This is a genomic window from Arthrobacter vasquezii (assembly GCF_029455255.1).
GTDB lineage: Bacteria > Actinomycetota > Actinomycetes > Actinomycetales > Micrococcaceae > Arthrobacter_D > Arthrobacter_D parietis.
Genome location: NZ_JAROKN010000018.1, coordinates 1 through 54,152 on the forward strand (window position 1 = coordinate 1; position 54,152 = coordinate 54,152).

General features: G+C 63.2%; 54 protein-coding genes and 2 pseudogenes. 22 read left to right on the top strand and 34 right to left on the bottom strand.

What is annotated here, in order from left to right; all coding sequences use genetic code 11:
• Positions 1 to 1,342: DUF349 domain-containing protein (locus P4U43_RS08635; protein WP_277358371.1), on the top strand; the 1,342-nt coding region annotated here is incomplete at its 5' end.
• Positions 1,343 to 1,440: 98 nt separating this feature from the next.
• Positions 1,441 to 2,076 (top strand): hypothetical protein, encoded by a 636-nt coding sequence (locus P4U43_RS08640; RefSeq protein ID WP_277358372.1) that lies wholly within the window; start codon positions 1,441 to 1,443, stop codon positions 2,074 to 2,076.
• On the opposite strand, the gene P4U43_RS08645 is transcribed toward P4U43_RS08640, so the two are convergent.
• From P4U43_RS08645 to pdxT, 9 genes are all read right to left on the bottom strand, one after another.
• Positions 2,073 to 4,391 carry a RelA/SpoT family protein gene (locus P4U43_RS08645; protein ID WP_277358413.1) on the bottom strand — a complete coding sequence of 773 codons (2,319 nt, stop codon included), beginning with the start codon at positions 4,389 to 4,391 and terminating at the stop codon, positions 2,073 to 2,075. The genes P4U43_RS08640 and P4U43_RS08645 overlap by 4 nt on opposite strands.
• 320 nt (positions 4,392 to 4,711) lie before the next feature.
• Positions 4,712 to 5,725, bottom strand: coding sequence for a protein translocase subunit SecF (secF, locus tag P4U43_RS08650; protein WP_056547443.1), 1,014 nt, complete (start codon positions 5,723 to 5,725; stop codon positions 4,712 to 4,714).
• Positions 5,722 to 7,482: a protein translocase subunit SecD gene (gene secD, locus P4U43_RS08655; RefSeq protein WP_056547440.1), complete on the bottom strand. Its 1,761-nt coding sequence runs from the start codon at positions 7,480 to 7,482 to the stop codon at positions 5,722 to 5,724. The genes secF and secD overlap by 4 nt, the downstream gene beginning before the upstream one ends.
• A 69-nt stretch (positions 7,483 to 7,551) precedes the next feature.
• A complete protein-coding gene (locus P4U43_RS08660; RefSeq protein WP_277358373.1) occupies positions 7,552 to 8,019 on the bottom strand; it encodes a preprotein translocase subunit YajC in 468 nt (155 codons plus the stop codon).
• A 194-nt stretch (positions 8,020 to 8,213) separates the two neighbouring features.
• A complete protein-coding gene (gene ruvB / locus P4U43_RS08665; protein ID WP_277358374.1) occupies positions 8,214 to 9,332 on the bottom strand; it encodes a Holliday junction branch migration DNA helicase RuvB in 1,119 nt (372 codons plus the stop codon).
• The gene (gene ruvA, locus P4U43_RS08670; RefSeq protein WP_277358375.1) at positions 9,332 to 9,961 is read right to left on the bottom strand and encodes a Holliday junction branch migration protein RuvA; all 630 of its coding nucleotides are present in this window, start codon (positions 9,959 to 9,961) and stop codon (positions 9,332 to 9,334) included. The genes ruvB and ruvA overlap by 1 nt, the downstream gene beginning before the upstream one ends.
• A 134-nt stretch (positions 9,962 to 10,095) precedes the next feature.
• The gene (ruvC, locus tag P4U43_RS08675; protein ID WP_277358376.1) at positions 10,096 to 10,668 is read right to left on the bottom strand and encodes a crossover junction endodeoxyribonuclease RuvC; all 573 of its coding nucleotides are present in this window, start codon (positions 10,666 to 10,668) and stop codon (positions 10,096 to 10,098) included.
• 30 nt (positions 10,669 to 10,698) lie between these two features.
• Positions 10,699 to 11,457, bottom strand: a complete 759-nt coding sequence (locus tag P4U43_RS08680) for a YebC/PmpR family DNA-binding transcriptional regulator (RefSeq protein ID WP_056547429.1) — start codon at positions 11,455 to 11,457, stop codon at positions 10,699 to 10,701.
• Positions 11,441 to 12,166, bottom strand: coding sequence for a pyridoxal 5'-phosphate synthase glutaminase subunit PdxT (gene pdxT / locus P4U43_RS08685; RefSeq protein ID WP_277358377.1), 726 nt, complete (start codon positions 12,164 to 12,166; stop codon positions 11,441 to 11,443). Before pdxT ends, P4U43_RS08680 begins: the two co-directional genes overlap by 17 nt.
• Before the next feature lie 86 nt (positions 12,167 to 12,252).
• Between pdxT and P4U43_RS08690 the strand changes: the two genes are divergently transcribed.
• A complete protein-coding gene (locus P4U43_RS08690) occupies positions 12,253 to 13,524 on the top strand; it encodes a Mur ligase family protein (protein ID WP_277358414.1) in 1,272 nt (423 codons plus the stop codon).
• Entirely contained in the window at positions 13,521 to 14,285 is a 765-nt protein-coding gene (locus P4U43_RS08695; RefSeq protein ID WP_277358378.1) for a type 1 glutamine amidotransferase, read from the top strand. Before P4U43_RS08690 ends, P4U43_RS08695 begins: the two co-directional genes overlap by 4 nt.
• A gap of 11 nt (positions 14,286 to 14,296) precedes the next feature.
• Here the strand turns inward: P4U43_RS08695 and P4U43_RS08700 are convergent, their stop codons facing one another.
• A complete protein-coding gene (locus P4U43_RS08700) occupies positions 14,297 to 15,556 on the bottom strand; it encodes a CapA family protein (RefSeq protein ID WP_277358379.1) in 1,260 nt (419 codons plus the stop codon).
• A 140-nt stretch (positions 15,557 to 15,696) separates the two neighbouring features.
• Here P4U43_RS08700 and P4U43_RS08705 point away from each other — a divergent pair, with 140 nt between their 5' ends.
• The gene (locus tag P4U43_RS08705) at positions 15,697 to 17,715 is read left to right on the top strand and encodes a M3 family metallopeptidase (RefSeq protein WP_277358380.1); all 2,019 of its coding nucleotides are present in this window, start codon (positions 15,697 to 15,699) and stop codon (positions 17,713 to 17,715) included.
• On the top strand, positions 17,712 to 18,425 hold the full coding sequence (locus P4U43_RS08710; protein WP_277358381.1) for a GNAT family N-acetyltransferase: 714 nt from the start codon (positions 17,712 to 17,714) through the stop codon (positions 18,423 to 18,425). Before P4U43_RS08705 ends, P4U43_RS08710 begins: the two co-directional genes overlap by 4 nt.
• Positions 18,426 to 18,437: 12 nt before the next feature.
• Here the strand turns inward: P4U43_RS08710 and P4U43_RS08715 are convergent, their stop codons facing one another.
• A complete protein-coding gene (locus P4U43_RS08715; RefSeq protein ID WP_277358382.1) occupies positions 18,438 to 19,706 on the bottom strand; it encodes a CapA family protein in 1,269 nt (422 codons plus the stop codon).
• Positions 19,707 to 19,802: 96 nt separating this feature from the next.
• The gene (gene pdxS, locus P4U43_RS08720) at positions 19,803 to 20,717 is read right to left on the bottom strand and encodes a pyridoxal 5'-phosphate synthase lyase subunit PdxS (protein ID WP_204535715.1); all 915 of its coding nucleotides are present in this window, start codon (positions 20,715 to 20,717) and stop codon (positions 19,803 to 19,805) included.
• 170 nt (positions 20,718 to 20,887) lie between these two features.
• On the opposite strand from pdxS, the pseudogene P4U43_RS08725 reads away from it, so the two are divergent.
• Positions 20,888 to 21,380, top strand: a pseudogene (locus tag P4U43_RS08725) (transposase); the annotation flags it as partial.
• Positions 21,381 to 21,473: 93 nt separating this feature from the next.
• On the opposite strand, the pseudogene P4U43_RS08730 reads toward P4U43_RS08725, so the two are convergent.
• The 11 genes and pseudogenes from P4U43_RS08730 to P4U43_RS08780 all read right to left on the bottom strand — a co-directional run.
• Positions 21,474 to 21,755, bottom strand: a pseudogene (locus tag P4U43_RS08730) (AAA family ATPase); the annotation flags it as partial.
• Between the two features lie 38 nt (positions 21,756 to 21,793).
• Positions 21,794 to 21,934 (bottom strand): hypothetical protein, encoded by a 141-nt coding sequence (locus P4U43_RS08735; protein ID WP_277358383.1) that lies wholly within the window; start codon positions 21,932 to 21,934, stop codon positions 21,794 to 21,796.
• A gap of 192 nt (positions 21,935 to 22,126) precedes the next feature.
• Positions 22,127 to 23,125 (bottom strand): S41 family peptidase, encoded by a 999-nt coding sequence (locus P4U43_RS08740; protein WP_277358384.1) that lies wholly within the window; start codon positions 23,123 to 23,125, stop codon positions 22,127 to 22,129.
• A 24-nt stretch (positions 23,126 to 23,149) separates the two neighbouring features.
• Positions 23,150 to 23,440, bottom strand: coding sequence for a hypothetical protein (locus P4U43_RS08745; RefSeq protein ID WP_277358385.1), 291 nt, complete (start codon positions 23,438 to 23,440; stop codon positions 23,150 to 23,152).
• Between the two features lie 112 nt (positions 23,441 to 23,552).
• Entirely contained in the window at positions 23,553 to 23,768 is a 216-nt protein-coding gene (locus P4U43_RS08750) for a hypothetical protein (protein WP_277358386.1), read from the bottom strand.
• A 572-nt stretch (positions 23,769 to 24,340) separates the two neighbouring features.
• Positions 24,341 to 27,325: a S8 family serine peptidase gene (locus P4U43_RS08755; protein WP_277358387.1), complete on the bottom strand. Its 2,985-nt coding sequence runs from the start codon at positions 27,323 to 27,325 to the stop codon at positions 24,341 to 24,343.
• Between the two features lie 609 nt (positions 27,326 to 27,934).
• Positions 27,935 to 28,780 carry a hypothetical protein gene (locus P4U43_RS08760; RefSeq protein WP_277358388.1) on the bottom strand — a complete coding sequence of 282 codons (846 nt, stop codon included), beginning with the start codon at positions 28,778 to 28,780 and terminating at the stop codon, positions 27,935 to 27,937.
• Between the two features lie 136 nt (positions 28,781 to 28,916).
• Positions 28,917 to 29,525: a phosphatidylinositol phosphate synthase gene (gene pgsA / locus P4U43_RS08765; RefSeq protein ID WP_277358389.1), complete on the bottom strand. Its 609-nt coding sequence runs from the start codon at positions 29,523 to 29,525 to the stop codon at positions 28,917 to 28,919.
• Complete coding sequence (locus P4U43_RS08770) at positions 29,515 to 30,135, bottom strand: HIT family protein (protein WP_277358390.1); 621 nt, start codon at positions 30,133 to 30,135, stop codon at positions 29,515 to 29,517. Before P4U43_RS08770 ends, pgsA begins: the two co-directional genes overlap by 11 nt.
• A gap of 6 nt (positions 30,136 to 30,141) precedes the next feature.
• Positions 30,142 to 32,157, bottom strand: a complete 2,016-nt coding sequence (gene thrS / locus P4U43_RS08775; RefSeq protein WP_277358391.1) for a threonine--tRNA ligase — start codon at positions 32,155 to 32,157, stop codon at positions 30,142 to 30,144.
• 183 nt (positions 32,158 to 32,340) lie between these two features.
• Complete coding sequence (locus tag P4U43_RS08780; RefSeq protein WP_082565998.1) at positions 32,341 to 32,664, bottom strand: chorismate mutase; 324 nt, start codon at positions 32,662 to 32,664, stop codon at positions 32,341 to 32,343.
• A gap of 149 nt (positions 32,665 to 32,813) precedes the next feature.
• Between P4U43_RS08780 and P4U43_RS08785 the strand changes: the two genes are divergently transcribed.
• From P4U43_RS08785 to P4U43_RS08795, 3 genes are all read left to right on the top strand, one after another.
• A complete protein-coding gene (locus P4U43_RS08785) occupies positions 32,814 to 33,071 on the top strand; it encodes a mycoredoxin (protein ID WP_056547398.1) in 258 nt (85 codons plus the stop codon).
• A gap of 119 nt (positions 33,072 to 33,190) precedes the next feature.
• Positions 33,191 to 34,276: an S-(hydroxymethyl)mycothiol dehydrogenase gene (locus P4U43_RS08790; protein ID WP_277358392.1), complete on the top strand. Its 1,086-nt coding sequence runs from the start codon at positions 33,191 to 33,193 to the stop codon at positions 34,274 to 34,276.
• Positions 34,276 to 34,905 (top strand): MBL fold metallo-hydrolase, encoded by a 630-nt coding sequence (locus tag P4U43_RS08795; protein ID WP_277358393.1) that lies wholly within the window; start codon positions 34,276 to 34,278, stop codon positions 34,903 to 34,905. Before P4U43_RS08790 ends, P4U43_RS08795 begins: the two co-directional genes overlap by 1 nt.
• A gap of 73 nt (positions 34,906 to 34,978) precedes the next feature.
• Here P4U43_RS08795 and P4U43_RS08800 read toward each other — a convergent pair whose 3' ends face one another.
• The 6 genes from P4U43_RS08800 to P4U43_RS08825 form a co-directional block, all read right to left on the bottom strand.
• Positions 34,979 to 35,692: a lipoate--protein ligase family protein gene (locus P4U43_RS08800; RefSeq protein ID WP_277358394.1), complete on the bottom strand. Its 714-nt coding sequence runs from the start codon at positions 35,690 to 35,692 to the stop codon at positions 34,979 to 34,981.
• 14 nt (positions 35,693 to 35,706) lie between these two features.
• Positions 35,707 to 36,735 carry an aldo/keto reductase gene (locus P4U43_RS08805; RefSeq protein WP_277358395.1) on the bottom strand — a complete coding sequence of 343 codons (1,029 nt, stop codon included), beginning with the start codon at positions 36,733 to 36,735 and terminating at the stop codon, positions 35,707 to 35,709.
• A 38-nt stretch (positions 36,736 to 36,773) separates the two neighbouring features.
• Complete coding sequence (locus P4U43_RS08810; RefSeq protein ID WP_277358396.1) at positions 36,774 to 37,058, bottom strand: DUF427 domain-containing protein; 285 nt, start codon at positions 37,056 to 37,058, stop codon at positions 36,774 to 36,776.
• Positions 37,059 to 37,160: 102 nt separating this feature from the next.
• The gene (locus tag P4U43_RS08815) at positions 37,161 to 37,937 is read right to left on the bottom strand and encodes a thioesterase family protein (RefSeq protein WP_277358397.1); all 777 of its coding nucleotides are present in this window, start codon (positions 37,935 to 37,937) and stop codon (positions 37,161 to 37,163) included.
• A gap of 33 nt (positions 37,938 to 37,970) precedes the next feature.
• Positions 37,971 to 39,872, bottom strand: a complete 1,902-nt coding sequence (locus P4U43_RS08820; RefSeq protein WP_277358398.1) for a glycoside hydrolase family 15 protein — start codon at positions 39,870 to 39,872, stop codon at positions 37,971 to 37,973.
• A gap of 8 nt (positions 39,873 to 39,880) precedes the next feature.
• Complete coding sequence (locus P4U43_RS08825) at positions 39,881 to 41,266, bottom strand: FAD-dependent oxidoreductase (protein ID WP_277358399.1); 1,386 nt, start codon at positions 41,264 to 41,266, stop codon at positions 39,881 to 39,883.
• A 147-nt stretch (positions 41,267 to 41,413) separates the two neighbouring features.
• Between P4U43_RS08825 and P4U43_RS08830 the strand changes: the two genes are divergently transcribed.
• The 3 genes from P4U43_RS08830 (at position 41,414) to ypfJ (ending at position 43,985) form a co-directional block, all read left to right on the top strand.
• Positions 41,414 to 42,709, top strand: coding sequence for an MFS transporter (locus P4U43_RS08830; protein ID WP_277358400.1), 1,296 nt, complete (start codon positions 41,414 to 41,416; stop codon positions 42,707 to 42,709).
• Positions 42,624 to 43,013 carry an ArsR/SmtB family transcription factor gene (locus tag P4U43_RS08835; protein ID WP_056547375.1) on the top strand — a complete coding sequence of 130 codons (390 nt, stop codon included), beginning with the start codon at positions 42,624 to 42,626 and terminating at the stop codon, positions 43,011 to 43,013. The genes P4U43_RS08830 and P4U43_RS08835 overlap by 86 nt, the downstream gene beginning before the upstream one ends.
• Before the next feature lie 66 nt (positions 43,014 to 43,079).
• Positions 43,080 to 43,985 (top strand): KPN_02809 family neutral zinc metallopeptidase, encoded by a 906-nt coding sequence (gene ypfJ / locus P4U43_RS08840; protein WP_056547372.1) that lies wholly within the window; start codon positions 43,080 to 43,082, stop codon positions 43,983 to 43,985.
• A gap of 9 nt (positions 43,986 to 43,994) precedes the next feature.
• Here ypfJ and P4U43_RS08845 read toward each other — a convergent pair whose 3' ends face one another.
• Positions 43,995 to 45,449: a protein adenylyltransferase SelO gene (locus P4U43_RS08845; protein WP_277358401.1), complete on the bottom strand. Its 1,455-nt coding sequence runs from the start codon at positions 45,447 to 45,449 to the stop codon at positions 43,995 to 43,997.
• A 154-nt stretch (positions 45,450 to 45,603) separates the two neighbouring features.
• Here P4U43_RS08845 and P4U43_RS08850 point away from each other — a divergent pair, with 154 nt between their 5' ends.
• A complete protein-coding gene (locus P4U43_RS08850) occupies positions 45,604 to 45,804 on the top strand; it encodes a hypothetical protein (protein WP_277358402.1) in 201 nt (66 codons plus the stop codon).
• An 18-nt stretch (positions 45,805 to 45,822) separates the two neighbouring features.
• Here P4U43_RS08850 and P4U43_RS08855 read toward each other — a convergent pair whose 3' ends face one another.
• Positions 45,823 to 46,086 carry an LbetaH domain-containing protein gene (locus tag P4U43_RS08855; protein ID WP_277358403.1) on the bottom strand — a complete coding sequence of 88 codons (264 nt, stop codon included), beginning with the start codon at positions 46,084 to 46,086 and terminating at the stop codon, positions 45,823 to 45,825.
• Positions 46,087 to 46,192: 106 nt separating this feature from the next.
• Here P4U43_RS08855 and P4U43_RS08860 point away from each other — a divergent pair, with 106 nt between their 5' ends.
• The 7 genes from P4U43_RS08860 (at position 46,193) to P4U43_RS08890 (ending at position 50,341) form a co-directional block, all read left to right on the top strand.
• Entirely contained in the window at positions 46,193 to 46,402 is a 210-nt protein-coding gene (locus tag P4U43_RS08860) for a hypothetical protein (protein ID WP_277358404.1), read from the top strand.
• 79 nt (positions 46,403 to 46,481) lie between these two features.
• Complete coding sequence (locus tag P4U43_RS08865) at positions 46,482 to 47,195, top strand: histidine phosphatase family protein (RefSeq protein WP_277358405.1); 714 nt, start codon at positions 46,482 to 46,484, stop codon at positions 47,193 to 47,195.
• Positions 47,196 to 47,210: 15 nt separating this feature from the next.
• Complete coding sequence (locus P4U43_RS08870) at positions 47,211 to 47,762, top strand: DUF3090 domain-containing protein (RefSeq protein WP_277358406.1); 552 nt, start codon at positions 47,211 to 47,213, stop codon at positions 47,760 to 47,762.
• Positions 47,762 to 48,529, top strand: coding sequence for an SCO1664 family protein (locus P4U43_RS08875; protein WP_277358407.1), 768 nt, complete (start codon positions 47,762 to 47,764; stop codon positions 48,527 to 48,529). Before P4U43_RS08870 ends, P4U43_RS08875 begins: the two co-directional genes overlap by 1 nt.
• Positions 48,530 to 48,605: 76 nt before the next feature.
• The gene (locus P4U43_RS08880) at positions 48,606 to 49,337 is read left to right on the top strand and encodes a DinB family protein (RefSeq protein WP_277358408.1); all 732 of its coding nucleotides are present in this window, start codon (positions 48,606 to 48,608) and stop codon (positions 49,335 to 49,337) included.
• 110 nt (positions 49,338 to 49,447) lie between these two features.
• Positions 49,448 to 49,789: a hypothetical protein gene (locus P4U43_RS08885; protein ID WP_277358409.1), complete on the top strand. Its 342-nt coding sequence runs from the start codon at positions 49,448 to 49,450 to the stop codon at positions 49,787 to 49,789.
• 120 nt (positions 49,790 to 49,909) lie between these two features.
• The gene (locus tag P4U43_RS08890) at positions 49,910 to 50,341 is read left to right on the top strand and encodes a hypothetical protein (RefSeq protein WP_277358410.1); all 432 of its coding nucleotides are present in this window, start codon (positions 49,910 to 49,912) and stop codon (positions 50,339 to 50,341) included.
• Positions 50,342 to 50,377: 36 nt separating this feature from the next.
• Here the strand turns inward: P4U43_RS08890 and P4U43_RS08895 are convergent, their stop codons facing one another.
• Positions 50,378 to 51,328 carry a LysR family transcriptional regulator gene (locus P4U43_RS08895; protein WP_277358415.1) on the bottom strand — a complete coding sequence of 317 codons (951 nt, stop codon included), beginning with the start codon at positions 51,326 to 51,328 and terminating at the stop codon, positions 50,378 to 50,380.
• A gap of 71 nt (positions 51,329 to 51,399) precedes the next feature.
• On the opposite strand from P4U43_RS08895, the gene P4U43_RS08900 reads away from it, so the two are divergent.
• A complete protein-coding gene (locus P4U43_RS08900) occupies positions 51,400 to 53,148 on the top strand; it encodes an FAD-binding protein (protein ID WP_277358411.1) in 1,749 nt (582 codons plus the stop codon).
• 25 nt (positions 53,149 to 53,173) lie between these two features.
• Here P4U43_RS08900 and P4U43_RS08905 read toward each other — a convergent pair whose 3' ends face one another.
• Entirely contained in the window at positions 53,174 to 53,605 is a 432-nt protein-coding gene (locus P4U43_RS08905; protein ID WP_277358412.1) for a hypothetical protein, read from the bottom strand.
• 385 nt (positions 53,606 to 53,990) lie between these two features.
• Positions 53,991 to 54,152: integrase core domain-containing protein (locus tag P4U43_RS08910; RefSeq protein WP_277358416.1), on the bottom strand; the 162-nt coding region annotated here is incomplete at its 5' end.

Sequence of the window (54,152 nt, forward strand, 5' to 3'; positions counted from 1 at the left end):
CGATCTCCCCACCCCTGCCGCGATGGCACCGCGGCCCAACGGTCCCGCCGCGCCCGCCGTCGTTGCTGCTCCCCCGATTCACAGCACCCCGCTGGCGGAGGCGGAGAAGTTCGCCCGCGTGGAGGAAGACGGTCATGTCTTCCTGCTCGTGGACGGCGAGGAGTTCCCCGTAGGCCAGTACCCGGATGCCCCGCGCGAGGAAGCGCTGGGCTACTTCGTGCGCAAGTACGACGACGTCGCCGGCCAGGTCACACTGCTGGAGCAGCGGGTCCACGCAAAAGCACCCACCACGGACATGAGGAAGACCGCCGCCCATCTTGCCGAGCAGGTCTCCGAGCGGAAGATGGTCGGCGATGTCCGTGCCCTGGAGGCCCGGCTTGAAGCACTGGTCAGCCTCGTCACGGAGCTTGAGTCCGCGGAGAAGGCCGAGCAGGACGCCGCCCGCGCCCGCGAAAGGGAAGCACGGGAGGCGATCGTTGCCGAGGCCGAGGAGATCGCCGGCCGCGATCCGTCCACCGTGCAGTGGAAGGCCAGCAGCAACCGGATGAACGAATTGTTTGAGCAGTGGAAAGCTGCTCAGAAGTCCGGGCTTCGGCTCGGGCGGGGCACCGAGGACGCACTGTGGAAGCGGTTCCGCTCGGCCCGCACTATCTTCGATCGTCACCGCAGGGCGTACTTCTCGCAGCTCGACAATGACAACGCAGAGGCAAAACAGGCAAAGGAAGCACTGATCCGCCGCGCCGAGGAGCTTTCCGCCTCGACCGACTGGGGTCACACTGCAGCCGAGTACCGGCAGCTCATGGACGAGTGGAAGGGGTCGAAGCGGGCGAGCCGCAAGGACGACGACGCCCTCTGGACCCGTTTCCGGGCTGCACAAGACGTGTTCTTTGCTGCCCGCAAAGCTGCAAACGAGGCCATTGATGAGGAATACGGTTCAAACCTCGTGGTAAAGGAAGCCCTCATCGCGGAAGCGCGTCAGCTTCTGCCAGTCAAGGACGCCACCGCGGCCCGGAAGGCACTGCAGTCGATTCGGGACCGCTGGGAAGAAGCCGGGAAGGTTCCCCGGGCGGACATGGGGCGCGTCGAAGCGCGCCTGCGTGAAGTGGAAGATGCAGTGCAGGCCGCGGAGCAGGAGCACTGGCAGCGCACCAACCCGGAGACCAAGGCACGCACCAACAGCGCGCTCAGCCAGCTCGAGAGCACCATCGCGTCCCTCGAGGAAGACCTGGCAGCAGCGGAGAAGAACGGGGATGCCCGCCGGATCTCCGAGGCACGTGAGGCACTCGAGGCGCGCAGGCAGTGGCTGGACATGCTGCAGAAATCGGCGCAAGACTTCTCGTAGGCACGTACGGCCTCCAGGCATGAAGTCCCGGTCCACCGTTATCCACAGCGGGTAGGCCGGGACTTTCCCTTTTCCTGCCGGTTGGGGAAGCTTGAGGCATGCCATATTCGCAAGGACCTCCTGTGCAGGGCCGCGGGCTTGCCCATCGGGACCTTGCCATCAACTCCACGGGCGGAGTGCTGTTCCACGGCGGAAGCCTGTTCAGTTCCGTCGAGTTGCAGGCCATGCGGATGGACGGCTTGATGGCGCATGTCTGCGGGGAGTCCTACGTGCGCACAGATCAGCCGTCAACTCCGGCGATTCGCGCCCAGTCAGCCATCAACACGGTTCCGCGCTCTCTCCACGCGCGGGTTGCGCTCGCCCGCCAGAGCGCGGCCTGGGTGTACGGCTGCGCCCCTGCTCCAGCTGTCGTCAGCTTGGTCACCGATCATCGCCGGCGCACAACGGCGCTTCCCGCCTTCTGTGATGCGGTGATGCATCAGGTCACCCTAGGGCCCTGCGATCTTTCCACAATCGGCGGTGTGCCAGTGACCTCTCCATTGCGGACTGCGCTCGACGTCGCAATTCACGGTCAGGATTTCTGGGCTGTTGAGACGCTCAAAAGCATTGCCGCAGCACCTGGACTGCGCTGCCCGCTGCACCTGGTGATCCTCTCGCTGGAGAGTTCCGTGCGGGTGCCCGGAAAAGCACGTGCGTTGAGTCGCTTGCGCGAGGCCCTGCGTGTCAGCCGCTAGATGCGCCGCTGGGATCCGGTGGTCCGGTAAACGTCAAACACGCCGTCAATCCTTCTCACCGCGCTGAGGATGTGGCTCAGGTACTTGGGATCGCCCATCTCGAAAGCGAACCGCGACATAGCCACCCGGTCGGTCGACGTGTTCACGCTCGCTGCCAGGATGTTCACATGGTTCTCGGACAACACCCTGGTCACATCCGAGAGAAGGCTCTTGCGGTCCAACGCCTCTACCTGAATCTCCACCAGGAACACACTGGACTGCGTGGGAGCCCATTCCACGTCCACGATCCGGCCCGGTTGGTCCCGCAGCTCCTGGACGTTCCGGCAGTCGTTACGGTGCACCGAGACCCCAGACCCCCGCGTGACGAACCCGACGATCGGATCGGGAGGGACCGGTGTGCAGCAGCGGGCCAGCTTGACCCAGACGTCACCCACACCGCGCACGGTGACGCCTGAATCCGAGAACTTGGGGCGCCGCGGCTGCGTTGCGACCGTCGCCTCAGCGATGTCTTCCTCAGCGCCGGCATGGCCGCCCATCTGGGTGACAAGGTGCTCGATGACGTTCTGGGCCGAGGAATGTCCGTCTCCAACAGCGGCGTAGAGCGCTGAAATGTCCGCATGACGCAGTTCCTGGGCCACCGCCAGCAGGGCGTCGTGCGTCATCATCCGCTGCAAAGGAAGATTCTGCTTCCGCATAGTGCGCGTCAGCTGGTCCTTGCCCTTCTCAATCGCTTCTTCGCGGCGTTCCTTGGTGAACCACTGACGGATCTTGTTCCGCGCCCGAGGACTCTTGACGAATCCCTGCCAGTCCTGGCTTGGCCCGGCTCCCTCCGCCTTTGAAGTGAAAATTTCCACCCAGTCGCCGTGGTTAAGCTCGCTGTTGAGCGGCACAAGCTTGCCGTTGACCCGGGCTCCAATGGTGCGATGACCAACCTCGGTATGCACGGCGTAGGCGAAGTCGACCGGCGTCGATCCGGCGGGCAACGCCATGACCTCACCCTTGGGCGTGAACACGAATACTTCACGGGCGTTGATCTCAAACCGCAGCGAGTCGAGGAACTCGTCGGGATCGGATGTCTCCTGCTGCCAATCCACCAGGCTGCGAAGCCATCCCATATCACTGTTGTCCGGAACACCGCTGGTGCCGGCCCCGCCCTGATTCTTGTACTTCCAGTGCGCTGCCACACCGTACTCGGCACGCCGGTGCATATCATGTGTGCGGATCTGGATCTCAACGGGACGCCCGCCGGGGCCGATCACCGTCGTGTGCAGCGATTGGTACATGTTGAACTTGGGCATCGCGATGTAGTCCTTGAACCTGCCCGGGAGCGGGTTCCACCTCGCATGCAGTTGCCCAAGGGTTGCATAGCAGTCGCGCACCGAGTCAACGAGCACGCGTACACCCATCAGGTCGTGGATGTCGTCGAAGTCCTTACCCCGCACGATCATCTTCTGGTAGATCGAGTAGTAGTGCTTAGGGCGTCCTGTGATGGTGGACTTGATCTTCACCGAGCGCAGGTCCTCGCCGATCTGATCCCGGACGAGGTTCAGGTGCTTTTCGCGCTCCGGAGTGCGGTCCCCCACCATCCGCACAATCTCCTCGTAGACCTTGGGATGCAGCGCCGCGAAGGAGAGATCCTCAAGTTCCCACTTAATGGTGTTCATGCCCAGGCGGTGCGCGAGGGGTGCGAAGATCTCGAGGGTTTCCCGTGCTTTTCGAGCGGAGGATTCGGCTGATACGAAGCGCCACGTCCGCGCGTTGTGCAGCCTGTCAGCCAGCTTGATCACGAGGACCCGGATGTCCTTGGCCATAGCGACAACCATCTTGCGGACGGTCTCCGCTTGGGCTGCGTCGCCGAAGGATACCTTGTCCAGCTTGGTGACTCCGTCAACGAGCATTGCCACTTCCTGGCCGAAGTCACGCCGGATGTCATCAAGGGTGCAACTGGTGTCCTCGACGGTGTCATGCAGGAGAGCGGCGGCAAGGGTTGTCCCGGTCATGCCGAGCTCAGCGAGAATGGTGGCTACCGCAACCGGGTGGGTGATGTAAGGATCACCACTTTTGCGCTTCTGGCCCTCGTGACTGCGCTCAGCCACTTCATAAGCCCGCTTGATGAACTCAAGATCCTCTTTCGGATTGTTCGCGCGGGCGGTGCGCAACAGCGGTTCGAGGACCGGAGAATAATCTGTGGTTCCCCGTCCGGCAAGGCGTGCGAGGCGGGCACGGGTTCGTTCCCTGCGGCCAGGCGCGACGGCCCCTTCAGTAGCAACCGGGGACCCGGATCCGGTCGCGGGGCGCTCCGGCGGCGGAGCCACCGTACGGGTTGGTTGTGTACGTGCTTCGGTGCCCGGACCTGTGGACGGTCCGGTTCCGGACGGGCGTCCGGGACCACTGGCTTCAGCCACCCATTACCCCACTTCCGTTGGACTTCCGTCATCCCCACCGCGGACGGGTAAGGCTACAACATCCCACACTCACGGCTGCCTCTCCAAGTTTATCCGCCGTCCGCGGCATCCCGTGCACGTTTTGCCGTCCGCGTAGAGATCAGTGCCGCTTCCGGAAGATGGAACGCCAACGGCCCGGCACCTCGCAGGTACCGGGCCGTTGTCTCGGTGTGCGCCGCAACGCAGCGAGGTCACGCCGGAGCGGTATCAGCTTCCTTGGCTTCGAGGGAGCGGCGGTGCATTACGCGCTTCTCCTGCTTGCGGATGTCAGGCTCGTTCATCCGAAGCATCGCGTACATGGGAGCAGCAACGAACACGGTGGTCAGCGTGCCGATGATGATACCGACGAAAAGCGCCAGTGAAAGGTCCCGCAGGGTGCCCGCGCCGAGCAGCATCGCGCCGATGAAAAGAATTGCAGCGACTGGCAGGACGGCAACAACGGAGGTGTTGATCGACCTGACAAGTGTCTGGTTGACCGCCAGGTTGACCTGCTCTCCGAAGGTCCGCTTGCTGGACACCTCCAGATCTGCCGTATTCTCCCGAATCTTGTCAAAGACCACGACTGTGTCATACAGCGAATAGCTCAGGATCGTCAGGAAGCCGATGACTGCCGATGGAGTGACTTCGAAGTCACTGAGCGAGTAGATGCCGGCAGAAGTCACCATCACCACCACCAGCGCCGCCATTGCCGCAACCGACATCTTCCAGGTGCGGAAGTAGATCGCCATCAGCGCCGCGGCGAGAGCCACAAAGACAACCAGACCGATGATCGCCTGGCGGCTGACATCCTCTCCCCAGGTGGGCCCCACGAAGTTGGACGTGACGTCTTCCTCCGTGACGTTATAGGCGCCGATCAGCCCATCACGCACGCTCAGGGTTTGGTCATCGCTGAGTCGTTCCGTCTGGATACGCATGGTTTCCGGGGCAATGTTGGTTACCCGCGGAACCGCTTCCGGCACCACCTCGGTGACGGCTTGTTCGCCCGCGGCGACGGAAGTGTCCTGCACATTCGAGACGGTGAATTCTGACCCACCGCGGAAGTCGATGCCCAGGTTGAACCCACCCTTGATCACCGGAACCAGCAGCGAGAGCAAGATCGCCACACCGGCGATCATGAACCACAGGTTGCGCTTTCCAACGAAGGGATAGGACCGCTTGCCGGAATACAGTTCGTTTCCGAATTCGGCAAAACTGAACCGGCTCATCGGTTGTCCCCTTCCTTGGTTCCGCGTGCTTGCGCACTGACGGTCTTTTGTTCTTCAACGGCCTTCTGCTGTTCAGCCAGGCGCCGTTCAGCAATAGTCATGCGCCGCTCAGCTTCACCCGCAGCGGCCTTGTTCCGGCCGCGCAGTTCAACTGCGGGCCGCTCTACCGGCTTGTGCCGCACCCGGCCGGCTCCGCGGTACAGCGGAAGCACGCCGAGTCGCGAGGGATCAAGCCCGGACCAGCGGTGACCCTCGCCGAAGAACCGGGTCATGGCGAGCAGTCGCATTACCGGGTGGGTGAACAGGAACACGACAACGAGGTCGGCGATTGCCGTCAATCCAAGCGTGAACGCGAAACCGCGCACGTTTCCGACGGCCACGAAATACAGCACGACGGCGGCGAGAAGGTTCATGGCCTTGGACGCCAGTACGGTTCGCTTGGCACGCCGCCACCCGTTCTCGACAGCCGGGACCAGACCACGGCCGTCACGGAGCTCATCCCTGATGCGTTCGAAGTACACAATGAATGAGTCTGCTGTCTGACCGATTGCGACAATCAGCCCCGCTACACCGGCGAGGGATAGCCGATAGTTTTCTGTCCAGCCGAGGATGCAGATTGCCAGGTAGGTAAGCACCCCGGCCACCACGAGCGAGGCGATCGTCACCAGGCCGAGCATCCGGTACTGGAAGAGCGAGTACACAGCGACGAGAACCAGCCCGATCACGCCGGCGATCAGACCGAGTCGCAATTGGTCGGCTCCGAGCGTGGCGGAGATCTGCTGTTCACTCTGAATTTCGAAGCTGATGGGCAACGCACCGTACTTCAGCTGCTCTGCGAGAGCTGCTGCCGATTCCTCCGTGAAGCTGCCGCTGATCTGCGGACGCCCGTCAGGAATCACTGCGTTGGTGGTGGGAGCTGAAACAATAACGCCGTCCAGCACGATGGCGAACTGGTTCCGTGGATCTCCCGGACCGATGGCGAACAACCGCTCGGTTACTTCGCGGAAGGTCTCGGTACCCTCATCGTTGAAGTCGATGTTGACGACCCACTCATTCAGGGTCTGGCCCTGGGCACTGCGCGCCATGCCGTAATCGGCTGACTCGATCTCAGTGCCGCGAACCTCGACCGGACCGAGGATGTACTTCCCCTGTGTGTCCGGCTCGCAGGCAACCATCGGCTGGTCGGCGGGAGCCGGCTCGACTGCAGGCTCAAGTGCCTCCGGACTGGTGCAGTCAGTCGACTCGAACTCCTGCAGAAGCTCGGGGGTTATCCAGTTGGGATCGCTGGCACCAGTCGGTTCGGCACTCGGAGTGGGAAGCTGGTCTTCGGGCGTCGGCGTCTCAGCCGCCGGGGCAAGCCCAGGGCCTCCGAAAAGCACGGGCCGGAACTCCATCTGGGCCGATGCCTGGATCAGTTCCCGCGTCTCCGGTTCAGGGATGCCCGGGAGCGCGACAATGACGTTCTGTCCCGACTGCGTGCTGATCTCGGCCTCGGCGACACCGCTGCCGTCGACGCGCTGCCGGATGATCTCGACCGCCTGGTCAAGCTGTTCGGGGGTTATTTCCTCGCTGCTGCCCTGTACCTCGGGTGCGAGGATCATCTGGGTACCGCCCTCGAGGTCGAGGGCGAGCTTCGGTGCCCAGCTGGCGTTACTCCACAGCGAGCCTCCGCCGAGCAGCAAGGCGAGGAGTGCAAAGACTACGCCGAGCCATACGAGGGTACGTTTGGCGGCGGAGCCTGGGCCGGTTCGTGCCATGGTGCGTGAATCCTTTGGGTGTTGGAATTCGAGACGTGACGGGCCGAAGGAGTACGGCCGTGTCGCAGGTTACTGGTCTTTGTCGTTTCGGTCGCGCGCGTTTTCCCTGTTCAGCCGCTCGGCTGACTCTTCCGGTGTCTCTTCGCGAAGCGGGCGGTCAGCATCGCTGAGCGGGTCCGTCAGTGAGGAGGCGTCGTCGGGAACGCTGTGCTCTTCCTCGACCACCGGTTCCGGGGCGACCACCTTGCTCAGGGTCTGGGAGTGAACGGTCGCGGTAACACCCGGGGAAAGCTCGATAAGGGCCTTGTTGTTGTCCTCGTCGAGGGAAACGATGGTGCCGAAGAGACCGAAGTTGGTCATGACCTCGGTACCCGGGACCATCTGGGTGCGCTGCTCCGCGACCTGCTTTTTCATCTTCCGCTGCTTGCGGAACATGGTGAAGATCAGAAAGGCGAGAGCCAACGGGAGGAGCAGGCTGAAGATGTCAAACCCGCCACCCGTCTGCTCGGTGGTCTGGGCAACTACATTTGCGAGCACAGAGAAGATCCGTTCCTATATTTGGTCAGCACAGTCGGCTGCGGTGCAGGTGATTCCGACGCTGAAATTCCGCGGCTGCGCGCGGTCCGCGGGAGCACTGCCTGACTATTAAGCCAGCAGTGTTTCCAAAGCTTTGACCGTGCGCTGCGCCACACGTCAGAACAGTCTACGGGGAATGGGCCTCAACTTTCGCACTAGCCGCTGTTGCGGCTCCATTCCGTTTCGCTCCCGAGCGCCATTTCGACCCCGGAAACGGGATCATCCTCGTATACCGGGAAAAGTCCTTCGGGCATGGCTGCTGCGATTGATGCAGGCATGACCAGACCCAGATGTTCCCACGCAGCTGCTGTGGCGATTCGCCCGCGCGGCGTTCTGCCGAGCATCCCCTCGCGCACGAGATACGGCTCGGCGACCGTTTCCACGGTCTCGGGTTCTTCCCCTACTGCAATGGCCAGAGTGGACAGTCCCACCGGCCCTCCATTGAACTTTGTCACAAGCGCCGTCAGCACAGACCGGTCGAGGCGGTCGAGTCCTTTGGCGTCAACCTCGTACATATCCAGAGCGGATCCGGCGCACCGTGCATCGATGACGTCCACGCCGTTCACAAGTGCCCAGTCACGAACGCGCCGGAGGAGGCGGTTCGCGATTCTGGGGGTGCCGCGGGAACGTCCGGCTACCTCAGCAAAGGCTGCGGAGTTGACCCGCATGTCCATCATCATGGCCGAGCGCCGGAGAACGAGCTCAAGCTCCGCCGTGGAGTAGAACTCGAGATGGCCGGTGAATCCAAACCGGTCGCGCAGCGGACCCGGCAGCAGCCCGGCGCGGGTGGTGGCGCCGACCAGGGTGAAAGGTGGCAGATCCAGCGGAATCGCTGTTGCGCCCGGCCCTTTGCCCACGATGATGTCTACCCGGAAGTCCTCCATTGCCATGTACAGCATTTCTTCCGCAGGGCGCGACATGCGGTGGATCTCGTCGAGAAAGAGCACCTCCCCCTCGGTCAGCGAGGACAAGATAGCGGCGAGGTCTCCGGCATGCTGGATGGCGGGGCCTGAACTGATGCGGAGGGGCGCATTCATCTCCGCGGCGATGATCATCGCCAGGGTGGTCTTTCCGAGCCCGGGAGGTCCGGAAAGGAGAACATGGTCCGCGCTGCGGCCACGCATCCGGGATGCTTCGAGGACGAGGGACAGCTGGCGGCGCACTCTTGCCTGACCGACGAAATCATCCAGGTTCTTCGGCCGCAGGGCTGCCTCGACCGCCCGGTCCTCCGGATCCACGGCCGGCGAGACAAGGGGCTGTTCCTGATCTGTCATCAGTTCACCGAAGCCCGTGCCGAGCTGCGGGCGCCATCCTGGCCCAGCCTGCGCAGTGTGAGCTTCAGGATCGAACCGACATCCCCAGATGCCGCAATCTCTGGAGAATCCTTCACTGCGGCGTCGATGGCTGAGCCGGCGTCCTTTTCCGACCAGCCCAGACCCATCATCGCGGCGAGAACCTGTGACTGCCAGGCGCCGGAAGCTGTAGTTGGGGTATCCGTCTCAAGCGGAATGAGTTTGTCAGCGAGTTCAAGCACAATGCGTCGCGCGCCCTTGGGGCCGATCCCCGGCACCTTGCTGAATGCTTTGTCATCCCCGGACGATGCGGCGGTGCGGATGGCCGCCGGGGCGTACACCGCGAGCACCGCCAGCGCCAACCGTGGGCCTACGCCGCTGACGCCCAGCAGTGTCTCGAACACCTCACGCTCGTCGGCATCCGTGAATCCGAACAGGGTCATGGAATCCTCGCGGACTATCAGCGAGGTGTTGAGCCTGGCCTGGTTGCCAAGCCGGAGGGTGGAAAGAGTCTGGGGCGTTGCCTGTACCTGCATTCCGAACCCGTTGACGTCGAGTACGGCCGAGTGCAGGCCCACATGGCTTACGGTCCCGGTCAGAGAACTGATCATGCGCTGGGCTCCAGATGCTGAGAATCGAAACGAATATCACCGAACATATCTACGAATCAGCGTACGTCCCGGCGCGGACTATCCGGCGCCGCCACACCGATGTACTCCGGCACGCAGACTACCCGGGAGTAGGTTCATCGCCGTTGACGCGCCTTCGCTTCCGCTTCCGCCCACAGCCGTTGGGCTGCGGTCTGGCCAACCCCACCCTGGCTTCGGGCTGAGGACGTAGTTCCGGTTCGCCAGGCGTGCGTGATGGCAAGTGCCAGTGCATCAGCGGCGTCGGCAGGGGTGGGCGGCGTTGCGAGGCGAAGGATTTTCGTCACCATCTTGGTCACTGCGGCCTTGTCAGACTGGCCGTTACCCGTCACTGCCGCCTTGACCTCGGTCGGTGTGTGAAGCGCTACCGGAATGCCCCGCCTCGCCGCCGCCGCTATCACCACGCCCGAAGCCTGAGCGGTACCCATGACGGTGCTGACGTTGAGCTGGCTGAAAACGCGTTCGACGGCGAGCACCGCCGGTGAGTGCGTGTCCAGCCACACATCCACTGACTCGGCGATCATCAGCAGGCGGCGATCGAGGCTGTGGTCAGCCGGCGTACCGACCACACCGACCGCCACCAGAGTGGCGCGCCGGTTCGGTTCGACATCGACCACGGCAAGTCCGCAGCGGGTCAACCCCGGGTCAACACCCATGACCCGCAGTGTCACGGGTGTCCCCCAAGATGGGCGGAGCGGAAACTAATCGTCGCTCTCCAGCTCAGCGAGCACGTCATCGCCGAGCTCCGCATTCGAGTACACGTTCTGGACGTCGTCGAGCTCTTCGAGCGCGTCCACGAGCTTGAGGAACTTGCGTGCGGCGTCCGCATCGAGTTCAACCTGCATCGACGGGACAAACTCGACCTCGTCGGTCTCGTATTCGATACCGGCTTCTTCGAGACCCGCGACGACCGCGCGGAGGTCTGTGGGCTCGGAGTGAACGTCGAATGATTCACCCGACTCCTTCACCTCTTCAGCGCCTGCGTCCAGGACTGCCATCAGGACATCATCCTCCGACAAGTCTTTCTTCGGCAGGGAGACTACGCCTTTGCGCGCGAACAGGTAGGCGACCGATCCGGGATCAGCAATTGATCCACCGTTTCGGGTAATGGCGACCCGGACCTCCGAGGCTGCACGGTTCTTGTTGTCCGTGAGGCATTCGATGAGCAGCGCCGAACCCTGGGGTCCGCGCGCTTCATAAATGATCTCCGAGTAGTCGACGACTTCGCCGGTGAGCCCAGCGCCGCGCTTGACCGCCCGGTTGATGTTGTCGATGGGAACGGACGTCTTCTTGGCCTTCTGCACGGCAAGCTCGAGGGCCGGATTGCCCGCCAGGTCAGCGCCGCCGGCGCGGGCCGCCACCTCGATATTCTTGATCAGCTTCGCGAAAGACTTGGCGCGCTTGGCGTCAATCACGGCCTTCTTGTGTTTGGTGGTAGCCCATTTAGAGTGCCCCGACATGCTCTGCCCTTCTTTGTGCGATCAACGATAGGAAAAGCTCATGGATGCGATGCTCACCGGTCACTTCCGGGTGGAAGCTCGTGGCGAGCAGGTTTCCTGAGCGAACTGCAACAATCCTAGCGACCGGCTGTGCCCTGGCACTGTCACGCCCAGTGTGGGCACCGTGCTCGGCGGGCGGCGTATCCGGCGCCTCGACCTGTGCGAGGACCTTCACCGACTCCCCTACCTTCTCCACCCACGGGGCCCTGATGAACACCGCGTGGACGTCGGAGCCGTTCCCAGGCAGTTCCTCAAACGGGAGGTCCGTCTCGAAGGACTCGCGCTGCCTGCCGAAGGCGTTGCGGCGGACCACGATATCCAGGCCCCCGATGGTCTGCTGGGGATTGCCCGCCAGGTCAACGGAGGGATCAGCAATGGTGTCCGCGAGCATGATCATTCCCGCACAGGACCCGTAGACCGGGAACCCTTCGCGGATGAGTTCGCGCAGCGGTTCGGCGAGCCCGAACGCGCGGGTCAGCTTGTCCATGGTGGTCGACTCCCCGCCGGGGATGATAACGCCCTCGACCTGCTCCAGCTCGCTGGGGCGCCGGACGGCGGACGCCTCTCCGCCCAAGGATTTGATCACCCGGATGTGCTCGCGTACGTCGCCCTGCACTGCGAGAACGCCAACGCGCAGGGCGGCACCGCCAAGGGAAATGGTGGAAGTCACCGACCCAGTCTAGTTTGGCGCTGGGACTGTCGGGCGCCATACCGGGTAGGCAACGAAAGCGCGATAAGTTAGACACCATGTCTGGTCTGTCTACCTTGAGCGTGCCCCTGGGCAAAACAGTTCGGGCGCTCACGCGTCTGCGCGGCGGTGGTTCGGCGTTTCCCGGTCTGGTCGTCGAACGAATCGATCCAGGCTTCATGGCGCGGGCGCTGCGAAACCTGCCCAAGGGCATCATCGTCGTCAGCGGCACCAACGGGAAGACCACCACCACCAAGATGGTGGTCGAACTCCTTGAGGGCCAGGGGCTGAAAGTCTTCACCAACCGGACGGGAAGCAACTTCACCAGGGGCGTTGCCGCCGCGCTGCTCGGCGAGGTGGACTGGCGCGGACGGCTGAGAGCCGACGTCGCCGTCCTGGAACTGGACGAAGCCCACGCCGTCCACTTTGTGAATCTGGTCCCTCCGACCCATTCTCTGCTGCTCAATGTCCTCCGGGATCAGCTTGACCGCTTCGGTGAGATCGACAAGACCACCAAGCTGCTCGAGCACATCGCAGTAAAGACCACCGGCACGGTGGTATTGAACCGGGAAGATCCGCGGGTCGCTTCAATTGCACCATCGGTCCGCAACGCCGCGGTGGCTTATTTCGGGCTGGCTGAATCTCTCCGGGACACCTTTCCCAGCGATGATGACCTTCGCGGCGCCACAGGAACAGCACCAGCCTCTTCCCTGCCCGCCGACGTCGTGCTTGAAACGGTCGAATCCAATACCGCTACGTTCAGCATGGACGGCGAGGCAAGCACCGTCGACCTGAGCCTCCGCGGCGTCTACAACATCTTCAACGCCGCCGCGGCGCTCGCAATGGCGAGGATCATCCTGGGCGGTGAGGCACAACGCGACGCGATGCTGCGCTCGCTCGCAGCGGTTGAGCCGGCCTTCGGACGCGGGGAATCCCTGCTGGTGGACGGCCAGCCCCTGGAGCTTGTCCTGGTGAAGAATCCGAGCGGCTTCCGCCTGGGCCTGAAGTCCTTCGATGCTGCAGGCTACGCAACCATGATCGCGATCAATGACAATTACGCCGATGGACGGGACATGTCATGGCTCTGGGACGTTGATTTCGACAGCCTGCGGGCCGGCGGCGTGGACATGGTCAGCGGCGTCCGCGCATATGACATGGCACTGCGACTGCAGTACGACGACGTCGCCGTTCAGGACATCGATCCTGACACCGGATCAGCACTCCGCACGTTCATCCGCGGTGCGAAGGACCGCCCGAAGCGGATCTTCTGCACCTATACCGCGATGCTCGCGATCCGCAGGGACCTGTCCAAAATTACCGATGTGAAGGTGGTTTCATGAGTTCCGGCACTCCTGCGGGCTCTCCCGCTAACCCGCCCGCGAGTAAGGGCGCCGTTCGGATCCTGCAGCTCTATCCGCGGGACATGAACATCTATGGCGACTGGGGCAATGTGCTGGTGCTCAAGCAGCGCCTCGCCTGGCACGGGTATGAGGCGGTGATCCTCGAACACAATGCCGGGGACACCTTCCCTTCAGACGTGGACATCCTCATCGGCGGCGGCGGACAGGACAGCGGGCAGGTTGTAATCCAGCAGGACCTGCAGTCCAATGCAGCCCATCTTCGCTCGCTTGCCGGGGACGGTACGCCCATGCTCGCGATCTGCGGTCTTTACCAGCTTTTCGGAAACTTCTTCAAGACCCATGACGGCACAGTGATACCCGGGATCGGAATCCTGGACATCGAAACGCATGGCGGGTCGGAGCGGCTGATCGGGAACGTGGTCGCCCGGAGCGAGGAGTTCGGCGACATCCACGGCTATGAGAACCACAGCGGTCAGACCTTCCTCGGTCCAAACGTCCGTCCGCTCGCCACCGTGACCAAGGGTGAAGGCAATAACTCGAAGGAGGACCATGAAGGAGCCCGGCACCTCAACATCGTCGCCAGTTACCTCCATGGCTCACTGTTGCCGAAGAATCCCGCGGTTGCCGACTTCCTGATCCGTGAGGCGGTGACTCGCAAGTACGGCTCCTTCGAGCCGGGCGATGTCGATGACAGCCTTGCCGAGCTGGCGCGCCGCCACGCTGCTGCCCGGCCGCGCTGAGTCGGTTCCGCTTAGTCTTCCTCGGTCACCAGCCACTGGTGCGCGCCGTCTTCGGACGCGCCGTAAGTCTCCACCGTTGCCAGCGTCCGGGCCTTGACTGCCGCCTCATGCTCCGGGGTTGAGCAGGAGCCCGGCTCCTGGTCTGGAGCCAGCGAACACCAGCGGTACGGATCCCGGACGATCACCGAGGGCACCCAGGCCAGGTCGCTGACCGACCACTGACCCGACTCATCGGCGGCGAACTGCGCCCGGATGGTCAGCCCCTCATTGTTGACGTCATATACCGGTGACAGCTCGGTGACCCCATTGCCGAGACCGTAGACGATCCAGGTGTCGTTGTAATACTCGATCGGCAGCACCGAGTGCGTGTGGTGGCCATAGATGAAGTCGACCGCCCCGCTGTCGGCAAGGGCATGGGCGAGGTCGATCTGCTGCTGGTTGGGCAGCGAGGCGTACTCATCGCCGGCATGGATAGCCGCAATAACGACGTCGGCGCCCTCCTCGCGCGCTCTTTCCGCCTTCGCGATCATGGTGGGCGCGTCGAGCATGTCCACCTGCCAGGGAAATTCCGGAATCAGTCCGTTCAAACCGTAGGTGGCCTCGATGACTGCCACCTGCGCAGCAGGCGTCTCGAGAATCATCAACTCCTGTGCGTCGGCTTCCGAGCGGTAGGAGCCCGTGTGTTCGAGTCCGAGCCGGTCCAGGGTGTCCAGCGTGCGGATCAGCCCCTCGGTACCGGCGTCGATCGTGTGATTGCTGGCCGTGGTGCACGCCTGGTACCCGACCGCCTTCGCGGCGTCGAGGATCTGCGGTGGCACGTTGAACTGGGGATAGCCGCTGAACGGACCTTCCGGCGTCGAGACCGGGGTTTCCAGATGGCACATCGCGAGGTCGCTCGCCTCGATATAGGGACGCTGCCCGGCCAGAAGCGGCTCGAAATCAAGAGTGCCGTTGCCGGTTTGCTGCGCATCGACGGCTGCCTGGTCCCACAGCTGAGGGTGCACCAGAAGATCGCCGGAAGCCATGAAGGAGAAGCAGCGATCCGTCGGGCAGTCCGGCCCCTTCCCGGGCGTCGGCTCGGGGGTAGGTTCCGGAGTGACCTCGGGAGGGCTTGAGGTGGCGGGCGCAGAGGAGGCGGCAGGCGCCGTCGTCGTTGGTTCTGAGCCCTGGGTGGTGCGCCCCTCGCCTGCTCCCATGCAGCCCGAGCAGGCAAGCGTGAGGGCCAGTCCCAGCGCTCCCCACGTGCTCCGAATTCGCGTCTGTCCCGACACAACGACCTCCCTTGATGATGACTTCCAATGATAGGTGCGACCGGAGGGGAACCTGAGGATGAACCCACCGAAGCGAACACGGGATGCAAACGGGCTTGCCTGCTGGAGCGGTGCCGCTCGTTATGCCAAGGTTGGTTACCATGAGCAACCCTTTTCAGAATCCGAGCACCCTGCCGTTCCAGTTGCCTCCCTTCGCGCAGATCCGCGAGGAAGACTTCCTGCCGGCGTTTGAAACCGGTATCCGGGAGCACCTCGCTGAGATCGAGGCGATCATCGCCGAGCCTGAGCCCGCATCCTTCGACAACACGATCGTGGCAATGGAGCGCGCCGGGCAAGCGCTTCGCCGCGTCGCGCTGGTGTTCTTCAATAACTCATCCGCTCACTCCACTGAGGGAATCCAGGCGGTGGAGACGGAGATCGCCCCGCGCCTTGCCGCGCATGAGGACAACATCTACCTTAACGCTGCGCTCTTCGCGCGCGTGAATGCAGTTGAGACATCCGGGCTCGACGCTGAGTCCGCACGTCTGGCCGACGAGTACCGGCAGCGCTTCGTTCGCGCCGGCGCCCAGCTCGACGACGCCGCGCAGCACCGCCTGCGCGAACTGAATGGCGAGCTCTCCCGGCTCAGCACCGAGTTCGGGCAGCGGCTGCTCCGTGACACGAATGCGTCTGCCCTGCTTGTCGACGACGCTTCAGAACTCGACGGATTGTCCGCGGACGACATCGCCTCTGCAGCAGACGCCGCCGGTGCCGCCGGCCACCCGGGCCAGTATCTCCTGACGCTGATCCTGCCGACCTCCCAGCCTGCACTGGAGTCCCTGACCAACCGGGAAACCCGCCGCCGCCTGCATGAAGCGTCCGTCAATCGCGGGTCCCGCGACAACGCGGACAACACCATCCGCGTCGCCGCGGAAATGGCGGCACTGCGGGCTGAGCGGGCGTCCCTGCTGGGTTTCACCAATCACGCCGAGCTGGCCACTGATGACCAGACTGCGCCGTCACTGGATGCTATCCACGAAATGCTCGAACGCCTTGCACAGCCGGCTGCCCGGAATGCACGCGCGGAAGCTGAGCAGCTCGAGGACGTGGCAGGTCACCCGGTCGAGGCCTGGGACTGGTCGTTCTACTCCGAGAAGGTCCGCTCCGAGCGGTACGACGTGGACCTCGCCGCACTGCGCCCCTACTTCGAGCTCGACCGGGTACTGAATGACGGCGTTTTCTTCGCGGCGAATAAGCTCTACGGGCTCACTTTCCATGAACGGGAAGATCTTCAGGGGTACCACCCCGAGGTACGGATCTGGGAGGTCCGGGAAGAGGACGGCTCCGAGTTGGGGCTCTTCCTCGGCGACTACTACACACGGGACACCAAGAACGGCGGCGCGTGGATGAACTCCTTCGTGGAGCAGTCGCGCCTTGGCGGAACCCGGGCCGTCGTGGTGAACAACCTGAACGTGTCCAGGCCACCCGCGGGTGAACCCACACTGCTGACCTTCGACGAGGTGCGGACCACGTTCCACGAGTTCGGTCACGCACTGCATGGGCTCTTCTCGGATGTCACGTACCCGTTGTTTTCCGGAACGAGCGTTCCGCGGGACTTCGTGGAATATCCTTCACAGGTCAACGAAATGTGGATGCTCTGGCCGGAAGTGGTCAGCAACTATGCGCGCCACCATCAGACCGGTGAGGCGCTCCCTCAGGAGATGATCGACAAGCTCGTAGCCGCCAGGAAATGGGGTGAGGGTTTCGCCACCACCGAATACCTGGGTGCTGCTCTTCTCGACCTCGCGTGGCATGAGCTGCCGCCGGGCACCACGATGGAGGACCCGCTTGCTTTTGAGAAGCAGGCACTGCACGACGCCGGCGTGGACTATGCGCCCGTCCCGCCGCGGTACCGCACCGGATACTTCAAACACATTTTCGCGGGCGGCTACTCAGCGGCTTACTACGCCTACATCTGGAGCGAGGTTCTGGACGCGGACAGCGTCGAGTGGTTCAAGGAATCGGGCGGGCTGACGCGGGAGAACGGAGAACATTTCCGCAGGGAACTGCTTTCACGCGGATACAGCGTTGACCCGCTGGATGCCTTCGCTGCCTTCCGTGGCCGCGCAGCCAGCATCGATCCCCTCCTCGAGCGTCGAGGGCTGGCTGAGCAGTCATGACCACCATCGCCGGTTGCCAGCGCCTGCAGCGCGCCTGGTTCGCTGCCATGGCGCAGGCAACCGGCGGCCGCACCTTCTCCACGCACGAATGCGACTGGATCTGGCTGCCTGCTAGGCGTGAGCTCATGCTGATGTTTCCCACCACGTTGTCCCCGGCAGGGTTGCGGCCGGGGCTGGCTGAGGGCGTCCGGTTGGGTGCCCGCACAGTGGGCGTGTGGCTCAACGGCGCAGTTCGGGGCAAGGAGCTAGCCGACTTCGGGTTTGAATCCGGCTGGCAGCCTTGGTGGATGAGCGCGCCGGTCGAGGCGCTCGCCGGCCTTGACCCGGCAGGAGCCGCGATCACCACGCGCGTGCCCGAGTACTCCGGTCCGCTCGCTGCGGAACTGGCCATTACCCGCGCCGAACCGGCGAAGGCCTGGCATGCGCTCGCGCGTGTGGGTGAGATGCCCGTCGGCGCCGCCTATTCCTTCTATGACGGAGCGGCCGCTGACGCCAGAGCCGTCGGTGGGATCTTCAACATGGAGGTGCTCCCCCAGTTCCGTCGCAGCGGCCTCGGCACGGCGCTCCTTTCAGCGGTGGCGCAGGAGGCTACGGCTGCGGGGGCGCAGGAACTGGCGTTGAACGCCACGCCTGAGGGGTATGAGCTATATTCCCGCCGCGGATTCGAACTCATTGGCCGCGGACAAACGTGGTGGCTGCACCTCCGTTGAAGCTTGGTGGATTTACTGCCCCTGCCACTCGACGGCACCGGCATCTGCCGCCCCCATCGACTCGACGGTTACCTTGCTGCGCTGCCTGCTCGCCGCGTCCGCCTCGGTGGAGACGCAAGACGTACCCAACGCGGCCATCTCCTCGAGATTGACGGCGGCCACCGGGCACCAGCGGTGGGCCGGCCCGTTCCAGGTGGCCGGAAGCCAGCGGATTCCTGCACCCTGCCAGCCGCCGTCGTCGTCCTGCTCGAAGGAAACTTCCACCAGCAGTCCCTCGGTGTTGCGGATGTCCGGCGTGAGGTGTGCGGCGATGGTGTTCCCGAGTCCATAGACGATCCAGACGCCGTTGTACTTCTCGATGGGCAGCACCGAATGGCTGTGGTGGCCGTAAACCAGGTCGAAGCGGCCGCTGTCCACGAGTGCGTGCGCTACTTCCTGCTGCTGAGCGTTGGCATAGTCGGCATATTCGTCGCCGGCGTGCACCGCTGCAAGTACGACGTCGGCGCCCGCCTCGCGCGCTTCGTCCGCCTTGGCGATCATCACTGCCGGATCCAGCTGATCCACCTGCCAGCCGAACTCAGGCACGATCCCGTTGAGCGCATAGGTTCCGGTGATTACGGCGATTCGCGCTTCGCCGGTATCCACGATGAGCGGCTCAGCTGCCTCCGCGGCTGTGCGGTAGGAGCCGGTGTGTTCGAGCCCTGCCGTATCCAGCGTGTCCAGGGTGCGGTTCAGTCCCGCAGTGCCGGCGTCGAGGGTATGGTTGCTGGCTGTTGTGCAGGCGTCGTAACCCAAATTCGCGACGGCGTCTGCAATCTGGGGAGGGACGTTGAAGGCTGGAAAGCCGGAATATGGGCCGCCCGGCTCAGCCAGCGGAGTTTCCTGGTGACAGATAGCGAAGTCAGCCGGCGCGATGTACTCCTCCTGCGCCGCAAGCATCGGTCCGAAGTCCAACTGACCGCCGCCGTCGACTGCTGCCTGTTCCCACAGACCTTCGTGTAGCAGCAGGTCACCGGTGAGCACCACGGTGAGGCATTCCCCGCCCGGGCAGGTAGCGGTCTTGGCGGCGGTGGTGCGAAGCGGCGTCGGGCTCGGTGATTCAGGCTTAGGCCGCGCCGTAGCGGACGTTCCAGGCGATGGAGCGCCCGGCGGAGGTGAGGTTGTGTCCGCTATGTCCGGGGGTCCCGTAGGAGACACGCTCCCGGATCCGGAGCACCCGGGTAGCAGCAGCAGCACGGACAGCGCTGCTGCTCGAACGATTGATGTGCTGCTACGGTTCACACCGACAGCGTAGCCCCGAGTGAGCGCCAGGATCCCAACGGCAAAGGGCCGGACATAGTGTCCGGCCCTTCGCGCTATTCAATGCTGTCTGCAGTCCTACCAGCCGCGCTCGGCGAGGCGGTGCGGCTGCGGGATCTCGTCCACGTTGATGCCAACCATTGCTTCACCGAGGCCGCGGGAGACCTTGGCGATCATGTCCGGATCGTCGTGGAAGGTGGTTGCCTTGACGATGGCGGCGGCGCGCTCGGCCGGGTTGCCGGACTTGAAGATGCCGGAGCCTACGAAGACGCCGTCAGCACCGAGCTGCATCATCATGGCGGCATCGGCCGGTGTGGCAATGCCGCCGGCGGTGAACAAGACGACCGGAAGCTTGCCTGCCGCGGCAACTTCCTTGACGAGCTCGTACGGTGCCTGGAGTTCCTTGGCTGCAACGTATAGCTCGTCGTCGGCCATGGAAGTGAGGCGGGCAATTTCCGAGCGGATCTTGCGCATATGCATGGTGGCGTTGGAGACGTCCCCGGTGCCGGCCTCGCCCTTGGAGCGGATCATGGCCGCACCTTCGTTGAGGCGGCGCAAAGCCTCACCGAGGTTGGTTGCACCGCAGACGAAGGGAACGGTGAACTTCCACTTGTCGATGTGGTTGGTGAAGTCCGCAGGAGTCAGCACCTCGGACTCGTCGATGTAGTCCACACCGAGGGACTGCAGCACCTGCGCCTCGACGAAATGACCGATGCGGGCTTTTGCCATGACCGGGATGGAGACGGCCTCGACGATGCTGTCGATCATGTCAGGGTCCGACATGCGCGACACCCCGCCCTGGGCACGGATGTCGGCGGGTACGCGCTCGAGCGCCATGACGGCAACGGCACCGGCGTCCTCGGCGATACGGGCCTGCTCTGCGGTGACGACATCCATGATGACGCCGCCCTTGAGCATCTCCGCCATTCCGCGCTTGACGCGGCTGCTGCCGGTCACGGGCGCAGTGGTGGAAGCTTCTTCAACAGTGGACACAGTATGGCCCCTCGGGTAGAGAAAAGATGACAATCCATGATACGCCCGGCGGCTGTTCCGAATCGCCGGTCAGCAACTGTACGTAACGGCGGATTTGTTGTGCACGCGAACAGCGCACCATCGGGCATACGTTCAACAAAACGTGTACCTCACAGCCCCGCGATGCATGTATTGACAGACAATGCTTGCAATACAGACAATGCTCGGTCGCCAACCGGCCTATCTACGCCGCGATCGGAGTGACCCTGGCGCGGGAGAAGGACATCCTGGGGCTCTGGGCCGGCACCGGCGGGGAGGGCGCGAAGTTCTGGATGAGTGTGCTGACCGACATCAAGAACCGCGGCGTCAAAGACAGCTTCTTCCTGGTTTGCGACGGGCTCAAAGGCCTACCCGAAGTGGTCTCCAACGTCTGGACTACGACGTAGAGATCCGGCGAGTGATCTGCTCAACCAACGCGATCGAATCCCTCAATGCCAGGTACCGGCGCGCCGTGAAGGCCCGCGGTCATTTCCCCACCGAGCAGGCTGCGCTAAAGTGCCTCCATCTGGTCACCCGATCCCTCGATCCGACCGGTGCCGGCAAGACCCGATGGGCAGTGCGTTGGAAGCCCGCTTTGAACGCCTTCGCATCACTTTCAGCGACCGATTCCCGGCAGCTGAAACTACTAAACAAACCGCCGGATACACCGTAAATGAGACAGTCCCTGCTCGCTTGAAAGATGACCTTGAGTCCGTTCCAGCCGGAATCGATTTTCACCTTGGTCTTCCAGCCTCCCCGCTTCCAGGTTCCGTCTTCCAAAATGACACTCTGCCCTCGTTCGAGCAGTTCTTTCCAAAGTCGATTCAGCCGCAACTGCAGCCCGTCGCGCAACCCATCGAAGTAGTCGACGCCTAGATCTGCCATCCATTCATCGGTACTGAAGCGGATGGCACCCGTCTCCCGTTCTCGCTCACACCCGGCAGTGGTCTTGCCGGATTCGGGAAGACCACAAAAGAGGATCAATACCGGTCGCCGTACAATTTTGCCTCCGGGTGCCATATCCCTCCAAGGGCTCCATAATCCTAAGGTCGAGGCGTTCACGGGAGGTTGGTTTCCTGCTGCCGTGTGGTCATCGTAGTTGGGCGGTCCCGTCCGCCGGAGAGCACGGCGAGGGCGTTCCTGTCATCGATGACCTGCCCTCGGAAAGTCGGTCGAAAAATCACCGAGCTGTCGATCATTTACTGCACGATGTCCCGTCGACGACGGGATGCTCAACCTCGAAGACTACGGTGACAAAGTCATGGTCCGGCTCACCGCGACGCGCGACCTGAACCTCGCGTCTTTCATGGGAACTGCCGCGCCTGGCTCTCCAACTTATGCGCGCCACTTCACGTAAACGTCTCCTGATCACCGAGCGCTGAATGGTCGCATCAGCAGACGCTGTTCAGCCATGCCACCGCGGTTTGTTCAGGGTCGTCTGTAGCGACGTCTGGTTCGATGGCCCCGGTGTACCCGGTCCCATCAGCGGTGGCCATCCGGGACTGGGTGACGCCGATAATCGAGCCGTCGGGAAGCCGCGAAGAGACATTCCCCGTGGCGTAGCCTGCACTCGGGCTTCCGAATGTTCGGACACCCTCCCGCGACAACAGCGAAATAAGCGTAGCTTCCCCCGAGCTGGCTGTGTCTCCCGACTGCAGGACCGCCAACGGGAGGTCAGCGAGCTCAGGCGCGCTGCCCGTAGTGCTAGTGACGTGCTCTTCACCGGAGAACACACTGTCAGCCTCGACAGAGACAACAGACCGCTCTCCTACCCCGTCGACGAAAGACATCACTGGTCCGTCTGGGAGGAATGGGGTGAGCGAAGCAATCATCGGCCACATATTGCCGCCCGTGTTGTCTCGCAGGTCGACGATCCAGCCGCACGTTGCCTCCCCTTGATTGGCATTGATTGCGTCGACAGCTGCGTCTGCGTACCGTGTGGCAAGCCCGCCCGCAGTTTCGTTGAAGGCCGGAATTTCTAGGGATACAACGCCGTCGCCGAGGACGGATCCTGACGGGTGCACTGGATCCTCTGTACCAGTTTCGGCCAGGTCCTCGGGTGTGAGAAAGAAACTGTGGTCTCCGCTGGCTTCCAGCAGTACATCGTCGATGACTGCATGAGTCCCTTCGACGGTCTGGGCATTGGCCGTGTCTTCGATTGCACCAGCCTTGAGCTGTTTCCAGTCCAAAGACTCGTCAGTGGCAACTTTGTACGAATTCTCCTCGATGAAGGTGAGCGCCTGACTCACATACTTCCGTACGTTCTCGTCGGGGGCGTTGGAGGACTCTGCCTCCGGAGTGCCCGGGGATGCACTAGATGCGCAACCAGTCATCAGGGCAAGTGCAAAGAGATAGGCAGCCGTCGACCGGACTGCTCGCCGTAAAGACATCGCTTGCTCCCTCAATCGCTATCACTAGGCTACGTCGTCATAAGTCAGTGTCTGCCGCGCGTCTTTCCTCCGCCTGAAGTATCCAATACAGGACAGCAGAACACCCGCAAGCAGTAAGACGAGCGCCGCTCCGGTAAGGAAGAGGGCCATGCCAACTCCTCCGGCACTATCCTTGTAGACCACCTCGACATATTGGCTGATGCCTGGGATGAGCAGGCATACACCGATCAGTGTGACGATGGACCCGGCGAGCATCTGCCGCTTCCCAGCCACCTGATGGTGCTTTCGCCACGAATTGGAGACAGAGTGCGACATTCTCTGATCGAAGTTTTTGTACCACTCTTGGGTCATTAGGGCCTTCTCTAGATGAATGCTTGGTCGGAGAGGCGACGGCCCCGAAGCTGTGACGCCCGGGGCCGTCATACTCCTAGGTCAGCTGTTCAGAACAGGCGCGACTGCACACGTCGCCGATTCCACCTTGGGCCCCGCCCCAGCCTCCGCCACCACACTGGACTGACTCGGATCCGGACACGGTCGTGCCATCACCGCAAATCATGTACTTGGCGTTTGCTGGCATCGCAGCCATCAGCATCAGCGTGCACAGCGAGACGAGACCAAACAGTGCCCGAATGAATTTCTTCATGTTCTCCCCTTAGTTGAGACTTGTGCTGGTTTGCAACACTCACCCACAGTAAGCACGAAAAACGACGCATCAGTCACAGAATCGTTTGATTTGATCGAAATTCAGCGGAACTGGTCCTCGCCCCTAGCCAAGTGGAAGCCGCCGGGTTACCGTGCCCCAAAAGCTGATGATTCCCCCTCGCAGCCCATACCATCCCATCGAATACCTCCGAGAAGTCGGGGCCACCGACCTCTTGAGCGCGGAAGCATCGAGAGCACCCAGATTGAGACACTTCGCACTTGGTGGAGCATGCTCGGAGGAAGCCGCTGGCCACCGCCTGTTTCCCGGGTGTGCCCCTCGTTCAACATCAACACGATTCGTGTGTAGGACGAACTCTCCCTGGCGGGTATTGAGCCTGGTCGCCGACTCCGGCAGCACGAATGGTTTCGGCTCCCCTGTACGCAAGCAGCTTCGTCAGCTGCTCGGTGTTCGAATCGTTCAGCAGGTCGGACCAGGTGCTCATAGAAGTTGAGCTTAACGACCTTCGCAGGATACCCCAGTCAAGGGGGCCCTGCGAAGGATGTGGCTCAGGATTAGAAGATGGCGCTCTGGCCGTTCCAGCCGGAACCGATTTTCGACTTGGTCTTCCAGCCTCCGGTGCCGTTGCCCGGGTAGAGGTAGAGGGCGCCGAGTTTGTCTCTGACCATGATGTCGTTCTTCTTGTCGCGGTTGAAGTCTCCGGCGCCGTGGATGGCGGTGAAGTTCTGCCAGCCGGTGCCGATCTTTACCTTCGCTTTCCACCCGCCCTTGCCGTTACCGGGGTACAGGTAGAGAGCACCAGCCTTGTCTCGAGCCATCATGTCGGCTGCGCCGTCACCATTGAAGTCACCAGGGGTGACGATGGCGGTGAAATTTTGCCAGCCGGAGCCGATTTTCACTTTCGCAAGCCAGCCGCCCTTGCCGTTACCGGGGTACAGGAAGAGAGCCCCAGCTTTGTCTCGGGCAATGACGTCTACATTTCCATCACCGTTGAAATCACCCGGAGCGTGCAGGCCGGCGAAGTTCTGCCACCCTGAACCGATCTGCTTGCGGGTGTGGCCGCGGATGTCTGAGTGCAGCCACAAGGCGCCGGAGGCGTCCCGAGCCATGTAATCGCCGAACCCGTCGTTGTTGAAGTCACCAGGTTTGATCAAGCTTGTCGCACCTTGGAAACCGGTACCAATGAGCAAGGGCACCTGCCATGTGCCATCACCGTTGCTTACATGGATGAACAGGTCATTGCTGCGCCGTGCGATGACATCCGCGTTGCCGTCTCCGGTGTAGTCTCCGTAGGCGAAGGATGCCATGACCTTGATCGTGGGAGCACTGGTGACCTCTTTAGTGATGAAGCCAAGGCTCGAGCCGGTGAACCTCACGCTGATCGCAAAACCCCGGTCGGCTGATGTGAGCGTGTATGTGCTCGCTGTTGCACCGCTGATCGGCACGCCGTTCCGAAGCCACTGGTAGGTCGTGGCGGTCGGGGCTGGAGACCAGACGGCGCTTGCCGCGGTCAGCTTATTGCCAACCTTCGGCATTCCCGTGATGGTGGGCGCCGGCGCGGTGAAGGTTTCACCCCGGACGGCTATTCCCTCGGAGGTACGTGAGCTGGGGTTGTACCCAGCCTTCGAACCTGTGACCCGGACGCTGATGTTGGCGCCCACATCGTGACCTGCGAGGGTGTAAGTGGGGCCAACCGCATCCCAGATGAACATTCCATTACGGAGCCATTCGTACCGCAGCTGGACCGGCGCCGGGTTCCACTGCCCGGCGTTGGCGGTAAGTGTTTCTCCGACGATGTGCGAGCCCGCGACGGCCACTGGGCCCGGCATGAGCGTGGCGCCCGATACTGACGATGTCACGACGTTATTCACAGAGGCGGGCTCGTACCCCTCTCGCTGACCGGTTGCGACCACTGATAGTTTCTGTCGGTGGTCCTCAACTCGCAGCGTGTACTGCGAGGTTGTGGAGACCGGCATCGGATTGTCACCGACGAACCATTCGTACGACATTTCAACGGGGGCCGGCTCCCAACCGGAGGCGACTACTCCCACGGTGGCACCGACAATCGGGGAGCCGTTGAAGCTGACCCTTCCTGGTTGGACCCGCAGAACAGGCTCCGGAATGGAACCTTGAACCGCTGCTGCGACCGCTGTCGGGGCATGGACGATGCCGCTGCCGTATGGATTCAACTGAGGTCCGGCGAATGCTCCGACGGTTCCTTTGAGGAGTTCCTCGACTTTTGCGGAGGTCAGGGACGGGTTGGCTGAGAGCATGAGGGCTGCCACACCGGCGACATGCGGAGCGGCCATCGAGGTGCCCTGCATGAAGGAGTACGTACTGCCGGCGGCCGGACCCTGGGTACCAGGGTTCACCGTCGAAAGGATCAGCCCGTCCCCACCGGAGATTACTTTTCCGCCCGGTGCGCTCAGATCGACGCTGTCACCGAAGTTGGAGTACGGCGCGCCCAGACCGTCGCGTCCTGTTGCGCCCACCGAGATGACGTTGTTGCAGCTCGCCGGAGAGTAAAGGGAAGCATCGTCGGATTCGTTGCCTGCCGCTGCGACGATGACGCTTCCGCGGGCTACTGCCGCGTCGATGGCGGTCTGGTAGCTGTTGGTGCAGAAGCCATCGCCGCCCAGGCTGAGGTTGATCACCCGTGCTGGGTTCATGTTGGCGGGAACTCCGGCGACGGTTCCGCCCGAGGCCCAGGTGATGCCGTCGACAATGTCGGAGGTGTAGCCGCCGCCGCACAGGCCCAGCGCACGGATGGGCAGGACCTTGGCGTTCGGGGCCACACCTGCGACTCCCTTGCCATTGCCAGTGACCGCTGCGATGGTGCCTGCGACGTGAGCTCCGTGCCAGGAGGACTGGCCTACCTCGCAGTCGATGCCGTCTCCGTAGGTTCCCTCATCACGTGGATTGGCGTCCCGGCCGTTCCCGTCTCGGGCGATGGCGCTGCTCACGATCATGTCGTATCCGGGCAGCATATTGGCATCCAGATCCTCGTGAGGGACGGCGCCTGAGTCGATGACGGCTACCACGACACCGGAGCCGGTGCTGGTGTCCCAGGCCGGTTGAATATCCAGCCCGTATGGCTCGCTGGTGAGGTCCCACTGGTAGCCGTAGTACAAGTCGTTGGGTGTCGGGGCCAGGGCGAACATCATGGTGTCCGGTTCGACATACTCGACAGCCGGTTCCGCTTCCAGATCGGCGATGAACTCCTCGGCGGCGGCGGCGTCCAGCTCGCGGTCTGTCTTTACGACGGTCGCTCCTGTGCTCATCGCCCGCAGTTCCTTGACGCTGATGCCCAGGCCTTTGGCAGTCGCACCGTAGGCTTTGCCGCGGGCTGATGCGGTGCCGGCGGTCTCCTTGAACTTGACGATGAACTGATCCGTGGGCTTCTGCTCAGGCGTCGCGCGGACGGTGTCGTCCACCTTCGGCTTGGGCGCTTCAGCCGATGCCGGCATTGCGAAAAGAGTGGAGCCGAGCAGCGCAACAATCGTGGCGGCAGCGGCGGATACGAGACGGGGGCGACCCATGAGCGTCCTTGAGGTGAAGGCCCGATGTGGCGGGCGGGGGGAGCGCCCAATTGCATCCCCCCGTGTATTTTATACGAGGGAAGGTTTTGCCCGTACCACTGTGATCGGTGCGCTCTGCACCGACTGAGCGCCGGCAACGACACGACGACGGTTGACTCCTCATGCTCCGAATAAGGAGTCGCAACTGATCGGCAGCCGGCCATGAAACGGCTGCACAGATGGCAAACAGTCCTGCTGCCACAATGCCGCCAGCGATTCGTGTGGAAATGAAAAATCCCAGGGCCGCCAAGCAGACGGGACTACCCCGGTTCTGTTGACACCCTCACCCGGTGAGCTGGCGTTCAGGGATGAAGGCCGCTTACGCTCGGGCTGGCTTGGGGCGGAGTTCCCGCCGGGACATTATCAATGTGACCCTGCATCACAGCATCCACGCTCCGTCGACCGCTACAGCTAGCGGGCACCAGCACTCCGGCGTGCTGGGACTGCCTCCCTCGCCCGGGATCGCTCTCGCGAATGTTCACGTCTTTTGAGAAGTGCCGCATCGGTAATGAAGATGGTTAGTAGTTTGACCGAGCATCTTCACGTCGGTTTCCACGCATCGCGGCCACGTTAGCCGTTACTCGTTGCTCGGCACAGTCCGTCCGGATCTTCGATAACGTGTGTGACCTCGGATGGTTCCGGCCAACTCTGGAGAATTCCGTCGACGTAATCGCTGTCATCCGGGTCCGCTGCATCAACAGTCAACATGTCAAGCTCGCCGTCGTAGATATGCAGCAGGATCTGCAGCAGGGTGCCGTCCGGACCGGTGAACTGCGCACGAACCGGGAACACCTGGTTGTGGGGCACAGCGCGGGGAAATTCATCTGGAACCCGAAAGTGCGCGGTGGAGGTAAAGTCCTCGTCCCAGTAGACCTCCCGAGCTGAGGCGAGTTGCGCCAGAAGCTCCGGCGCCCCCGAGATGTCCCGGGCACGCAGGATGCCTTCGGCGATGGTTCGAACTCCAGGGTCCAGCACCCTCTCATGCTCAGGTGGGTGGCCGAGCACCGCCTCGAACCGGCTCTTCCGGGCGGCGGTTCGGTCACTCAGGTAGCCGGCGAACGTCGTTCCTGCCGCCGCCACAGCCATCCAGCGGCGTGGATGTTTCGCCCCGGCCTCGCGCAGCTTCTCCTGAAAGCGCAGGTCGATCGTGTCGCCGGCGTCGGCGAAGCGAAGGGCGATACCGGTTGCGGCGATCCCGGCCGTCGTCTTCAGCGGAACCAACCCCCTCTTGCTGCCGGCGATTGTAGCGGCGACGTAGAAACCGGTCAGGACTGCTGTTACGGCATGCACGGCGCGGCGCTGCGGTGCATCCAGTTTGGACGCGTCAATGAGAGACAAACCGCCCGCGACTACTGTCGCGACAACGCCGAAAACCGGCGACGCGTTCATCGGCTGATGCTGCTGGTCAAAACCCATAAGCGATCCTCTCTGAGTAGCCGCTTTGGCGCTAGACTTGATTGCTCCGTGCGGTCCTGCGATCTTTGCGAAGCTTATCCTCAGGCCTAAGGAAAAGCACGACCAGCATCCGGCGCCTTCTGCAGATGCATCGCGCTCAGGAAGCTGCAGCCTGGACCCGCACCGTCAGAATGCGCTGCACGATGGTGACGACGCTTGCCAGTGCCAGCAGGATCAGGACTGCCAGCAGAACTACCTCAGGAAGCCCGAGTCCGGTCAGACCTGTCACGACCAGCACCGACACCAGACGCTCGGCGCGCTCCGCGATACCAACGTTCGCAGTGAACCCGAGTGACTCGGCTTTGGCACGCGCGTAGGAGACAATCATGCCGAGCACCAGGCAGGCGAGAGCAGCGACGGCGATCGCGCTGTTGCTGCCGCCGAGGAAAAACCAGACCGCGACGCCGGCAAACAGTGCACCGTCCGCGATGCGGTCGAGGGTGGAATCGAGAAAACTGCCCCAGGAGCCGCTGCGGCCCTGCATGCGCGCCATGATTCCGTCGACGACGTCCGAAAAGACGAACAGGGTGATGAAGACGGTGCCCCAGAACAGCTCCCCCAGGGGGTAGAAGACGAGCGCTCCTCCTGCCACACCGAGTGTGCCCACCACGGTGACCGTGTCCGGCGATATTTTCCACTTGAGGAGCAGGGTAGCCAGCGGTGTAAACAGCGAGGTGAAGAATGACCGCGCGTATTTATTCAGCATCGCCCGCTCCGGCATCGGTGGGGGTAGCGGAGGCTTCTTCCCATGCTGCGGCGAGTTGCGCCCTCACCTCGTCGAGGGTCTGCGTGATTGCCTTGGTCTGCGCGATGATCGGGAAGAAATTGCCGTCGCCGCTCCACCGGGGAACAACATGCTGGTGCAGGTGGGATGCGATGCCGGCACCCCCGGTGACTCCCTGGTTCATGCCGAGGTTGAAACCCGTGGGCCGGGCTACGCTGCGCAGCGCATGCATGGCGGTCTGCGTCAGCTGCGCTATTTCGACTGTCTCCTCGGCGGTGATGTCGGTGTAGTCGGGTACGTGTCGGTACGGGCACACCAGCAGGTGGCCTGGGTTGTAGGGGAACAGGTTCAGGACGACGTATGCGCTTGTGCCGCGGTGGACAATCAGCGATTCCTGATCGGACCGTGCAGGAGCGGCGCAGAAAGGGCAGTCCTCCTGCTTGTTGAACTGCCCCTGCCCGCCCTTGATGTATGCGAGGCGGTGTGGAGTCCACAGGCGCTGGAAGGCGTCGGGGACACCGGGCAGCTCAAAGCTGTCCGTTACGTTCGTGTCCTCGTGGATCTGACCGTCAACGCCCGACTCGTGGTGCATATGCCGCTACTGTTCCCGGTTGCGGACGGCTTCCACGATCCGCTTCACGGCCTGGTCGACCGGCACCTGGTTCTCCTGGCTTCCGTCCCGGAACCTGAAGGAAACGGCACCGGCGTCGGCGTCGTCCCCACCGGCGATCAGGACGAAGGGCACCTTCTCCTTGCTCGCGGTACGAATCTTCTTCGGGAAGCGGTCAGAGCTGATGTCGACTTCGGCACGGATCCCCTCGGCCTTGAGCTTGTCGACGACGTCAAACAGGTAGTCGTTGAAGGCGTCGGCAACGGGGATGGCGAGGACCTGGACGGGAGCCAGCCAGGCTGGGAAGGCACCCGCGTAGTGCTCGGTCAGCACACCGAGGAACCGCTCAATGGAGCCGAACAGCGCCCGGTGGATCATGACGGGCCGCTGGCGCGTTCCATCCGCCGCCTGGTACTCAAGCTCGAAGCGCTCGGGCAGGTTGAAATCCAGCTGGATGGTTGACATCTGCCACGTGCGGCCGATCGCGTCCCGCGCCTGCACTGAGATCTTCGGCCCATAGAACGCAGCTCCGCCCGGATCGGGAACCAATTCCAGGCCCGATGCCTCTGCGACCTCGGCGAGAGTCCGAGTTGCTTCCTCCCAGGCCTCGTCCTCGCCGACGTACTTCTCGGGGTCCTTGGTGGACAGTTCCAGGTAGAAGTCGTTGAGGCCGTAATCCTTCAGCAGTCCGAGGACGAAGTTGAGCGTACCGGTGAGCTCATCCTTCATCTGCTCGCGGGTGCAGTAGATGTGCGCATCATCCTGGGTCATGCCGCGCACGCGGGTCAGTCCGTGCACCACGCCCGACTTCTCGTACCGGTAAACCGACCCAAACTCGAAGAGCCGCAACGGCAGTTCACGGTAGGACCGCCCGCGGGAGCGGAAGATCAGGTTGTGCATCGGGCAGTTCATCGGCTTCAGGTAGTAGTCCTGGCCAGGCTTGCGGACCTTGCCGTCGGCGTCGAGCTCCGCGTCCACGTGCATGGGAGGGAACATGCCGTCGCGGTACCAGTCCAGGTGCCCGGAAACCTCGTACAGGTGGCCCTTGGTGATGTGCGGTGTGTAGACAAACTCGTAGCCGGCCTCGACGTGCCGCTGCCGTGAGTAATCCTCCATCGCCTTGCGGATGATGCCGCCACGGGGGTGGAACACCGGCAGGCCTGAACCCAGCTCGTCCGGGAAGGAGAACAGGTCCAGTTCAGTGCCGAGCTTGCGGTGGTCGCGGCGCTCGGCTTCGGCCAGGCGCTCCTGGTAGGCCTTGAGGTCTTCCTTGGTGGGCCAGGCAGTGCCATAGATGCGCTGCAGCTGCTTGTTCTTCTCACTGCCGCGCCAGTACGCCGCGGCCGAACGCGTCAGCGCATACGCGTTGGAAATCAGTTTGGTGTTCGGCAGATGCGGGCCCCGGCAGAGGTCCTTCCAGACCACGTCACCGGATTTGCGGTCCACGTTGTCGTAGATGGTCAGCTCGCCGGCACCGACCTCAACGGAAGCGCCGTCGTCGTCAGTAATATCGCCGTTGCCGCCCTTCAAACCGATCAGTTCGAGCTTGTAGGGCTCGTCCTTCATCGCTTCGCGGGCTTCGTCTTCACTCGCGACGCGGCGCTGGAAGAACTGGTTCGCGTTGACGATCTTCAGCATCATCTTTTCGACCTGCTTCAGGTCTTCGGGAGTGAAGGGCTCGTTGACATCGAAGTCGAAGTAGAAGCCGTCGGTGATGTAAGGGCCTATGCCGAGTTTCGCATCAGGCCGCAACTGCTGGACGGCCTGCGCCATCACGTGCGCGGCGGAGTGGCGAAGAACGTTCAGCCCATCCGCAGAATCAACGGTAACCGGTTCCACCTGCGAGCCGTCCTCCAGCGCGCGGCTCAGGTCCCACAGCTCGCCATTTACACGGACGACGACGACGTCGCGCTGCTCCCTGAAGAGGTCCGCTCCCGTAGTCCCGGTGGTCACCCGCTGCTCTTCGCCGTTGACGATGAGGGTGATTGATGGGGGCGCTGACACTGAGGTCTCCTCTTGATAAGGGTGAAGTGCACGGATACTGATCGATCAACCGTACCCGCGGATGTTGGCCAACCCAGGCCCAACACTCCTGCGGCGGTGTTTCGATGGTATCCGTTGCGTGCGCGGCCAACCAACCAGCGCGTACCTATGCGATTGCCGGGTGCGCTCTGGGGTGATCCGGGCTCAGGACGTGCGCCGGACCTTCAGTTCAAACTCGATGAAGGCCTCGATCATGGCCCGGTAGGTCCGTTCGACCACAGCGGGATCCACGTCGAGCTTTTCGGCGTAACCTCGAACGTTCGAAATGACCTGTTCGACCCGCGCCGGCGCGCGCACGGACTCGTCGTCGTCCTTGAGTGAACCCGCCCTCCGCACCAGCCGCTCACGTCGGGAGATCAACCCGACCATCTGCTCATCGACCTCGTTGATCGCGATACGGACGGCCTTCAGCTGTTCGGCCTGGACCGAACCGGGCTTCGGACGCTCGGGCGTTAGGGGGTTTGGCATACGGCGACACTACGCGAGGAGCCACTGAGCGCCACGGTTGATGACGCGCATACCGGGAATGGTCCGCGCAGCGCAGACGTTACATTTGCTGACAGAAACCGCAATAATCCGCGGACTCGACGAGTCCGCTATTTCTCCAGAGGAGCACCGTGGATTACACACCCGCTGCCGGCACCATCACCATGTTCAGCACCACCTGGTGCGGCTACTGCCGCAGGCTCAAGTCGCAGCTCGACGCGCAGGGTATCGGCTACCAGGAGATCAACATTGAGGAAGTGGAAGGCACTGCGGAACTCGTCGCCTCGCTCAACGGCGGAAACCAGACCGTGCCTACGGTCATCTTCCCCGACGGCAGCACGGCCACCAACCCCTCCGCAGCCGAGGTGAAAGCGCGCGTCGCCGCCTAGGCACCCTCGTAATTTCGCAGGACACGCCCTTTATCCGCCCGGATAACGGGCGTGTCCTGCTTTTTCAATGTCGATAAGCTGGAGACGTTCCCCCACCCTCGAGGAAAAGGACTGTCTCAATGGCACACAGCGTCAAGGGCGTCGTCGTTATGGAGAAGGATGCGCCCGCTACCGTCGTCACCATCAAGGTTCCCGATCCGGGACCGGGTGAGGCGCTTGTCGACATCCTGACCTGCGGCGTGTGCCATACGGACCTTCACTACAAGCAGGGAGGCATCAGCGATGATTACCCCTTCCTGCTCGGCCACGAGGCAACCGGCGTTGTGAGCGCCGTCGGGTCTGACGTGACCAACGTCCAGCCCGGCGACCGCGTCATCCTCAATTGGCGGGCTGTCTGCGGGCAATGCCGTGCGTGCCTGCGCGGAGAGCCGCAGTACTGTTTCAACACCCACAACGCGGCGCAGAAGATGACCCTCGAAGACGGCACGGAACTGTCGCCCGCCCTCGGTATCGGAGCCTTCGCCGAGAAGACCCTCGTAGCGTCCGGGCAGTGCACCAAGGTCGATCCCGATGCGGATGCAGCCGCCGTCGGCCTTCTGGGTTGCGGAATCATGGCGGGCATCGGTGCAGCGATCAACACCGGCAACGTCCGGCGCGGAGACTCCGTAGCCGTGATCGGCTGCGGCGGAGTGGGTATAGCTGCCATCGCCGGATCAAAACTGGCCGGCGCAACCCGGATCATCGCGGTGGACATCGACAACCGCAAACTGGAACTCGCCAAGGGATTGGGCGCCACCGATCTGGTGAACTCCAAGGAAACCGATCCGGTCGAGGAAATCCGCAGGTTGACCGGCGGCAACGGAGCCAACGTGGTGATCGACGCCGTCGGCCGTCCTGAGACTTACAAGCAGGCGTTTTACGCCCGTGACCTCGCCGGCACCGTGGTGCTCGTAGGGGTACCTACGCCGGACATGACGCTCGAACTTCCCCTGCTGGACGTCTTCGGCCGGGGAGGTGCGCTGAAATCCTCCTGGTACGGCGACTGCCTCCCGTCACGTGACTTCCCGATGCTCGTGGATCATTACCGGCAGGGCAATCTGGACCTCGACGCGTTCGTCACCGAGCGCATAGCGCTTGACCAGGTGGAGGAAGCCTTCACCAAAATGCACGACGGCGTAGTGCTGCGTTCGGTGGTGGAGCTCTGATGGGCGCGCGTATCGACCACCTGGTCACCTCCGGCACGTTCTCCCTGGACGGCGGCACGTGGGAGGTGGACAACAATGTCTGGATCATCGGCGACGACTCCGAATGTATTGTCATCGACGCCCCGCACGACGCCGGCGCGATCGTGGACCAGATCAACGGGCGCCAGGTCCGCGCGATCCTGCTGACCCACGGCCATGACGATCACATTCGCGCTGTCGGGGAGCTCTTCGACACAGTACGAGCGCCAATCCACCTTCACGCCGAAGACCGCATGCTGTGGGACGCGGTATACCCGGATACCGTTCCGGGAGCCACCATTGCCGACGGCGATACCTTCAGCGTCGCCGGAGTCACCCTCCACGCGATTCACACGCCCGGCCACTCCCCCGGCTCGGTCTGCTTTTACCTGCCCGACGCCGGCACCCTGTTCAGCGGCGACACCCTGTTCCGGGGCGGGCCGGGAGCAACCGGACGGTCCTACAGCGATTTCCCCACGATCATCGAATCCATCCGCACCAGGCTGTTCACCCTCCCCGCGGACACCGTGGTGAGAACCGGGCACGGCGACTCGACCAGCATCGGCGAAGAAGCACCGAACCTCGACGAGTGGATCGCCCGCGGGCACTGAACCCGACTGCCGGCCGGCTCGATCTTCAGAACGACCGGCCGGCAGCAGGCCTCAGAAGGACCAGCCTGAGCAGCTACGGCACCGGGGCCGCGACATCCTCGTAAGCGGCGACGACGGCGCTTGCCACCGCGTCCACGGCGAGACCGGGCACGAGGTCTTCCGCGGCCCCCGCCGTCGACGGCTGCCACGGAAGTTCCAGCGCCGAGTACGTCGCTTCAAGGACTGACCGAATCGATGCAGAGTCCTCCACCACGATCACCGAGGAAAAAAGCCATGCACCGGAGATGACTCGCTGCGCGGTGCCGACCAGCTTCACGGCCTGGGTGCCGTCCACGCCGTGCACGCTGAACTCGCCCGGGCAGTATTCACCGGGAATCTGTCCCATCCGGGCATCAACGCCGACCCGCCACAGCGATTTTGCAAGGATCTCACCGAGCAGTCGGAACCGGGCATGCGATCCGGCGACCGCGTCATGGTGGGGCTCGATGTGGTCCACGATCAGACACCCGTGGTGGTAGGCCGCAGCCCGTCCGCCCGCCTTTCGGACCAGTGGCTCGAACCCATGCGTCCGGGCGGCGTCCGAAGCCGTCCCGAAACCGGGCAGACGGGTGTCCCGCTGCCCGAAGGCAACAGTGGGCTGGGGGCGGTAGAGCCGTAGCGTGGGCCCGAGGTCCCCAGCTGCCGCTGCGCGTAAAAGGGTAAGCCCGCGCTCCATGTCCGCTGCCGCACCCGAGGACAATTCGTGTAGGACCTGCAGGCGCCCTTCAGACCAGGCACGAGGAATCATGTGTCACAGGCTCCTCAGCGGCCGCCGTCAATAGATCGGCTCCGCTGCTCGACGCCCGGGGTTCCGTAAGGATAATCAGCCAAGCCCGGCGCGCTGGCCTGGGACAGCCGTTCAACCTCATCGCTGCTCAGCGTCAGGGCAGCTGCCCCAAGGTTGTCTTCAAGCTGCTCGCGAGTACGGGCACCGAGAATGACCGACGTGACAGCTGGCTGCTGCGCAACCCATGCCAGCGCTACCTGGGACGCGCTGACTCCGCGCGCCTCAGCAATACCGAGGACGACGTCAATGATCGCCCAGGTCCGCTCCTGCGCGTTGCGCTTTTCCCACGCTTCCATTCCGCGTTCCGGATTCTCGCCGAGACGGGTTGCGCCCTTGGGCGCAGTATCCCGCTTGTACTTTCCGGTGAGCCACCCCCCGCCGAGCGGTGACCACGGCAGTAAGCCCATACCGGCGTCGAGCGCTGCAGGCACAATTTCTGCCTCGATCCCCCGCACCAGAAGGCTGTACTGCGGCTGGAGGGTGGCCGGCAGGTCCCACCCTCGCGCCTTCGCAATGCCGGCGGCCTTGGTCAGCTGCCATCCGGTGTAGTTCGAGAAGCCGTAGTAGCTGATCTTGCCGGCGCTCACGGCGTCGTGGAGGAAGCCGAGCGTCTCCTCCAGAGGAGTGAGCGGGTCCCAGGAGTGCATCTGGTACAGGTCGATGTGGTCGACGTTGAGCCGCTTCAGCGAGGCATCGAGCGCCAGCCGAAGGTGCCGCCGGGAGAGGCCCAAATCATTGGGGCCCTTACCCATCGGGAACCGACCCTTCGTAGCCAGGATCATGCCGGAAGCGGACGGGCTCTTCGCCAGCCAGCGCCCAATGATCTCCTCGGACGCTCCCGCGGTGTAGACATCAGCGGTGTCGATGAGGTTGCCACCGGCGTCGGCATAGTCATCGAGGATCGCATGTGACGTCGCTTCATCGGCTTCGGCACCAAACGTCATGGTGCCTAACGCATAAGCCGAAACCGATGCGCCGCTGCTTCCGAGGTTCCTGTATTCCATCAACTCTCCTGGGTAGGTGATAGTGCGTGCACTGCTCTTCAGTCGGTCACGGTCACGCCGCGCCAGAACGCCACGTGGTCCTTGATGTTCGCGGCGGCTTCCTTCGGCTCCGGGTAGGTCCATGCGGCGTCCGGATTGCTCTCACCGTCCACCTCCAGGCTGAAGTAGCTGGCGTCACCCTTCCAGGGACATGTGGTGTGCATGTCACTCGATCGGAGGAACTCCTGCTTGACGCTTTCCTTCGGGAAGTAGTGGTTCCCCTCGACCATCTCGGTGGAGTCAGACTCCGCAATGACCTGGTTGTTCCAGACTGCCTTGGCCATGATGTCCTCAATCCTCTGAACGGCTCAGCGCCGGTTGCGCTGTGAGCGCGATTACACAATCTGCCAACGATGACGCTGCTCGCTGCATTCCCCCGCCTGGAGTTAGAGCTTGCGCAGCGTAAGGATCTGCTCACTCCGGCCGAACGGCCCGTCGAGGTCGTGCAGGACGGACGAGGTCAGCCCGATTCCTTCCCGCCCGAAACTCACTCGGGTATCGAGGCCGAGCCACTGGCCCGAGGGCTGGCGGTGAAGGTGCACCTGCAGGTCGACGTTGGGAAACGCCCAGCTGCCGGGTCCGGGAGGAACCCGCGTGGCGATTCCGTTTGCGGTGTCGATGAGCCCGATCAGCCGGGCCGAGTCCGACGACGCTTCACCCTCCACCAGCGGGTGGGGCGTCCGCAACCAGACCCTGCCCCGGCCGGGCCTGTGGCCTTCGATCTTGCGGACATCAATCGACTGGATGTAGCCGCCGGGCCACTCCGCCACGGCGTCGTGCTCCTCACCCTGATCCGGTCCCGGCATGGACTCGTCCTCAAGCGCCGCGACGGACGAGGTATCGCTCGAAGCCAACCGCCAGGCGCGGGCGCGGATAGCTGTCCGCCCGCCATGGTTCATCTCCGCTTCCAGCAACTCGATGGTCCTCCCTGGGCGCACCATCCGGGTGGTCACCTCGACGGTCTCCAGCGGTATGAGGCCCAGGATCTCGAACGAGATGCGCGCCATTTGCAGCTCTGCGCGTGGCTGGAACTGTTCAAGGCAATGTGCGAGCAGACCGGATGCGGGCGCCATGTGCTGCTCGTGTGCGTTCCAGGCACCCTGTGCATGAATTGTGGCCTCGAACCGGCCCCCGCCCGCCGGACGGTAGTAGGAATCTGCCATGGTGGGAAAACACGCTCCTGAGGGAAAGCTCGGTTAAGGCTGGACTCGTGCCCTGTTGACGGCGTCCGAGGCACGAATAAAGCCTAGGTGACTGAAGGCCTGCGGGAAGTTGCCTGCCAGCCGGCCGCTCACCGGATCGTACTCTTCCGCGTACAGTCCGAGGTCATTCGCGTAACCGGTGAGCCGGTCAAGCAACGCCGTGGCATCGTCGGTGCGGCGGCTGTTTGCATACTGTTCCACAAGCCAGAACGTGCAGATCAGGAATGGGTATTCGTGGCCCTCCAAACCATCGAGGCCGGATGCTGTGCGGTAACGGTGCAGGAGCCCATGGGCATCCTGCAATTGCTCCTCAATGCGGGCCACGGTGCCAAGCATCTTCGGGTCATCGCTGGCCACAAAGCCTGTGTGGGGCAGTTGCAGCAGGGACGCATCGACTTCATCGTTCGAGTATGTCTGCGTGAACGAGTTGAGCTCGGCGTTGAATCCGCGCTCCATGATCTCCTCCCGGAGCCGGTCCCGGATCTCCTCCCATCGATCGGCCGGCCCTTCCAGCCCGTGCTCACGCACTGCCCGGACCCCCTGATCGAAGGCAGCCCACATCATCACTCGTCCATGAACGAAGAACTCTGCTTCCCCGCGCATTTCCCAGATGCCGTGACCCTTCCGGTCCAGGTTCTGCTCACAGAACCGAAGGAGGTTCTTTTGCAGCCCCCAGGAGTACTCGCCCTCGGCTGCCCCTGTATCCCTCAGCGCCGCGAGGGCGAGCATGACTTCCCCGACGACGTCGGCCTGGTATTGGCCCACAGCCCCGTTACCGATTCTTACCGGCTTTGAATTCTCGTAGCCGGCCAGGTGGTCCAGCTCGCTTTCGGGGAGCTGGCGTTCGCCGGCGATGCCGTACATGATCTGCACCTGATCCGGATCCCCGGCTACCGCACGCAACAGCCAGTTGCGCCAGTGCAGCGCACCTTCGGTGAAGTCATGCGCAATGAGCGCCTCGATGGTGAGTGCGGCGTCGCGCAGCCAGGTGTAGCGGTAGTCCCAGTTGCGAGAGCCGCCGAACTCCTCCGGCAACGACGTGGTGGCTGCGGCCACGATGCCGCCGGTTCTGCCATGGGTAAGGGCACGGAGCACCATCAGCGAGCGCAATACGGCCTCATCGTGTCGATCATGAACCTCCACCCGGGAGGACCACTGAGTCCAGTAGGCGATAGTCGCTTCCAGGGCTCTGTCCGGGTCTGCTGCAGTTGGAAGCGCCTCGTGAGACTGGTGCCAGGTAAGTACCCAGCTTTCGGATTCGCCGGCTACAAGCGGAAAGACACCGCTCAGCCGCTTCGAGACGGCGCCCTGGTAATCGTCCGCATGGCCCTCGGCGGAGGCTTCGTGGCGGTCTTCCATGCCGGTCTGTGGTTCTGCCCGCTGGGACTCGTGAGGGTGCAGCAACGGTCCGGTCAGCAGCAGCGCATCCGGACCTGCAACCGACAGCAGTCCGCACGAGCCGACTTTCTCGAGGTCGACCCGCCGCGTCCAGGGCTTCGCCCGGGCATAGTCGAACCGTATGCGCAGGTCGTGCTCCACTTCAACGGTTCCCTCGACGCACTCCACTCGGCGCACCAGATCCGACTGCGCGTCGCCAGGCGGCAGGAAGTCGGTGACCACCATCTTTCCGGTCGGGGTGCGCCAGGTCGTTTCCAGGACGAACGTTCGTGGAAGATACCGCCGGGAAACCACCTCGCCGTCAGAGGCGGAAACTTTCCATCGTCCGTCTTCCGGGGACCCCAGCAGGGCCGCGAAGACGGAGGGAGAATCGAAGCGCGGAAAGCAAAGCCAGTCGATACTGCCGTCCCGGGATACCAGTGGCCCCGTACTCAGATCAGACAGGAGGGCGTAGTCCTCCAGCGGCGTGGACGCGTGCTCTGCATGCTCAGCTGTCATCCTCCCATTCAATCAGCAAGCATCCTGCCGTGCAGGAGCCCGGTGGGAACGCCGAGGCTGACCGGTTCCGATTGACCACAGCAACCGGACTGCGAAACCATCTCGCCACCGGAGGATGCAGTGTCGCAGCTTCCCCCGAGGTCGGTGCTGCAGACCCCCGTTTCGGGGAGATCGAGGTGAACTGACGCAGCGGCGTCGTCATCGCCGGCAACGGCGGCGACGACTGACCGCACCTGCTCATATCCGGTGGCCAGCAGGAAGGTGGGGGCGCGGCCGTAACTCTTCATACCTACGAGGTAGAAGTCCTTGTCCGGGTGCGCCAGGACAGCTGCCCCGTGCGCCGGGACGGTCCCGCAGGAGTGGAATTCAGGGTCGATCAGTGGCCCCAACGCCCGCGGCGCTTCAACAGCGGGATCGAGCTCGAGCCGCAGTTCGCGGAGCATCCGCAGGTCCGGACGGAACCCCGTGGCCGGTACGAGCACATCCACTTCGACCTCACGTGCGCCTTCCGGGCTCGAGGCATGAACGCGGAGTGCGCCGTCGCCGGCCTCCAGTTCAGTGATGGTGAACGAGGTCAGGAGCTCCACCACGCCGTCCTCCACCAGCGAGCGCAGGCGGCTTCCGAGCGCTCCGCGGGCCGGCAACCCGTCGAGGTCTCCGCCGCCGTAGAGCCGCTGTGCTGATCCGGATCCGCGCACACCCCAGATCAGGCGGGTTCCCGGCTCAGCTTTGGCAACCTGTCCAAGACTTAGCAGGGTGTTCGCGGCGGAGTGCCCTGCACCGACTACCATCACGCGCTTGCCGGCGAAGCGGGCGCGGTCCTTGCCTGCAGCATCGGGAAGGGGCTGCGTGATGAAGGCGTGCACAGCGCTCTCTCCCGGGGCCGGCAGCCCGGCCTGGCCCAGCGGATTGGGCTGGCTCCAGGTGCCGGATGCATCGAGAACGGCCTGCACCAGGTGATCCTCAAGTCCTCGCGGGCCGAGCACACGGACAAGGAACGGCTGGTCCTCGCGATGCAGGGTCCTCGTCTTGTCCATCCCCTGCCGCGTCACTGCGAGCACCTCGGTGTTGAGGTGCAGGGCTGCTGCGATGCCGGGTAGCGCCGCGAACGGTTCAAGGTAGGCCTCAACCAGTTCATTACCGAAGGGAAGCGCTGAGCCGCGCGGCGCCTGCCAACCGGTCGGCTTCAAAAGCCGGTGGGCGGCGTCGTCGATGTTGTACTGCCAGGGAGAGAACAGGCGGATGTGGCCCCATTGGCGGATGGCAGCCCCGACGGCGTCGCCCTTCTCGAGAATCAAGGGTGTCAGCCCTCGTTCGAGGAGATGGGCGGCGGCTGCGAGGCCGATCGGGCCGGCCCCGATGATGGCGACGGGCAAGTGACGCTGTTCCGGCATCGCTGTTCCTTCCGTTCTATGGCCCACTGGTCTAGTTACATTGATATTCATCGATATGAGTATCTGAGAGCTATCGATAAATGTCAATGTTCGAGCAACCTTGGGAATGAGTGCACGAATGCGCACGTATGTACTATGTTGAGCAGTGTGCTGACAGTCCTCCGCAATGTTGCGTATCGCAAACTCTTCTCTGCGCAGGTGATTGCGCTGCTTGGTACAGGCCTGCTCACCGTGGCACTGGGTCTCCTCGCGTTCGATCTTGCGGCGGGCCGAGCAGGAGCCGTCCTCGGTACTGCCCTCACCATCAAGATGCTGGCCTACGTCTTCGTGGCTCCCCTGATGGCGGCACTGATGGAACACCTTCCCAGGAAAGCCGTCCTGATTGCAGCTGACCTCGTCCGCGCGGCCGTTGCCCTAATGCTGCCGTTCGTGGATCAGGTGTGGCAGGTCTACGTTCTGGTATTCGTGCTGCAGTCGGCCTCGGCTACCTTCACCCCGGCGTTCCAGTCGGTGATTCCTGTGATTCTGCCGCGGGAGCGCGACTACACGAAGGCGCTATCCCTCTCGCGGCTTGCCTACGATCTTGAGTCGCTCCTGAGCCCCGTCATCGCAGCCGCGCTGCTGGTGATTATGAGCTATTCCAGTCTCTTTGTCGGCACCGTCATTGGGTTCCTGATTTCCGCTCTGCTCGTCGGAACCACTCGGTTGCCCGCTCCCCCGCCGCCCGCGCGCCGGGGTTCCCTCCTGCACCGCACCACCCTGGGGGCCCGGATCTTCCTGCAGGTGCCGTCTCTTCGTGGTCTCTTCGCACTGAACCTGGTGGTTGCCTGCGGTACCGCGCTCGTCCTGGTGAATACCGTCGTTTATGTCCGAGAACTTTATGGCGGAACCAACGCTGAGGTGGCAATCGCCCTCGCCTGCTACGGCGCCGGATCAATGACTGTGGCACTGACGACGCCGGCACTGCTGGAGCGCTTTCCGGACCGGGCCTTCATGGTGAGTGGAAGCGCGGTGATCGCAGCGGGCGTGGGTGCGGCCGGCGTCATCGCGTTACTGCAGCCCGCCTGGGTACTGATGCTCCTGCTGTGGGCGCTGCTGGGTGCCGGTACTTCGATGATCAATACGCCGTCTGCGCGCCTGCTGCGCCGCGCGGCCACGGATGCAACGCGGTCCTACCTGTTCACGGCGCAGTTCTCCCTCTCGCACGCCTGCTTCATTCTCAGTTACCCGATTGCGGGATGGGCTGGAGCCGCCGCCGGGCAGCCTGCGGCCGCGTTCATCCTTGCAACGCTCGCTACACTGGGCGCTGTGGCAGCATTGCGGCTCTGGACGGCCGAGCCTCCGGCTACCGGGGCAGATGAGTCACCTGTCAGCAAGGAGTGGACTGTTGAGCGAAGAACCGGTCGGCTCGCGGCCCAGCCTGAATCATCCGAACGATCCTGATGAAGCACGCCTCGACGTCGGCGCATCCCTGTTCAGGATGCTCGCCGACCCTACGCGGCTGCACATTCTGTGGCTGCTCTCCGAGGAATCCGGCGACGTCAGTTCCCTGGTGGAACGCACGGGAGCAACCCGCACATCAGTCAGCCAGCATCTGGCCAAGCTCCGTTTCTCGGGATTGGTAACCACGCGGAAAAGCGGCCGCAATGTCATCTACAGCATTGCGGACGGGCACCTCGCACGCCTGGTACGGGAGGGCCTGAACCACGCCGACCACCGCGTTACCGGGGAGCCTGCACACGACTGATCCTCCTGCTCCTCGGAACCGGCGCCTACCGAATACACAGCAGGCTTCCTAGTTTAGAGTTCTGGCATGAGCTTCAATGACAATGCCCAGTTCGATCCCTCCCGGGTGAGTGACCGGCGCGGCCGCGGCCGCGGCGTCGCTATCGGCGGCGGCCTCGGCGGCGGCCTGATCCTGCTGCTGTCACTGTTCTTCGGCCCGGGTGTGGTGGACCAGTTAGGACTTGACGGCGGCACCGACACGGATACCGGTATCGGTGCGGACTCTGATCCCGCCATCAACGCGTGCCAGACCGGCGCGGACGCCAACGAGCGGCTCGACTGCCGCATCCTTGGCACCGCTGAAAGCCTGGATAGCTTCTGGTCCCCTTACCTGGAGCCCTTCGGCATTCAGTACACGCCGCCCGGGGTGGTCCTGTTCAGCGGCCAGACCAACACGGGCTGCGGCGCGGCGAGCAGCGCCGTCGGGCCCTTCTATTGCCCGGCGGACGAGCAGACGTACTATGACACCGCCTTCTTCAACGATCTGGTGACCCGCTTCGGTGCGTCCGCTGGGCCGCTGGCTCAGGAGTACGTAATTGCCCATGAGTTCGGGCACCACATCCAGAACCTGACGGGCGCACTGAGCGCATCCCAGCAGGACCCCCGCGGTGCAGAGTCCGGAGCAGTCCGGGTGGAGTTGCAGGCCGACTGCTACGCCGGCATGTGGGCGGCGCATGCCACAACGGTCCCTGATCCGGAATCCGGGGTTCCCTTCCTGCGCGAGTTCACTCGAACCGACCTGCAGGACGCGCTGTCAGCGGCGTCGGCGGTCGGCGACGACCGCATCCAGGAATCGACCACCGGTCAGGTCAACCCCGAGGCGTGGACCCACGGTTCCAGTGAGCAGCGTCAGGCGTGGTTCCTGCGGGGACTAGAAACGGGAGACATCGAAGCGTGCGACACATTCGCCGCTGAGGATCTCGACAATCCCTAGCCCGCTTTCTCAGGTCCCGCAGAAGGTCCGGTACGAGCCAAAGTCCTCAGGCGCTCCAGCGGCATAGCGCTCGAAGCCGTCACGCTCCTGAAACGGCGCCGTCACAGCAGCGAGCAGCGTGCCCAGTGGTTCGAGGTCATCCTCAACGGCAGCAGCGAGAGCTTCTTCCACGCGGTGATTCCGCGGGATGTACACGGGGTTAACCCTGTCCATGGCGTCTGCTGACGGGTTCAGGGTGAGCCACTGCGCCAACCAGGCATCAAAACGTGCGGGGTCAGCGAAGTAGCTGCGGGACACTTCAACGTTCCCGCGCGCGGCAGCGCTCAGGCTCCGCAGGAAGGACGTGTAGTCCACATGGTCCTCCTCCAACAGCGTCAAGAGCTTTCCTGCGATGTCTGCCGCATCGACGCCGTCCGGCAGGCCCAGCTTGATGCGCATTCCCGCGGACCAGGCACCGCTGTAGAAAGCGGGGAATTCTGCCAGCGCTTGCTCTGCCAGCTTCACGGCGTCGTCCTGGTTTTCATCGAGCAGGGGCAGCAGCGTTTCGGCGAAGCGGGTGAGGTTCCAGTGGGCGGCGGCCGGCTGGTTCGCATAGGCATAGCGGCCCATGGTGTCGATTGAACTGTAGACCGCTGAGGGGTTGAAGGCGTCCAGAAAGGCGCACGGACCGTAGTCGATGGTCTCACCGGAAATGGTCATGTTGTCCGTGTTCATGACGCCATGGACGAAGCCCACCAGCATCCACTGCGCGACAAGCTCCGCCTGGGCACGGATGACCGATTCAAGCAAGGCGAGGTAGGGGTTGGGTGCCTGTGCTGCCTCGGGAAAGTGGCGGGTGATGGCGTAATCCGCTACGCGGCGGAGCAGTTCGATGTCACCGGTGGCACGGGCGTACTGGAAGGTACCGACGCGCAGGTGGCTGGCGGCGATTCTGGTCAGCAGGGCGCCCGGCAGCAGTTCCTCGCGCTGCACTGGACGTCCCGTGGCCACGACGGCGAGCGAACGGGTGGTAGGGATGCGAAGTGCGTTCATCGCTTCGCTGACGATGTATTCACGCAGCATGGGGCCTATTGCGGCGAGTCCGTCGCCACCCCTTCCGAACGGTGTGCGGCCGGAGCCCTTGAGGTGGATATCCCGCAGGGTGCCGTCCGGGTTTGCAACCTCTCCGAGCAACAGCGCGCGTCCATCACCGAGGCGGGGGCTGTACCCGCCGAACTGGTGGCCGGCGTAGGCCTGCGCAACCGGGGTTGCACCTTCGGGTACGCGTGCGCCGGTGAGGAGACGGACGCCGTCGGGAGCCCGCAGGAAAGCCGGATCAAGCCCGAGCTCGGCCGCGAGCTGCTCGTTGAGCACCAGCAGGTGCGGTTCGGCCGGCTCTGCTGCTTGCCAGGGCGTGCCCATTTCCGGCAGGTGGCGGGCGAAGTGGTTGTCGAGGGTGACGGTCGGCGCCGTAGAAACACTCACGTATATACCAACAGACGTGGCGTTCGGGTTGTTCCCCGCGAACGGCCCCCTTTCGTTATCGCTTTCCCTGAGGACCGGGCGTATGTTGGAGGTATGTCGGCAATGGGCCGTCCGCCCGGCGCCGTAGCTATGCGGCACGGGAAAGGAGCCGGACATGTTTAGCTTCCGACGAAAGGGCGCCGCCTTCGAGCGCAAGAAGGCCGCCGCTGCATCTGCCCATCAAAAGGACTTCCGCGAGGGGTACGTCCACATCCATGGGAACGAGGAAAAGGCTAACGACCTCGCCATGAGGGCGTATGGCGACAAGGACGGTGACGGCAAACCGGACGTTCCGTTCATGCCGTTCCCGGGGTGACGGGGCCCAGAGCGTTCGCTACATGACCCGCTCACCCAGGGTGATGTTCCTGCCGAAATCGGAGTAGAAGGGCGGGAAGACTGTGACGGATTCAACGACCGGCTTGCCCGTCAACTGGGCTAACAACTCCCGCACCCGCGCAGGTTCCTGGTAGAGACCGTTCAGCTCGCCGGTGATGCGCAGGGCCTGTTGGCTGGTCCGATGCATCACTTCGTGCAGTGGGAAGTCCCCCATGATGGTGTGGCCGGCGTTCAGCGCGTCAAGTAGTTCGTTGAGTTCCATGGTGTCCTTTCGGTCTGACGGAAGTTCCGAGGCAGCCAATGAACCGCAGCCTGGTGACAACTCTTCATGACAGGATGCCCTTATGGGGAATACGTTGAAAGTTCTCGTGACTACAGTCGCCATTTCTGCCACGCTGATTGCCCTCGCGGTCTGGGTCCTATCCGGGATAACGGTTCTGGACGCGTTCGCGGTAGTGGCGCTGTCGCTGCTGATCGCTCTTGCCCTGCGCCATCTCCGGGAAAAACACGTGAAGCTCAGGGCTGACGACGAGGGACAGCGCCATCACCGCGGACGCGGTGGAGGCGGGCTGATGTGACAGTCCGCCTCGGCGCAGGTGAACCATGGACACCAGTCCCCTGAGGGTTCACCGTCGCGCGGATGGTTACGCTGGGTGAATGGCGACAGTTCTTCTCGTGCGGCACGGCCGCACCACAGCGAATGCTTCAGGGCTTCTGGCTGGCAGGGCCGACGGCGTCAGCCTGGACCAGGTCGGCCGGGAGCAGGCGGCCCTGACCGCTGACCGGCTTGCAGCCGTCCAGGTTGTCGGAGTCGTGTCGAGCCCGCTCGAGCGGTGTCAGCAGACCGCCCAATTCATCCTCGATCGCCAGGCCGGCGACTCGCGTGCAGCCGTCGATATGAATCTCGATGCCTGTCTGACGGAATGTGATTACGGCCAGTGGCAGGGCCGCATGCTCAATGATCTCGCCACCGAGGACCTGTGGTCGGCAGTGCAATCGCAACCGTCCGCCGTCACTTTTCCCGGCGGCGAATCCATGGCCGCGATGCAGGCCCGGTCGGTGGCGGCGATTCGACGCCACGACGCCTCCTTCGAATCCCTCCACGGGCCGGGAGCAGTGTGGGTGGCAGTGAGCCACGGTGACATCATCAAGTCGATCCTCGCCGACGCCCTCGGCATGCACCTCGACCTATTCCAACGCATCAACGTGGGACCGGCCTCCGTGTCGATCCTGCGTTACGGAGCCAATCGGCCGACCGTTCACGCAACCAATACCGACGCCGGCGATCTGTCTTGGCTGTCCACCAGCGTCACTTCCGACGACGCACCGGTGGGCGGTGGCGCAGGACACACGGCGTCATCAGCGCGATGAGCCTAAAATAGCAACATGCCCACAACTGTTCACGAGTTTGTCTGGCCTGACCGCGTCGTCGTCGGCACCATCGGGCTTCCGGGGGCCCGCACGTTCTACCTGCAGGTACGTGCAGGAAAGCAGATAGTCAGCATCGCCCTCGAGAAGCAGCAGTCGGCGCAACTCGCCGAAAAAATCGATGAGATCCTCGATCAGCTCATCAACCTCGAGGGCAACCCCTTCAGCGTGCCCACGAGCACTCCCATCGAACTCGTCGACAATGACCAGCTTGAGGCGGTAGAGGAACAGTTCCGCACCGGCGTCATGAGTTTGGGGTGGGACCCGACCACGGCGCAGATCGTCGTCGAGGCGTACCCGCTCAGTGACGCTGAGAGCGAAGACGAAACCTTCCCCGATGACGACGACGCCGATGCGTCCGAAGTGCTGCGGGTCAGCATGCCTGTTGGTACCGCCCGCGCCTTCGCCAAGCGCACCCGCGAGGTTGTAGGCGCCGGGCGTCCGATCTGCGTGCTGTGCGGTCAGCCAATCGACGCTGATGGGCACATCTGCGCCCTGCCCGAAGCCTGATGCCGACGCCGGACCTGTTGACCGCCGAGCTGACGCTCACCGGCCGCATCACGACGGCGTCGAACGCGACCTTCCTGGGCAGCATCGGCGATGCAGCAGTCATCTATAAGCCAGTAGCAGGCGAGCGTCCGCTCTGGGATTTCCCCGACGGTGTTCTTGCGCACCGGGAGATGGCCGCCTACCTCGTCTCGGAGATACTGGGCTGGAATGTCGTTCCTCGCACCTGGCTACGCGACGGTCCACTGGGTGAAGGGATGGTGCAGCTCTGGCAGGAGACGGATCTAGCCCAGAACGCGGTGGATCTGGTTGCGACGGGCGAGGTGCCGAAGACCGGCTGGAAGCAGGTCCTCGAAGGTCAGGACGAGAACGGCTCGATGGTAGCTCTCATCCACGAGGACTCCCCCGCGCTGAGACGTATGGCGGTGTTTGACGTACTGGTCAACAACGCCGACCGCAAGGGCGACCACATTCTTGCAATGGAGGACGGGCATCGGCACGGTGTGGACCATGGGCTGACCTTCCACAGCGACCACAAACTGCGCACGGTGCTGTGGGGATGGCTCGGTGACCCACTCACGAGCGAAGAGCTCGACGGCGTCGATCGCCTCAGCGAGGCCCTGCACGGTGAGCTGGGCCATGAACTGGCGGACCTTTTGTCCGCGGACGAAATCGCTGCGCTCGCGGCGCGTTGCACCCGGATGCGCTCATCCGGGCGGTTCCCAGCTCCGAGCGGTGAAACGCCCGCGGTGCCCTGGCCATTGTTCTAGGAACGGACGCAATCCTTCCGTGAAGAATCGTCCTCTACCGTAGCTTTCAGCGCCCCTTCACCGGAGAATGAGGGCCATGACGACCTACACCAGCACGAAGGAATTCGAGGGCGCAACCTTCGTCAGGGCAAGTTTCAAAGGCGCCACCCTGCGATTCTCCGATGTCAGCGGCGTGTCGATGCGCGGCGTCGACGTGGACGGACTCGACATCGACAGCCACGACCTGTTCTTCGGCAGTCTTCTCGTCAACGGGGTCGACGTGGTGCCGCTTGTGGATGCCGAACTCAACCGGCAGTTCCCGGGCCGCGAACTGCAGAAGGCGCAGACGCCCGAAGGCCTGCGGGAGGGGTGGCTCGCGGTGCAGTCCGCGTGGCAGGAGACTGTGGATGGCACGCCAACGAACTTGGTGGACAGGCAGGTAGCGGACGAATGGTCTCTGGCTCAAACCCTGAGGCACCTCATTCTGGCGACCGACGCCTGGCTCGGCAGCGGGATCCTGCGGAAGGAGCAGCCGTTCCACGAGATCGGACTGATTTTCACCGGCGCCGGCGAGATGGGTTTCGACATGTCGATCTTCCGGGTGGAGCTGCCGGCGTACGAGGAGATTCTCGCTGTTCGGGCAGAGCGCCAACAGCAGGTCACCGATTTTCTGGCCACGGCAACGCCGGATCTTCTCGCAGAGGAACGCGAGAACCCCTGGGGCGGCGGCGACTGGCATCCAAGCGTCGGCGACTGCATTCGCGTGATCCTCGAGGAGGAGTGGGCACACCTCCGCTACGTCAGACGGGATCTCGCTCGTATTGGTTAGGGCCCGAGAAAACCAGCCGGGCCGGGTCCGCCTGGGGGACTCGTTAGCATGGGCTCATGGGACGAGTCAGGAATGTCAGGATAGAACCGCTGATAGGAAGTCTTGTTCTGATGCTTATCGTCGGATACTTCTCGCAGACGTCTCCATCTGCATGGGTGGCGCTCCTGATAACACTGGTCACCGTAGCGTTCGGCATACAGATCGCTACTGCTGTCCTCAGGAACTCATCCGAGCAGGTCGAGGGTGCTAAACCTGCACCCCGACGGCGTACCGTGATGGCACTCGCATCAGTGGTCGGTCTCATCGCGGTGGCGCTATTCGCGTACGCGTCCTACACGTTGCTCGCATTCGCGCATTACTTCTCGCTGGCTGCCATCGGTGCGGCGCTCTGTAGCGTGATTGTCGCTTGCATTTCGATCCGAGCCGCCAATTACTCAGCCTTGCAGAACTGACGACAGGCACCCGGCTATCCCGTCTCCCGGCGGTAGTGACAATCAGCTCAGGAGAGCACGGGAACGGCGAATTCCAGCTGGTCAGCTCAACCACTACTCCGATGAGATTTACAGTAAAGGATGCGCCTGACCCGAAACCGCGACCGGCGGCCGTTTGAGCAATGGTCGGCCGTCGTCCTGATTGCCCTCCTGTCAGCAGCGCTCTGGTTCGGCTGGTTCGCCTGGGATACCGAGTACCAGTACGACGCCGCCACGGGTGAACTGACTGGACCGTATGAAGTATGGCAGGGAGTGGCAGCGCTTCTGTGCGGCATCGTGGTGATAGGGCTCGCCTACCGGCTCTTGCATTTCATCGTTGCTCTGCTGGTACTTCCTGCTTCCTTCACGCTTGCATGGATCAGCACTGCCTCTGCCATGGATTCGGGCGGCCTGTGGGCGGTCGGGGCTATACTTCTCGCCTTCGGTACTACTTTCGGTACAGCCGTCTTGCTTGGCATCGCCGCAGCAATCGAAGCCGTAGGCAACAGACAACGGGCCCCGATATCCGAGTGAGCAAACACCGGGCATGTCCAGCAGTCGTGGGGTGATCTAATTCTCTGAGTCCCGTGGAGCTGCCGTAACCAGACGCGCCAGGTCGGTGCCCGGCGCCGCAAGTCGATCCACGATGTCAAAGACGAACTGCTGCATGGCGGCAGCGGCGGCCGAGGGTCCGACGTCGTTGCGCCGGGCCAAGTTGACGGTCCGCGTCAGCGAAGGACTCACCAAGCGAGCCCTCCGCAGTCCGGGGCGGTCATGGACCACCATCGCCGGCACCACGGCCACGCCGAGCCCTCTTTCAACAAACCGCAGCACTGCGTCCATTTCGGCGCCCTCCACGGCCACCACCGTTTCCAGACCAGCGGCGGAGAACGCAGCATCGGTGGCGACCCGCAGGTCGTAACTGCGGTTGAACGCCACCTGAGGGATGTGAGCCAGCTCTTTCAATGTGAGCTCTTCCGGCATCGCCGATCCGGCGGAGGAGACGACCACAAGCTCTTCTGCGAGCAGTGGAATTAATTCGGTGCCCGGAACCGTCGGGTTCACTGCGCGGGTGACCACCAGGGCCAGATCCAGTGCACCTTCGTTGAGGGCCTCCACCAGGAAACGCGAGCCGCCCTCCGTGATGTGCAGTTCCACCCCGGGATGCGCACTGCGGAAGGCGGCCAGCACATCGGCGACCAGCGAGACGCACAGAGTCGGTGGAGCGCCCAGCCGAACTCGACCGCGGTGTAATCCTGACAGTTCGTCCATCTTCTCGCGAGCGGTCTGCGCGTCGCCGAGCATGCGCCGAGCGATGGGCAGCAACAGCTCGCCCGCGTTCGTCAGCGTTGCTCCTAAGGAGCCCCGGTGGAACAGTTCAGCACCAAGATCGGCCTCAAGCGCGGCGATCTGACGGCTCAGGGACGGCTGGGCGAGATACAACTCGTCGGCCGCGCGTGTGAAATGCCCCACTCGAGCTACCGCTTCAAAAGAGCGCAATTGGTCTAGCTTCACCTGTATAGCCTAAACGCATCATCGTGAGCCAAATAATTCATTGGAAACATGGAGCACACAAACCTACCGTTGTAGATATGAATCTCCACCACACTTCCGAACGCCTCCTGTCCACGTCCGTGCTGGTGATCGGTACCGGAGGCGCCGGGTTGCGCGCCTCGATCGAACTCGCTCAGCGTGGGGTGCAGGTGCTGGCGGTGGGCAAGCGCCGCAAGCATGATGCGCACACCACTCTGGCGGCTGGCGGGATCAACGCCGCTCTGGGCACTATGGACCCCGAGGACAGCTGGCAGCAGCACGCCGCCGATACCCTGCGCGAGTCTTACTTCCTGGCCGACCCGAGCATCGTAGAGACCGTAGCGCGTAATGCGGCCCGCGGCATTGCGGACCTCGAACAGTGGGGGATGCCGTTCGCCCGGGAGGAAGACGGACGGATCTCGCAGCGCTTCTTCGGTGCCCACAAGTACCGCCGTACCGCCTACGCCGGGGACTACACCGGTCTTGAAATCCAGCGCACCCTGATGCGCCGGGCGGCAGAGCTGAACGTGCCGATTATCGACACGGTCTACATCACCCGCCTGCTCGTCGCCGACGGCACGATCTTCGGCGCCTACGGCTTCGACATCGTGGACGGCACCCCCGTACAGATCCACGCCGACGCGGTCATCCTGGCCGCAGGTGGGCACACCCGAATTTGGCGGCATACCTCCTCCCGCCGCGACGAGAACACCGGTGACTCCTTCAGGTTGGCAGCGCTGGCCGGTGCCCGGATTCGCGACGCGGAACTTGTTCAGTTCCACCCGTCGGGCCTCCTGGAGCCCGACGACGCCGCCGGCACCCTCGTCTCCGAAGCCGCGCGTGGAGAGGGCGGTATCCTCACGAACGCTCTCGGTCAACGTTTCATGGAACGCTATGATCCCGCGCGTATGGAACTCTCCACCCGGGACCGGGTGGCCCTTGCCGCATTCACCGAGGTTGCCGAGGGCCGCGGGACCGAGAAAGGAGGCGTCTATCTGGACGTCTCACACCTGGCGCGCGAGACCATCCTGGAGAAGCTGCCGCGGGTCTACCGCACCCTGATCGACCTGCAGATGGTGGACATCACCACCACCAAAATGGAAATCGCACCCACCGCCCATTACTCGATGGGCGGGGTGTGGGTAGCACCGGAGGACCATAGCACCGGCGTGAACGGGCTGTTTGCAATCGGCGAGGCTTCCTCAGGTCTGCATGGGGCCAACCGGTTGGGTGGCAATTCACTGATCGAACTGCTTGTCTACGGGCGCATCACCGGAGAGCATGTCGCTGCGTACGTGGGCTCCCGCACCGAGATAAGTAGGGATCCGGCCGCCGTCGAACTGGCCCGCACCGAGATGCAGTCTCTGTTGCGCGAGAACGGGACCGAGTCAGTACGGCGCCTACAGCGCGAGCTGCGCAACCTGATGACCGAGCATGCCGGTGTGGTGCGTACCGAGCAGGGGCTCCAGGAAGGGCTGGACAAGCTAGCGGCCCTGGAGGAGCGTGCTCAGAACGTCACCGCACATCCGGACATCGCCGGCTTCGACGACCTGGCCCATGCCTACGACCTGCTTGGCTCGCTGCTGGCCGCACGTGCCACCCTGGAGTGCGCGCTCGAACGGCGCGAAACGCGTGGGGCCCATAACCGAGCGGATTTCCCTGCGATGGATCCCTCCCTCAAGGGGAACTTCATCTGGTCGCCGGCAGAGGGAGTCAGCTTCGAAGCGCTGCCGCCGGCTCCCGACTCGTTCCGGGCCCTCGCTGAAACCACCGCGGACGACTCCGTCGCCGGCAAGCTTTTGGAGTGAATACTGAATCTCCAGCTGCGGACATTCAGCTCGAGCTGTTTCTCGTGATCAGGTTCGGATGAGGAGTGCTCCATCCGTTGTCCACATAGTCCTGAAGGTTTGCGTCGTCGGTTACGAGCCGAGCCTCAACGCCAAAGGCGATATACGATGCGCCGACTTCCTCGCCAATGTTTAGGTCGCACCCACCGGTCGTTTGGCCGGGACCCTGCGACACGACGACGAGACAGGTGTTGGAACCCGCGTTAGACGTCTCCACCCCCGCGTAGAAAAGCAAACCGTCCTGCTCGGCGAGGAAACGTGAAGAGTTCTCATCGAGGTAGGAAACGTCCGCTTCCGCCGAAATCGTGTCCTCTTGACCGGCCGTTGTCTGTAGGACATCGAGGTCCGCGTGGGTTAGAGGTGCGTCCGGCTGCGCGCCGATGAGCGATTCACTGCTACAACCTGTCATGGTGAACAAGAGCGCCGTTATTCCAACGACTAGCCGCCCCTTAAGCATCGTTTCTCATTTCGTCGATGGGCTGACAATACGTGTAGCACCACCCTCAGCTCCGAAGACATGGTCGTAAAACCAGATTCAGACGGCAGCGAGCAACGCCGTGTGGCCGCACACGACGTGTGAGATGCCGACCTAAGTTAGCAATTGCTCAGGATAAAAGTCCCGCCATCGTCCGGCTAAGCCATGGGGTCGTCGGACCTAAGTTGGTCGAGCTATCTGAGCAATTCGGACAGCTCATTACTCCGGAAGACCCAGCCACAGTATCGGGTGGCTCGCAGTCAGCCCACTAGCGGTGCGCCCATCAAGTCCTGACATGTTGATTGGCTCCCGGTTAGCAGTCCAGTGGCTATGCGATAGCTAGTTGATTTTTCTGCGTCCAGGTGTCCCAGTATTGTTTCGGCGTCATGCCGTCGAGGGATCCGTGGGGCCGTTCATGATTGTAGATGTCCTTCCACTCGTCGGCCAAGTACTTCGCTTCGGCCATGGTGTCGATGATTTCCCCGGTGAG

What these genes read in the sequence shown, in the direction of transcription:
- P4U43_RS08640 (WP_277358372.1), top strand. Translation starts at nt 1,441, where the DNA reads ATGCCATATTCGCAAGGACCTCCTGTGCAGGGCCGCGGGCTTGCCCAT.
- secF (WP_056547443.1), bottom strand. Translation starts at nt 5,725, where the DNA reads ATGAGCCGGTTCAGTTTTGCCGAATTCGGAAACGAACTGTATTCCGGC.
- secD (WP_056547440.1), bottom strand. Translation starts at nt 7,482, where the DNA reads ATGGCACGAACCGGCCCAGGCTCCGCCGCCAAACGTACCCTCGTATGG.
- ruvB (WP_277358374.1), bottom strand. Translation starts at nt 9,332, where the DNA reads ATGACAGATCAGGAACAGCCCCTTGTCTCGCCGGCCGTGGATCCGGAG.
- ruvA (WP_277358375.1), bottom strand. Translation starts at nt 9,961, where the DNA reads ATGATCAGTTCTCTGACCGGGACCGTAAGCCATGTGGGCCTGCACTCG.
- P4U43_RS08680 (WP_056547429.1), bottom strand. Translation starts at nt 11,457, where the DNA reads ATGTCGGGGCACTCTAAATGGGCTACCACCAAACACAAGAAGGCCGTG.
- P4U43_RS08695 (WP_277358378.1), top strand. Translation starts at nt 13,521, where the DNA reads ATGAGTTCCGGCACTCCTGCGGGCTCTCCCGCTAACCCGCCCGCGAGT.
- P4U43_RS08705 (WP_277358380.1), top strand. Translation starts at nt 15,697, where the DNA reads ATGAGCAACCCTTTTCAGAATCCGAGCACCCTGCCGTTCCAGTTGCCT.
- P4U43_RS08710 (WP_277358381.1), top strand. Translation starts at nt 17,712, where the DNA reads ATGACCACCATCGCCGGTTGCCAGCGCCTGCAGCGCGCCTGGTTCGCT.
- P4U43_RS08735 (WP_277358383.1), bottom strand. Translation starts at nt 21,934, where the DNA reads ATGATCGACAGCTCGGTGATTTTTCGACCGACTTTCCGAGGGCAGGTC.
- P4U43_RS08740 (WP_277358384.1), bottom strand. Translation starts at nt 23,125, where the DNA reads ATGTCTTTACGGCGAGCAGTCCGGTCGACGGCTGCCTATCTCTTTGCA.
- P4U43_RS08745 (WP_277358385.1), bottom strand. Translation starts at nt 23,440, where the DNA reads ATGTCGCACTCTGTCTCCAATTCGTGGCGAAAGCACCATCAGGTGGCT.
- P4U43_RS08750 (WP_277358386.1), bottom strand. Translation starts at nt 23,768, where the DNA reads ATGAAGAAATTCATTCGGGCACTGTTTGGTCTCGTCTCGCTGTGCACG.
- P4U43_RS08755 (WP_277358387.1), bottom strand. Translation starts at nt 27,325, where the DNA reads ATGGGTCGCCCCCGTCTCGTATCCGCCGCTGCCGCCACGATTGTTGCG.
- P4U43_RS08760 (WP_277358388.1), bottom strand. Translation starts at nt 28,780, where the DNA reads ATGGGTTTTGACCAGCAGCATCAGCCGATGAACGCGTCGCCGGTTTTC.
- pgsA (WP_277358389.1), bottom strand. Translation starts at nt 29,525, where the DNA reads ATGCTGAATAAATACGCGCGGTCATTCTTCACCTCGCTGTTTACACCG.
- P4U43_RS08770 (WP_277358390.1), bottom strand. Translation starts at nt 30,135, where the DNA reads ATGCACCACGAGTCGGGCGTTGACGGTCAGATCCACGAGGACACGAAC.
- P4U43_RS08780 (WP_082565998.1), bottom strand. Translation starts at nt 32,664, where the DNA reads ATGCCAAACCCCCTAACGCCCGAGCGTCCGAAGCCCGGTTCGGTCCAG.
- P4U43_RS08790 (WP_277358392.1), top strand. Translation starts at nt 33,191, where the DNA reads ATGGCACACAGCGTCAAGGGCGTCGTCGTTATGGAGAAGGATGCGCCC.
- P4U43_RS08795 (WP_277358393.1), top strand. Translation starts at nt 34,276, where the DNA reads ATGGGCGCGCGTATCGACCACCTGGTCACCTCCGGCACGTTCTCCCTG.
- P4U43_RS08800 (WP_277358394.1), bottom strand. Translation starts at nt 35,692, where the DNA reads ATGATTCCTCGTGCCTGGTCTGAAGGGCGCCTGCAGGTCCTACACGAA.
- P4U43_RS08805 (WP_277358395.1), bottom strand. Translation starts at nt 36,735, where the DNA reads ATGGAATACAGGAACCTCGGAAGCAGCGGCGCATCGGTTTCGGCTTAT.
- P4U43_RS08810 (WP_277358396.1), bottom strand. Translation starts at nt 37,058, where the DNA reads ATGGCCAAGGCAGTCTGGAACAACCAGGTCATTGCGGAGTCTGACTCC.
- P4U43_RS08815 (WP_277358397.1), bottom strand. Translation starts at nt 37,937, where the DNA reads ATGGCAGATTCCTACTACCGTCCGGCGGGCGGGGGCCGGTTCGAGGCC.
- P4U43_RS08820 (WP_277358398.1), bottom strand. Translation starts at nt 39,872, where the DNA reads ATGACAGCTGAGCATGCAGAGCACGCGTCCACGCCGCTGGAGGACTAC.
- P4U43_RS08825 (WP_277358399.1), bottom strand. Translation starts at nt 41,266, where the DNA reads ATGCCGGAACAGCGTCACTTGCCCGTCGCCATCATCGGGGCCGGCCCG.
- P4U43_RS08835 (WP_056547375.1), top strand. Translation starts at nt 42,624, where the DNA reads ATGAGTCACCTGTCAGCAAGGAGTGGACTGTTGAGCGAAGAACCGGTC.
- ypfJ (WP_056547372.1), top strand. Translation starts at nt 43,080, where the DNA reads ATGAGCTTCAATGACAATGCCCAGTTCGATCCCTCCCGGGTGAGTGAC.
- P4U43_RS08850 (WP_277358402.1), top strand. Translation starts at nt 45,604, where the DNA reads ATGTTTAGCTTCCGACGAAAGGGCGCCGCCTTCGAGCGCAAGAAGGCC.
- P4U43_RS08855 (WP_277358403.1), bottom strand. Translation starts at nt 46,086, where the DNA reads ATGGAACTCAACGAACTACTTGACGCGCTGAACGCCGGCCACACCATC.
- P4U43_RS08865 (WP_277358405.1), top strand. Translation starts at nt 46,482, where the DNA reads ATGGCGACAGTTCTTCTCGTGCGGCACGGCCGCACCACAGCGAATGCT.
- P4U43_RS08870 (WP_277358406.1), top strand. Translation starts at nt 47,211, where the DNA reads ATGCCCACAACTGTTCACGAGTTTGTCTGGCCTGACCGCGTCGTCGTC.
- P4U43_RS08875 (WP_277358407.1), top strand. Translation starts at nt 47,762, where the DNA reads ATGCCGACGCCGGACCTGTTGACCGCCGAGCTGACGCTCACCGGCCGC.
- P4U43_RS08880 (WP_277358408.1), top strand. Translation starts at nt 48,606, where the DNA reads ATGACGACCTACACCAGCACGAAGGAATTCGAGGGCGCAACCTTCGTC.
- P4U43_RS08885 (WP_277358409.1), top strand. Translation starts at nt 49,448, where the DNA reads ATGCTTATCGTCGGATACTTCTCGCAGACGTCTCCATCTGCATGGGTG.
- P4U43_RS08890 (WP_277358410.1), top strand. Translation starts at nt 49,910, where the DNA reads ATGCGCCTGACCCGAAACCGCGACCGGCGGCCGTTTGAGCAATGGTCG.
- P4U43_RS08900 (WP_277358411.1), top strand. Translation starts at nt 51,400, where the DNA reads ATGAATCTCCACCACACTTCCGAACGCCTCCTGTCCACGTCCGTGCTG.